Source organism: Streptomyces sp. NPDC029151 (assembly GCF_055564315.1).
Map to the genome: position 1 here is coordinate 393,618 of NZ_JBVHWQ010000006.1, position 54,411 is coordinate 448,028.

The 54,411-nt window shown below is 73.4% G+C and carries 57 protein-coding genes, 1 pseudogene and 1 riboswitch (2 of these 59 running past the window's edge); of the genes and pseudogenes, 28 read left to right on the plus strand and 30 right to left on the minus strand.

Going from position 1 to position 54,411, the window contains the following annotated elements:
• From ACZ4VF_RS24135 to ACZ4VF_RS24150, 4 genes are all read right to left on the minus strand, one after another.
• A protein-coding gene (locus ACZ4VF_RS24135; protein ID WP_467928438.1) for a hypothetical protein crosses the window boundary here: on the minus strand, positions 1-16 show its start. Its footprint begins 767 nt before the window's first position; the window shows 16 of its 783 coding nt (coding positions 1-16); the start codon lies at positions 14-16; its stop codon lies off the left edge, out of view.
• A gap of 204 nt (positions 17-220) precedes the next feature.
• A complete protein-coding gene (locus tag ACZ4VF_RS24140) occupies positions 221-1,108 on the minus strand; it encodes a hypothetical protein (RefSeq protein WP_467928439.1) in 888 nt (295 codons plus the stop codon).
• A 41-nt stretch (positions 1,109-1,149) separates the two neighbouring features.
• The gene (locus ACZ4VF_RS24145) at positions 1,150-1,932 is read right to left on the minus strand and encodes a calcium-binding protein (protein ID WP_467928440.1); all 783 of its coding nucleotides are present in this window, start codon (positions 1,930-1,932) and stop codon (positions 1,150-1,152) included.
• A 111-nt stretch (positions 1,933-2,043) separates the two neighbouring features.
• On the minus strand, positions 2,044-5,172 hold the full coding sequence (locus ACZ4VF_RS24150) for a sacsin N-terminal ATP-binding-like domain-containing protein (protein ID WP_467928442.1): 3,129 nt from the start codon (positions 5,170-5,172) through the stop codon (positions 2,044-2,046).
• 148 nt (positions 5,173-5,320) lie between these two features.
• Between ACZ4VF_RS24150 and ACZ4VF_RS24155 the strand changes: the two genes are divergently transcribed.
• The gene (locus tag ACZ4VF_RS24155; protein WP_467928443.1) at positions 5,321-5,815 is read left to right on the plus strand and encodes a hemerythrin domain-containing protein; all 495 of its coding nucleotides are present in this window, start codon (positions 5,321-5,323) and stop codon (positions 5,813-5,815) included.
• Positions 5,816-5,837: 22 nt separating this feature from the next.
• Here the strand turns inward: ACZ4VF_RS24155 and ACZ4VF_RS24160 are convergent, their stop codons facing one another.
• Together ACZ4VF_RS24160 and ppk2 are read right to left on the minus strand one after the other, a co-directional pair.
• Entirely contained in the window at positions 5,838-6,800 is a 963-nt protein-coding gene (locus tag ACZ4VF_RS24160) for a YihY/virulence factor BrkB family protein (protein ID WP_467928444.1), read from the minus strand.
• 15 nt (positions 6,801-6,815) lie between these two features.
• Entirely contained in the window at positions 6,816-7,835 is a 1,020-nt protein-coding gene (ppk2, locus tag ACZ4VF_RS24165) for a polyphosphate kinase 2 (RefSeq protein ID WP_467928446.1), read from the minus strand.
• Positions 7,836-7,974: 139 nt separating this feature from the next.
• Between ppk2 and ACZ4VF_RS24170 the strand changes: the two genes are divergently transcribed.
• Both ACZ4VF_RS24170 and ACZ4VF_RS24175 read left to right on the plus strand, forming a co-directional pair.
• Positions 7,975-9,600 carry an alkaline phosphatase D family protein gene (locus tag ACZ4VF_RS24170; RefSeq protein ID WP_467928447.1) on the plus strand — a complete coding sequence of 542 codons (1,626 nt, stop codon included), beginning with the start codon at positions 7,975-7,977 and terminating at the stop codon, positions 9,598-9,600.
• 96 nt (positions 9,601-9,696) lie between these two features.
• Positions 9,697-10,113: pseudogene (locus tag ACZ4VF_RS24175) on the plus strand (ATP-binding protein); the annotation flags it as partial.
• A gap of 17 nt (positions 10,114-10,130) precedes the next feature.
• On the opposite strand, the gene ACZ4VF_RS24180 reads toward ACZ4VF_RS24175, so the two are convergent.
• Positions 10,131-11,057: a DUF3027 domain-containing protein gene (locus ACZ4VF_RS24180; protein WP_467928448.1), complete on the minus strand. Its 927-nt coding sequence runs from the start codon at positions 11,055-11,057 to the stop codon at positions 10,131-10,133.
• A 334-nt stretch (positions 11,058-11,391) separates the two neighbouring features.
• On the opposite strand from ACZ4VF_RS24180, the gene ACZ4VF_RS24185 reads away from it, so the two are divergent.
• From ACZ4VF_RS24185 to ACZ4VF_RS24200, 4 genes are all read left to right on the plus strand, one after another.
• Positions 11,392-12,792, plus strand: a complete 1,401-nt coding sequence (locus tag ACZ4VF_RS24185) for an MFS transporter (protein WP_467928450.1) — start codon at positions 11,392-11,394, stop codon at positions 12,790-12,792.
• 87 nt (positions 12,793-12,879) lie between these two features.
• Complete coding sequence (locus ACZ4VF_RS24190; RefSeq protein WP_467928451.1) at positions 12,880-13,359, plus strand: DUF2771 domain-containing protein; 480 nt, start codon at positions 12,880-12,882, stop codon at positions 13,357-13,359.
• Positions 13,326-14,093, plus strand: coding sequence for a futalosine hydrolase (locus tag ACZ4VF_RS24195; protein ID WP_467928452.1), 768 nt, complete (start codon positions 13,326-13,328; stop codon positions 14,091-14,093). Before ACZ4VF_RS24190 ends, ACZ4VF_RS24195 begins: the two co-directional genes overlap by 34 nt.
• Positions 14,083-14,931, plus strand: coding sequence for a 1,4-dihydroxy-6-naphthoate synthase (locus ACZ4VF_RS24200; protein WP_467928454.1), 849 nt, complete (start codon positions 14,083-14,085; stop codon positions 14,929-14,931). Before ACZ4VF_RS24195 ends, ACZ4VF_RS24200 begins: the two co-directional genes overlap by 11 nt.
• A 3-nt stretch (positions 14,932-14,934) precedes the next feature.
• On the opposite strand, the gene ACZ4VF_RS24205 is transcribed toward ACZ4VF_RS24200, so the two are convergent.
• Positions 14,935-15,318: a cold-shock protein gene (locus ACZ4VF_RS24205; protein WP_467928455.1), complete on the minus strand. Its 384-nt coding sequence runs from the start codon at positions 15,316-15,318 to the stop codon at positions 14,935-14,937.
• A 174-nt stretch (positions 15,319-15,492) separates the two neighbouring features.
• Between ACZ4VF_RS24205 and ACZ4VF_RS24210 the strand changes: the two genes are divergently transcribed.
• Positions 15,493-15,756: a hypothetical protein gene (locus ACZ4VF_RS24210; protein WP_467928456.1), complete on the plus strand. Its 264-nt coding sequence runs from the start codon at positions 15,493-15,495 to the stop codon at positions 15,754-15,756.
• On the opposite strand, the gene ACZ4VF_RS24215 is transcribed toward ACZ4VF_RS24210, so the two are convergent.
• Positions 15,720-16,358: an HAD family hydrolase gene (locus tag ACZ4VF_RS24215; protein WP_467928457.1), complete on the minus strand. Its 639-nt coding sequence runs from the start codon at positions 16,356-16,358 to the stop codon at positions 15,720-15,722. The genes ACZ4VF_RS24210 and ACZ4VF_RS24215 overlap by 37 nt on opposite strands.
• Positions 16,359-17,433: 1,075 nt before the next feature.
• Positions 17,434-18,471: a hypothetical protein gene (locus ACZ4VF_RS24220; RefSeq protein ID WP_467928459.1), complete on the minus strand. Its 1,038-nt coding sequence runs from the start codon at positions 18,469-18,471 to the stop codon at positions 17,434-17,436.
• Between the two features lie 100 nt (positions 18,472-18,571).
• Between ACZ4VF_RS24220 and ACZ4VF_RS24225 the strand changes: the two genes are divergently transcribed.
• The gene (locus ACZ4VF_RS24225; RefSeq protein WP_467928460.1) at positions 18,572-21,217 is read left to right on the plus strand and encodes a helicase-associated domain-containing protein; all 2,646 of its coding nucleotides are present in this window, start codon (positions 18,572-18,574) and stop codon (positions 21,215-21,217) included.
• Between the two features lie 96 nt (positions 21,218-21,313).
• Entirely contained in the window at positions 21,314-22,957 is a 1,644-nt protein-coding gene (locus tag ACZ4VF_RS24230; RefSeq protein ID WP_467928461.1) for a DNA repair helicase XPB, read from the plus strand.
• A 30-nt stretch (positions 22,958-22,987) separates the two neighbouring features.
• On the opposite strand, the gene ACZ4VF_RS24235 is transcribed toward ACZ4VF_RS24230, so the two are convergent.
• Genes ACZ4VF_RS24235 through ACZ4VF_RS24245 form a run of 3 tightly spaced genes read right to left on the minus strand, consistent with a single transcriptional unit; the run spans position 22,988 to position 24,645 of the window.
• The gene (locus ACZ4VF_RS24235) at positions 22,988-23,317 is read right to left on the minus strand and encodes an SH3 domain-containing protein (RefSeq protein WP_467928463.1); all 330 of its coding nucleotides are present in this window, start codon (positions 23,315-23,317) and stop codon (positions 22,988-22,990) included.
• Positions 23,281-24,426, minus strand: coding sequence for a glycosyltransferase 87 family protein (locus tag ACZ4VF_RS24240; protein ID WP_467928637.1), 1,146 nt, complete (start codon positions 24,424-24,426; stop codon positions 23,281-23,283). The genes ACZ4VF_RS24235 and ACZ4VF_RS24240 overlap by 37 nt, the downstream gene beginning before the upstream one ends.
• 42 nt (positions 24,427-24,468) lie before the next feature.
• Complete coding sequence (locus ACZ4VF_RS24245; protein WP_467928464.1) at positions 24,469-24,645, minus strand: hypothetical protein; 177 nt, start codon at positions 24,643-24,645, stop codon at positions 24,469-24,471.
• 237 nt (positions 24,646-24,882) lie between these two features.
• Between ACZ4VF_RS24245 and ACZ4VF_RS24250 the strand changes: the two genes are divergently transcribed.
• From ACZ4VF_RS24250 to ACZ4VF_RS24280, 7 genes are all read left to right on the plus strand, one after another.
• Positions 24,883-24,993 carry a keywimysin-related RiPP gene (locus tag ACZ4VF_RS24250; protein WP_184966700.1) on the plus strand — a complete coding sequence of 37 codons (111 nt, stop codon included), beginning with the start codon at positions 24,883-24,885 and terminating at the stop codon, positions 24,991-24,993.
• 35 nt (positions 24,994-25,028) lie between these two features.
• Positions 25,029-26,876 carry a lasso peptide isopeptide bond-forming cyclase gene (locus tag ACZ4VF_RS24255; RefSeq protein WP_467928465.1) on the plus strand — a complete coding sequence of 616 codons (1,848 nt, stop codon included), beginning with the start codon at positions 25,029-25,031 and terminating at the stop codon, positions 26,874-26,876.
• Positions 26,877-26,942: 66 nt separating this feature from the next.
• The gene (locus tag ACZ4VF_RS24260; RefSeq protein WP_467928466.1) at positions 26,943-27,197 is read left to right on the plus strand and encodes a lasso peptide biosynthesis PqqD family chaperone; all 255 of its coding nucleotides are present in this window, start codon (positions 26,943-26,945) and stop codon (positions 27,195-27,197) included.
• Positions 27,194-27,619 (plus strand): lasso peptide biosynthesis B2 protein, encoded by a 426-nt coding sequence (locus ACZ4VF_RS24265; protein ID WP_467928468.1) that lies wholly within the window; start codon positions 27,194-27,196, stop codon positions 27,617-27,619. Before ACZ4VF_RS24260 ends, ACZ4VF_RS24265 begins: the two co-directional genes overlap by 4 nt.
• On the plus strand, positions 27,616-29,439 hold the full coding sequence (locus tag ACZ4VF_RS24270; protein ID WP_467928469.1) for an ABC transporter ATP-binding protein: 1,824 nt from the start codon (positions 27,616-27,618) through the stop codon (positions 29,437-29,439). The genes ACZ4VF_RS24265 and ACZ4VF_RS24270 overlap by 4 nt, the downstream gene beginning before the upstream one ends.
• Before the next feature lie 113 nt (positions 29,440-29,552).
• Positions 29,553-31,607 carry a HelD family protein gene (locus ACZ4VF_RS24275; protein WP_467928470.1) on the plus strand — a complete coding sequence of 685 codons (2,055 nt, stop codon included), beginning with the start codon at positions 29,553-29,555 and terminating at the stop codon, positions 31,605-31,607.
• Positions 31,608-31,751: 144 nt separating this feature from the next.
• The gene (locus ACZ4VF_RS24280; protein WP_467928471.1) at positions 31,752-32,354 is read left to right on the plus strand and encodes an LppU/SCO3897 family protein; all 603 of its coding nucleotides are present in this window, start codon (positions 31,752-31,754) and stop codon (positions 32,352-32,354) included.
• On the opposite strand, the gene ACZ4VF_RS24285 is transcribed toward ACZ4VF_RS24280, so the two are convergent.
• Together ACZ4VF_RS24285 and ACZ4VF_RS24290 are read right to left on the minus strand one after the other, a co-directional pair.
• The gene (locus ACZ4VF_RS24285) at positions 32,351-33,049 is read right to left on the minus strand and encodes a copper homeostasis protein CutC (protein ID WP_467928473.1); all 699 of its coding nucleotides are present in this window, start codon (positions 33,047-33,049) and stop codon (positions 32,351-32,353) included. The genes ACZ4VF_RS24280 and ACZ4VF_RS24285 overlap by 4 nt on opposite strands.
• Positions 33,050-33,137: 88 nt before the next feature.
• Positions 33,138-33,806 carry a maleylpyruvate isomerase family mycothiol-dependent enzyme gene (locus tag ACZ4VF_RS24290; RefSeq protein ID WP_467928475.1) on the minus strand — a complete coding sequence of 223 codons (669 nt, stop codon included), beginning with the start codon at positions 33,804-33,806 and terminating at the stop codon, positions 33,138-33,140.
• 186 nt (positions 33,807-33,992) lie between these two features.
• Between ACZ4VF_RS24290 and ACZ4VF_RS24295 the strand changes: the two genes are divergently transcribed.
• The gene (locus tag ACZ4VF_RS24295; RefSeq protein ID WP_467928476.1) at positions 33,993-34,643 is read left to right on the plus strand and encodes an HD domain-containing protein; all 651 of its coding nucleotides are present in this window, start codon (positions 33,993-33,995) and stop codon (positions 34,641-34,643) included.
• Positions 34,644-34,693: 50 nt separating this feature from the next.
• A complete protein-coding gene (locus ACZ4VF_RS24300; protein ID WP_467928639.1) occupies positions 34,694-35,767 on the plus strand; it encodes a GNAT family N-acetyltransferase in 1,074 nt (357 codons plus the stop codon).
• Here ACZ4VF_RS24300 and ACZ4VF_RS24305 read toward each other — a convergent pair.
• Together ACZ4VF_RS24305 and ACZ4VF_RS24310 are read right to left on the minus strand one after the other, a co-directional pair.
• The gene (locus ACZ4VF_RS24305) at positions 35,752-36,027 is read right to left on the minus strand and encodes a DUF4031 domain-containing protein (RefSeq protein ID WP_467928478.1); all 276 of its coding nucleotides are present in this window, start codon (positions 36,025-36,027) and stop codon (positions 35,752-35,754) included. The two genes, ACZ4VF_RS24300 and ACZ4VF_RS24305, sit on opposite strands and share 16 nt — an antisense overlap.
• 7 nt (positions 36,028-36,034) lie before the next feature.
• Positions 36,035-36,418 (minus strand): hypothetical protein, encoded by a 384-nt coding sequence (locus ACZ4VF_RS24310; RefSeq protein WP_467928479.1) that lies wholly within the window; start codon positions 36,416-36,418, stop codon positions 36,035-36,037.
• 56 nt (positions 36,419-36,474) lie between these two features.
• Here ACZ4VF_RS24310 and ACZ4VF_RS24315 point away from each other — a divergent pair, with 56 nt between their 5' ends.
• A complete protein-coding gene (locus ACZ4VF_RS24315; RefSeq protein ID WP_467928481.1) occupies positions 36,475-37,380 on the plus strand; it encodes a MurR/RpiR family transcriptional regulator in 906 nt (301 codons plus the stop codon).
• Between the two features lie 88 nt (positions 37,381-37,468).
• On the plus strand, positions 37,469-38,392 hold the full coding sequence (murQ, locus tag ACZ4VF_RS24320; RefSeq protein ID WP_467928482.1) for an N-acetylmuramic acid 6-phosphate etherase: 924 nt from the start codon (positions 37,469-37,471) through the stop codon (positions 38,390-38,392).
• 13 nt (positions 38,393-38,405) lie between these two features.
• Here murQ and ACZ4VF_RS24325 read toward each other — a convergent pair whose 3' ends face one another.
• The gene (locus tag ACZ4VF_RS24325) at positions 38,406-39,086 is read right to left on the minus strand and encodes a class I SAM-dependent methyltransferase (RefSeq protein WP_467928483.1); all 681 of its coding nucleotides are present in this window, start codon (positions 39,084-39,086) and stop codon (positions 38,406-38,408) included.
• 84 nt (positions 39,087-39,170) lie between these two features.
• Between ACZ4VF_RS24325 and ACZ4VF_RS24330 the strand changes: the two genes are divergently transcribed.
• Positions 39,171-39,743 (plus strand): hypothetical protein, encoded by a 573-nt coding sequence (locus ACZ4VF_RS24330; RefSeq protein ID WP_467928485.1) that lies wholly within the window; start codon positions 39,171-39,173, stop codon positions 39,741-39,743.
• A 33-nt stretch (positions 39,744-39,776) separates the two neighbouring features.
• Here ACZ4VF_RS24330 and ACZ4VF_RS24335 read toward each other — a convergent pair whose 3' ends face one another.
• From ACZ4VF_RS24335 to ACZ4VF_RS24355, 5 genes are all read right to left on the minus strand, one after another.
• Positions 39,777-40,901: an NADH:flavin oxidoreductase gene (locus ACZ4VF_RS24335; RefSeq protein ID WP_467928486.1), complete on the minus strand. Its 1,125-nt coding sequence runs from the start codon at positions 40,899-40,901 to the stop codon at positions 39,777-39,779.
• 217 nt (positions 40,902-41,118) lie between these two features.
• The gene (locus ACZ4VF_RS24340) at positions 41,119-41,487 is read right to left on the minus strand and encodes an RICIN domain-containing protein (protein ID WP_467928640.1); all 369 of its coding nucleotides are present in this window, start codon (positions 41,485-41,487) and stop codon (positions 41,119-41,121) included.
• Positions 41,484-42,761, minus strand: coding sequence for a hypothetical protein (locus ACZ4VF_RS24345; RefSeq protein WP_467928488.1), 1,278 nt, complete (start codon positions 42,759-42,761; stop codon positions 41,484-41,486). The genes ACZ4VF_RS24340 and ACZ4VF_RS24345 overlap by 4 nt, the downstream gene beginning before the upstream one ends.
• Positions 42,762-42,771: 10 nt before the next feature.
• Positions 42,772-42,969: a hypothetical protein gene (locus ACZ4VF_RS24350; protein WP_467928489.1), complete on the minus strand. Its 198-nt coding sequence runs from the start codon at positions 42,967-42,969 to the stop codon at positions 42,772-42,774.
• A 32-nt stretch (positions 42,970-43,001) separates the two neighbouring features.
• Positions 43,002-43,205 carry a hypothetical protein gene (locus ACZ4VF_RS24355; RefSeq protein ID WP_467928490.1) on the minus strand — a complete coding sequence of 68 codons (204 nt, stop codon included), beginning with the start codon at positions 43,203-43,205 and terminating at the stop codon, positions 43,002-43,004.
• Positions 43,206-43,319: 114 nt separating this feature from the next.
• On the opposite strand from ACZ4VF_RS24355, the gene ACZ4VF_RS24360 reads away from it, so the two are divergent.
• The 4 genes from ACZ4VF_RS24360 to ACZ4VF_RS24375 all read left to right on the plus strand — a co-directional run bounded on the left by ACZ4VF_RS24360 (position 43,320) and on the right by ACZ4VF_RS24375 (position 45,866).
• Entirely contained in the window at positions 43,320-44,159 is an 840-nt protein-coding gene (locus tag ACZ4VF_RS24360; RefSeq protein WP_467928641.1) for a helix-turn-helix domain-containing protein, read from the plus strand.
• Positions 44,143-44,343, plus strand: coding sequence for a DUF397 domain-containing protein (locus ACZ4VF_RS24365; protein WP_467928492.1), 201 nt, complete (start codon positions 44,143-44,145; stop codon positions 44,341-44,343). Before ACZ4VF_RS24360 ends, ACZ4VF_RS24365 begins: the two co-directional genes overlap by 17 nt.
• A 265-nt stretch (positions 44,344-44,608) precedes the next feature.
• Positions 44,609-44,806, plus strand: coding sequence for a hypothetical protein (locus ACZ4VF_RS24370; protein ID WP_467928493.1), 198 nt, complete (start codon positions 44,609-44,611; stop codon positions 44,804-44,806).
• A gap of 379 nt (positions 44,807-45,185) precedes the next feature.
• A complete protein-coding gene (locus tag ACZ4VF_RS24375) occupies positions 45,186-45,866 on the plus strand; it encodes a Uma2 family endonuclease (RefSeq protein WP_467928494.1) in 681 nt (226 codons plus the stop codon).
• Between the two features lie 96 nt (positions 45,867-45,962).
• Here ACZ4VF_RS24375 and groL read toward each other — a convergent pair whose 3' ends face one another.
• The 4 genes from groL to thrC all read right to left on the minus strand — a co-directional run bounded on the left by groL (position 45,963) and on the right by thrC (position 50,244).
• Entirely contained in the window at positions 45,963-47,585 is a 1,623-nt protein-coding gene (groL, locus tag ACZ4VF_RS24380) for a chaperonin GroEL (protein WP_031170937.1), read from the minus strand.
• Between the two features lie 299 nt (positions 47,586-47,884).
• The gene (locus tag ACZ4VF_RS24385) at positions 47,885-48,088 is read right to left on the minus strand and encodes a cold-shock protein (RefSeq protein WP_004986573.1); all 204 of its coding nucleotides are present in this window, start codon (positions 48,086-48,088) and stop codon (positions 47,885-47,887) included.
• A 448-nt stretch (positions 48,089-48,536) separates the two neighbouring features.
• Positions 48,537-48,812, minus strand: a complete 276-nt coding sequence (locus tag ACZ4VF_RS24390; protein ID WP_356146308.1) for a MoaD/ThiS family protein — start codon at positions 48,810-48,812, stop codon at positions 48,537-48,539.
• Between the two features lie 148 nt (positions 48,813-48,960).
• A complete protein-coding gene (gene thrC, locus ACZ4VF_RS24395) occupies positions 48,961-50,244 on the minus strand; it encodes a threonine synthase (RefSeq protein WP_467928496.1) in 1,284 nt (427 codons plus the stop codon).
• 18 nt (positions 50,245-50,262) lie between these two features.
• Positions 50,263-50,406: riboswitch (SAM riboswitch) on the minus strand.
• 156 nt (positions 50,407-50,562) lie between these two features.
• On the opposite strand from thrC, the gene ACZ4VF_RS24400 reads away from it, so the two are divergent.
• Together ACZ4VF_RS24400 and ACZ4VF_RS24405 are read left to right on the plus strand one after the other, a co-directional pair.
• Positions 50,563-51,507, plus strand: a complete 945-nt coding sequence (locus ACZ4VF_RS24400; RefSeq protein WP_467928497.1) for a glucosyl-3-phosphoglycerate synthase — start codon at positions 50,563-50,565, stop codon at positions 51,505-51,507.
• A 74-nt stretch (positions 51,508-51,581) separates the two neighbouring features.
• Complete coding sequence (locus ACZ4VF_RS24405) at positions 51,582-53,021, plus strand: alpha,alpha-trehalose-phosphate synthase (UDP-forming) (RefSeq protein ID WP_467928498.1); 1,440 nt, start codon at positions 51,582-51,584, stop codon at positions 53,019-53,021.
• Here ACZ4VF_RS24405 and otsB read toward each other — a convergent pair.
• The 3 genes in view from otsB to ACZ4VF_RS24420 are tightly spaced (at most 39 nt apart) and all read right to left on the minus strand, a layout consistent with a single transcriptional unit that may run on beyond the window.
• Positions 53,009-53,866, minus strand: a complete 858-nt coding sequence (gene otsB, locus ACZ4VF_RS24410; protein WP_467928500.1) for a trehalose-phosphatase — start codon at positions 53,864-53,866, stop codon at positions 53,009-53,011. The genes ACZ4VF_RS24405 and otsB overlap by 13 nt on opposite strands.
• A gap of 36 nt (positions 53,867-53,902) precedes the next feature.
• Entirely contained in the window at positions 53,903-54,127 is a 225-nt protein-coding gene (locus ACZ4VF_RS24415) for a DUF3263 domain-containing protein (protein WP_467928501.1), read from the minus strand.
• Positions 54,128-54,166: 39 nt separating this feature from the next.
• On the minus strand, positions 54,167-54,411 hold the 3' end of the coding sequence (locus ACZ4VF_RS24420) for an ABC transporter substrate-binding protein (protein WP_467928502.1). The gene runs 1,030 nt beyond the window's last position; only the last 245 of its 1,275 coding nucleotides appear in the window; its start codon lies off the right edge, out of view; its stop codon occupies positions 54,167-54,169.

A 54,411-nucleotide genomic window follows, 5' to 3' on the forward strand; every position in this document is an offset into this window, starting at 1 on the left:
TGGCACGAATGCGCATGTGCGTTCCCTAGGAGGGAGAAGTTGATCGCGGAGCCGGTCGACTCCACGCGATCAGATCTACGGGACGCACGGCAGGTTGTACGGCAGGAGCGCGGACCGGCCGGATTTGGGTCAGGGATTACCGGCTCGTGACACATCCGAGAAGAAACGTTCCGCCCCCGGGAGCCACGGCAGGCGCTCCCGGGGGCGGACCGGCTGATGCCTACTTCACGTCGACGAAGTCACCCGCGGCGCTGACCGCCGGGGTGGTCGTGGTGCCCGCGAAGGAGAAGCGGTAGTAGCCGTCGACCGTGGCCTTGGTCGTCGTCTTCAGGGCGCCCGTGGAGTCCGTCTTGACGGTCTTCAGCGTGGTGTAGCTGCTGGAGCCCTTCTTGCGGAACTGGAGCTTCACGGACTGGCCGGTGTAGCCGTGGTACTTGTGGTCCTCCCAGTTGGCGCGGGAGAGCTTCCCCGTGACGGTGAGGGTCTTGCCCTTCTTCACCGGCTCCGGGGCGGCGTTGACCGTCAGCGTGGAGTTGCGCTGGAGCAGGGTGGTGCCCAGGTCGAACTGGACGGCGGACTTCTCGTTCTCGAAGTCGATGGCGAGTCCCGCGCCGTGCCAGGTGCCGGCCTGGGAGTTGCGCAGCTTGGCCTCGGAGTCGGTCGCGCGCGGGTCGATGTCGATCGGGCCCTTGCAGGTGGCCGTCGTCGCCGAGGTGTCGACGCAGGTGGCCGGGTCCTGGCCGCCCTGGACGCCGTCCGGGTTGTCGGAGGAGCCGCGGTAGACGAGCGGGCCGGTCAGCACGCTGCCGTCGGTGAGGTCGACGTCGGCGGCGTGGGTGACCTTGTAGGTGACCCAGGTGCGGACCGTGTTGGTGGTACCGACCTTGATCGCCTTGGTGATCTTGAAGTCGGAGAAGGAGACCTTCAGGTCGCCGACCGGCGCGGAGGTGGCGGTGAACGCCGGCTTGCCGGAGGCGTGCTGCGCGACGGCCTTGAGGGCGTCGGCGTGGAACGACGAGCCGCCGTCCGCCGCGTGCGCGGCCGGGAGGACGAGGGCGGAGAGGGCCAGGGCGCCGGAGACGGCGGCCACGGTGGTGCGAAGACGCATGTGTTGTCCCTGAATGGAAGTCGTACCGGTGTCGCTGCCGCTTACTTCACGTCGACGAAGTCACCGGCGGAGCTGACCGCGGAGGTGGTCGAGGTGCCCGCGAAGGAGTACCGGTAGTACCCGTCGGCGGTGGCCTTGACGGTGGTCGTGAGACGGCCCCTGGAGTCCGTCGCGACGGTCTTCAGCGTGGTGTAGGTGGTCGAACCGCTCTTGCGGAACTGCAGCTTCACGGACTGGCCGCTGTAGCCGGAGTACGTGCCGCCGTTCCAGTTGGCGCGGGTCAGCGCGCCCCCGACGGTGAGGGTCTTGCCCTTCTTCACCGGCTCGGGGGAGGCGTCGGCCGTCAGCTTGGCCAGCCGCTGGGCCTGGAAGGTCTTGACGTTCTCCTTCTTGACGAAGTCGCTGTCCTTGCCCTGGGCGATCGCCCAGACCTTCCAGCTCCCGGCCACCTCGTTGATGAGGTTCTCCCGGGCCGCCAGGGTGTACGTCGCCTTGCAGTCCGCCTTGGTGGAGCTGACCTTGGTGCAGCGGGAACGGTTGTCGGAGGTGTTGGCGACGGCACCGCTGTCGGAGTGCGCGATGTCCTTGCCGTGGTACAGGATCGCCTGGGCCCACGAGACGCCGGAGTCGTCGGTGACCGTGAAGGACACCGTGATGGTCTTGGACCCGGTGGCGCCGACCACGACGGGCTTGCCGCCGTTGACCACGACGTTCGAGATCTTGGTGTCGCCACGGTGGTCGTCCGCCGCCTGCGCGGCCGGAACGGCCAGAACGGACAGCGCCAGGGCGCCGAGGACGGCCGTGCCGGCGACTCGCATACGCATGGGTGTGTGTCTCCCCGTGATCATGAAGCTGATATCGCATGATCAGATCAACGAGACTCACCGGAGGTTGTACGAGTTCTTCACCTTTTCTCGACTGTGCCGGACGTCACCTCAGTCGAACCAGCGGTCCCGCGCCAACTCCTCGGTCCGGGACGGATCCTCCAGCAGCGCCGCCACCTCGAACCGCCTCGGCCACTGCCCGGCGGCCCACGCCAGCCCGGCGGCCACCCCCTCCAGGGTCGCCGCGTGCAGCACGCCGTCCTCGGTCAGCCGCCAGTCGATCTCCACGCCGTCCACGACGAGTTCCTCGTGCTCGACGTACGTCTGCGGGGTGCGCGGCCCGAGCAGCGCCCGCACCGGGTCCGGTACGTCGTGCTCGGTCCCCTCGGAGTGCACCGCGCCGGTGACGGACTCGCTCAGCCGCCGCACCTGGAACAGCTCGGCCAGCTCGGCGGCCCGCGCGGGCCGGACCGGCAGCAGCGGCACACCGGAGGTGAACGGCAGCAGGTCCGGCGAGTCGACCACGACGGCCGACCCGGCGTCCACGACCTCCACCCGCCCGTCGACCACGGCCCGCAGCTCGTCCGGCAGCGTCACCCGCTCCGGCTCCAGCTCCGCCAACGCACCGTACAGACCGTGCAGTTGGGCCGCGGTCACCGGACGGTCCGGGTCGGCGAGCCGGTCCAGCAGCTCGGCGGCCCCGCCGGGCTCGTCCAGCAGCGCGCCGACCGAGGTGCGCACACCGAGCGCGCGCAGCACCTGCTCGTCCTCGAACCCGGTGGCGTCGGCCTCGTCGTACAGCCCGCGCAGCAGCGGGTCTCCGCCCGCCGCCAGCAGACCGGCGGGCCGCCGGCCGTCCAGCACCGGGTGCCCGCGCAGCCACCACGCGGTGTACGGCCGTACGACCTCGTGCGTGCCGTCCGGCAGCAGGATCCGCACGGGCTGGGTGAGGGCGTCCCGCAGCGGCGGCCGGGCCAGCAGGGCGAGCGCCTGCGGCCAGTGGTCGTCGTCCACCAGGTCCAGGTCGCGGACGGCGACGAGCTCGGTGGCGACGGGCGGCACCGGGCTGTCCGGGAACCGGTCGAGGATGTCCTCGCACCACACGTCGACCGCGTCCAGCAGGCCGGCGTCGTCGGGTTCGGCGTAGTCGCCGTCCCGGGGCTCCAGCTCGTCGGGGTCGAGGACGACGTCGGTGGCCCGCACCAGCGCGAAGCCGGCGAGCACCCCGCACGCGGCGAGCGGCTGCTCCCCCCACCTCTCGGCCAGCTCGGCGTCGACGGCGGCGAGTTCACCCGCACGGATCACCCGGGCGAAGGGACTGCCGGGGAACACCAGCTCACCGGCGGGCGCCGGCTCCCCGTCCTCGTCGGGCAGGGCGAGCGCGCCCAGCCAGGGCTCGTCCCCCGGCTCCAGGTCCGCGTCCCGGACCAGTCCGAGCACGGTCTCGGCCAGCTCCTCGGCGTCCGGCGCGTCCTCCTCCCAGCCGAACCCGCCTTCCTCGTCGAGGGAGCCCGCCACGGCGGCCCGCACCTGCGGGGTGGTCAGCACCGCGCGCGGGGTCGCGGGCAGCGCGCCCAGCTTCTCCAGCAGCGGGTGCGCGGCATCGGCGTGGGCCACCTTCAGCCCGAGCCGCCCCAGCACGTCCGGGTCGATCCGGGCGGCGTCCGGCGCGGGGAGCAGCACCTGCCGGGGCCCGATCGTCGTCCGGCCGTCGGCCAGCGGCACCGGCAGCCCCGACAGCCTCTCCGGATCGACCCCGGCGAGGCTGTCGTACAGCCTCCACCACCACTCCGGTTCCTTCTCCAGCCCGGCGAGCCGGTCGATGGCGTCGGCGAGCGGCAGCCGCGCCACCCCCAGCGTGCGCAGCTCCACGCGCCGCTCCAGACCGGCCGGGAGCAGCGTGGGCAGCACCTCGGCGAGGACCCGCACGGTGTCGGCCCCGGCGCCCTCGACGACCTCGGCGTCCCGGGGCCGCAGCGCCTCCGGCAGCTCGTCGTCGCCCTTGGCCTCGACGGCCGGCGGCAGGAAGGCGGTGCGCGGCAGCCGCTCCAGCACGGCCTGCCGCAGGGCCCCGTCGAGCTCGCCCCGGCCCAGCGCCCCGGGCACGAGGCCGATGACGCCCTCCCCCACCGGGCGCCACGCGCCCAGCAGTTCGGTGTAGGCGTCGGCCGCACGCTGCACCAGGAAGTCGGTGAGGGGGCCGGGCGCCGCGTGCCGGCGGGTGGTGTCGAGCGGGAACGAGGCGATGAGCAGGGCGGGCACCCCCAGCGGCTCGTCGCTGGGGGTGGGCGCGTGCACGACCGGCGAGGTACGGGGCCGCACCGGAGCCCCGTACGCGTCCACGGGCACGGCCCAGGTCACGGACCAGTGCGGACGCAGCCGCTCCTCGACCGGGCGGCCCGCGAGGAGGTCGGGGGTGAGCGGCCCGTGCGCGGACGCGGTACGCCAGTTCGTGACGCCGTCCCGGGAGTCGTCGACCACCGTGAAGGCACCGTCGCTGCGCCGGGTGAGGGTGCGCGGCGCGTCCCCGTCGACCTCCACGACGACCTCCGCCAGCCCCGGCAGGGCGAGGAGCAGGGCGTCGTCGACGCCACCGAGGAGCCGCTCGGCCAGATCGGCCGCCGCCGCGTCCCGCAGGGGCAGGATGACGGCGGTGTCGTACGGCTCGGGGGCCGTGCCCTCGGCGGCGAAGGGCAGCCGGAGCAGCGGCACGTGCCCGTCCCGGCGGCGCACCTCGTCCCCGAGCCCCGGGCTGTGCCGGGCGACGTCGGCGGCCAGCTCCCGCGCCTCCGCGAGGGACCAGCGCACACCCCCGTGCCGGCCCACGATCGCCGGCTCGTCGGTCACCGCGAGCACGGCGGCGAAGCCGACCCCGAACCGGCCGACGGCACCGTGCGTCGCCTCGGTGTCCCGCTTGGCGGAGGCCCGCAGCGTGGACAACGACTCGACACCGGCCGCGTCCAGCGGAGCCCCGGTGTTCGCCGCCACGAGGACGCCGTCCCGGAGGGTGAGCCGCAACCGCCCCGGCACGTGGGCCCGGGCGGCGGCGTCGGCGGCGTTCTGCGCCAGCTCGACCACGAGCCGGTCCCGGTAGCCGCCGAGGACGAGGTCCTCCTCCGCGTTGGCGTCCTCCCGGAACCGGGCGGGACTGGTCGCCCAGGCGTCGAGCACCCCGCGACGCAGACGGGCGGTGCCGAAGGGGTCGGCGCCCTCGGCCGCCGGCCGCACGAACTTGCTCACGTTGACTCTCCTCTACGACGTGAGACCGAACCTACAGCGCGGACGGACCGGAGTCCGAGGGGACGTGGTGGCGGCGTGAGCCATCGGTACGCACGAAGGGGGTAAGCGGAGGTGGCACGAGCCCTTCGCACGAAAGTGGAGCACGTCCATGACCCAGACACAGGACGTCGTCGAGCTGATCCTTCAGGACCACCGGCGCATGGAGGACCTCTTCCGCCGGATGCGAAGCGTCGAGGACGACCGGGCGGCCGCCCTGCGGGAGTTCGCCGACCTGCTGATCGCCCACGCGCTGGCCGAGGAGGCGGAGGTGTACCCCGCCCTCAAGCGGTACAAGAACATCGAGGACGAAGAGGTCGAGCACGGCGAGCACGAGCACGACGAGGGCAACAAGGCCCTCCTCGAACTCCTGGAGGTCGAGGAGGTCGGCTCCGAGGAGTGGGACGAGAAGCTGGAGGCGCTGGTGGAGGCCGTCACCCACCACGCCGACGAGGAGGAGCGCACCATCCTCAACGGCGCCCGCGAGAACGTGGCGATGCAGCGGCGCGAGGAGCTGGGCGCGGTGTTCCTGGAGGAGCGTGAGCGGCAGCTGAAGTCCGGCTGCGGCTCCGTCGACAACGTGCGCCGCATCGTGGAGCAGTCCTGATCCACGCGCCGGGGCCGGGCTCTCACGGGCCCGGCCCGGGGTCCGGCCGTACGGCCCGGCCCAGTCCGGCGCGGGCCGCCTCCAGCTGTGCGGCGAACGCGATGCCCAGGAACAGGGCGATCCCGGTCAGGTTGGCCCACAGCAGCAGGGCCACGAAGGCCGTGAGCGGCCCGTACACCGCACCGAAGGAACCGCTGCGGGAGACGTAGAGGGTCAGCAGCCAGGTCGCGGTGACCCACAGCACCAGGTGGACGGCGGAACCGAACGCCAGCCAGGTGTACCCGGGCTGGTCCCGGCGCGGCGACCACCGGAAGACGACGGCGGAGGCGATCCAGGCGAGGGCCGTTCCCACGGGCACCTCCAGGGCGCCCCACCACGCCGGGGGCCGGGAGGTGCCCAGCGCCTCGGCCGTCGCGGCGGTTACGGCCTGCCCGGCGACCAGGACCAGGAACCCCAGGACCATGGGCACACCGGCGGCGAAGGCGAGCAGCACGGCCCTGCCGTACTTCCGCGGGAAGGGCCGGTCCCGTTCGATGCCGTAGATCCGGTTGGCGCCGCGCTCCACCTGGCCCATGGCCGAGGCCAGGTTGACCACGGAGAAGACCAGCCCCAGGACCAGCGCGAGCGTGCTCCGGGCGCCGGAGCCGGCGGTGCGGCGGGTGCCGCGCAGCGCCTCCCGGATCACGTCGGCGCCGGCACCCGGCACGATCCGGCCCAGGGTCAGCTCGGTGATCCGCCCCACGCTCTCCGTGTGCGCGGCGGTGGCCAGGCCGACGAGCGCGATGGTGAACGGCACCATGCCCAGCACGATCTGGAAGCCGAGGGCGCGGGCGTTGGTGAAGCCGTCGGCGTAGCGGAACCGGGAGAAGGCGTCGAGCAGCAGCCGCGCGCCCCCGTAGCGGCGCAGTGCGGTGAAGGCCTCGTCGCCGGAGAGCTCGTCCCCGATCATGTCCCGCGTCTGCGGGACGTGCACCACCGTCCCCATGTCTCGCGTCCCTCCTCACCCGTGGCGGTGGCCGGCCGGAACCTCGGTGTCCGGGTGGTTGCCGGGGCCGCCGCCGGGGCCGGCCAGCGGGGTCGGCGACAGGGCCGTGGCTTCCTCACCCGGTTCGAGCAGGGTGTCCGCCGCACCGACGACCAGCGGGTCCGGGGTGCCGACCGCCTCGTGGTCCTTGGCCGGGTAGTCGAAGCGGTCCAGGAGGCTGCGCATCGCCTCCAGCCGGCCCCGCCGCTTGTCGTTGTTCTTCACGACCGTCCACGGCGCGTGCGCGGTGTCGGTGACCCGGAACATGTCGACCTTGGCCGCGGTGTAGTCGTCCCAGCGGTCGAGGGAGTCCAGGTCGGTGGGGGAGAGCTTCCAGCGGCGCACCGGGTCGACCTGCCGTATCGCGAACCGGGTGCGCTGCTCGGCGCGGGAGACCGAGAACCAGAACTTCACCAGCGCGATGCCGTCGTCGGTGAGCAGCCGCTCGAACAGCGGGGCCTGCCGCAGGAACTGCCGGTACTCGGCCTCCGAGCAGAAGCCCATGACCCGCTCGACGCCGGCCCGGTTGTACCAGGACCGGTCGAAGAAGACCATCTCCCCGCGGGCCGGCAGGTGCGTCACGTACCGCTGGAAGTACCACTGCCCCGCCTCGCGCTCGGTCGGCTTGTCCAGGGCCACCACACGGGCGCCGCGGGGGTTCAGCCGCTCGGTGAACCGCTTGATGGTGCCGCCCTTGCCGGCCGCGTCCCGCCCCTCGCACACCACGACGATCCGCTGCCCGGTCTCCTTCACCCAGCGCTGCAGCTTGAGCAGCTCGATCTGCAGGATCCGCTTGGTCCGCTCGTACTCGCGCCGGCCGATCACGTGGTCGTAGGGGTGGTTCTCCCGCCAGGTGCCGACCGGCCGGCCGTCGGCGTCCAGCAGCACCGGCCGCTCCGGCTGCCGGTCGTCCACCACGAACCCCCGCAGCAGGTCGTCCGCACGCACCGTGCCGGGGGTCTCCTCCGCCTCCGTCGCCTGCTCGTGCTCGGCCACGCCACCGCCTCTCCGTCCCGCCCTCGTCCGGGCCGGGTTCGCCCGGGTCTCCTCCCCCTGTGCCCGCCCAGCCGCGTCCCAGACGCCTGTACCGTCGCTGGGGTCGTTCCGCCCCACCGCGAGACAGGAAGGCGATCAGATGTCCGAACTGCGCCTGGGACCGCTGCTGAGGTACACCGACGGCTCCTGTGCGACGGTGTGGGTCGAGACGAGCCGGCCCTGCACGGCCGAGGTCCGCTGCTCCGACGGCGCGGCCGGCACGGCCCCCACCTTCCAGGTGGCCGGGCACCACTACGCGCTCGTCACGGTGACCGGACTGCGACCGGGCACCTCACCGGCCTACGAGGTGTTCCTCGACGGCACCCCGGTGTGGCCCCTGCCCGACTCCCGCTTCCCGCCCTCCGTCATCCGCGGCCCCGGCAGCGGCGACGCCGTCCGCGTCACCTTCGGGTCGTGCCGCTGGGCCGCGCCCCCGGCGGACGGCAAGGACCCGGTCGGCCCCGACGCCCTCGACACCCTGGCCACCCGCCTGGCCGCCGACCCCGACGGCGAGCGCCCCGACGTCCTGCTGCTCCTGGGCGACCAGGTGTACGCCGACGAGACCTCCGAGGACACCCGGCGCCGGCTCGCCGCCCGCCGCGACCTGGACGAGCCGCCCGGCGCCCAGGTCGCCGACTACGAGGAGTACTGCCACCTCTACTACGAGTCCTGGCTCGACCCGGAGATCCGCTGGCTGCTGTCCACCGTGCCCAGCTTCATGATCTTCGACGACCACGACATCGTGGACGACTGGAACACCTCCGCCTCCTGGCTCGCCGACATGCGCACCACCGACTGGTGGCAGGAGCGGCTGCTGAGCGGCCTGATGTCGTACTGGGTCCACCAGCACCTGGGCAACCTCTCCCCCGCCGAACTGGCCGAGGACCCGACCTGGGCCGCCGTACGCGCCACCCCGGACGGCACGGAGGCGCTGCGCGCCCTGGCCGAGCAGGCCGACGCCGACTCCTCCACGGTCCGCTTCAGCTACCGGCGCGACGTCGGCCGGGTCCGGGTGGTGATGGTCGACTCCCGGGCCGCGCGGGTCCTGGAGGAGGGGCACCGCTCCATGCTGGACGAGGGCGAGGCCCGCTGGCTGCGCGAGCAGGTCCTGGCCGACGAGGGGGCCTACGACCACCTCCTCATCGGCACCTCCCTGCCCTGGCTGCTGCCGCACCTGGTGCACGACACCGAGAGCTGGGACGCGGCCCTGTGCGCCGGGGAACGCGGCGACCGCTGGGCGCGCTTCGGCGAGTGGCTGCGCCGCGGGGCCGACCTGGAGCACTGGGCGGCCTTCCCCCGCTCCTTCGCCGACCTCGCCGGACTCATCGCCGAGATCGCGGCGGCACCGGGCGCCCCGGCGAGCGTGTGCGTGCTGTCCGGGGACGTGCACCACGGCTACGTCGCCGAGGCGACCTGGCGCTCCGGTGACCTCGGCGTCCCCGTCGTCCAGCTCACCTGCTCACCCGTGCACAACTCCGTGCCGCTCGCGATGCGGATCGGCTTCCGTGCCGGCTGGAGCGCGCCGGCCCGCCTCCTGGGCCGTCTGCTCGCCCGGCACGGCCGCTGCGCCCGGCCGCCGGTGCGGTGGCGCAAGCGGGGCGGACCGTGGTTCGGCAACCAGCTCATGACCCTGACGCTGAACGGCCGTTCGGCCCGGCTGCGCCTGGAACGCACCGGCAAGGGGGCGGGGCTCCACACGGTCCACGAGGAGGGCCTCACCGGCTAGCGCGGTCCCGACACCACCGGCCGTGCGCCGGTCAGTGACTCTACGCAACCGCTTCGTCACTGTTCAGGAGTGCCGGGCACGGCCACTCTGAGTGATGTGAACAAGCAACTCTCCACGTACATCTCCAGCCGCATCCCGAACTTCACGGTGCAGCTGTCCCCCACGCCACGCGGGGCCCGGCTCGCCCGGCTGCTGGCCGCGGAGCAACTGCGCTCGTGGGGGCTGCCGTTGGATCCGGCGGTGCTGATCGTGGCCGAGCTCGCGGGCAACGCGGCCACCCACGGCCGAGTGGCCGGACGGGATTTCCGGCTGACGCTGTACGCCGTCGGGGACGTCCTGCGGATCGAGGTGACGGACACGCGCGGTGACCGGCTGCCGGAGCCGCTCCGGCCCGCACCCGACGACGACGCCGGGCGGGGGCTGCTCCTCGTGGACGCGCTCGCCCGGCGCTGGGGGACCGCTCCCGGGGCCTCGCCGAAGAAGACGGTGTGGGCCGAGGTGTGGGTCGGGCCGGAGGGCCGGCCGGCGGTTCAGGAGTGGCCGAGTTCCGCGGTCTCGTCGTCGCCGGTCTCCGGGACGGAGCCGGAGTCGCGGGCCGGGCGGAGCGGGAAGGGGTCGACGCGGGTCTCGTCGACGACCGGGGCGGCGGGCTGCGGGGGCTTGGGCATGACCGCGGCCTCGGAGTGGCCTCCGCAGCCGTAGGAGAGGGAGACCACGCGGCCGTCCGCGGGGGAGAACTCGTTGGCGCAGACGCCGAAGGCCTGGCCGAGCGAGCCGCCGATGGGGGCGAGGAAGCCGCAGCTCATGCAGGTGGCGGGGGCCGCCTGGGCCATCGGCGTCTTCGGGCCGAAGGCCTCCTCCCAGCGGTCCGCGGCGACGTGCAGGCCGTAGCGGGACAGGACGCGCGCACGGCGCATGCCCAGTTCCTCGGCGACGGACGCGATCGTGCCGCGGGCCGGGGTCGTCGGCTGGACGGCGGGGGCGCCGGGCGTGACGTCGGCGTCCTCGGCCTCCGCGAGCTCCCGCATCTCCTCGGAGACCACGGAGTTCGGCGGCGGCTCCTCCTCGCCGGTGTAACCGGGCTCCAGGCGCAGGTCGTCCTGGTCGGTGGGCAGGAGGTCACCGGGGCCGAGGTCGCCGGGGCGCAGGCGCTCGCTCCAGGGGACCCATTCGGGGGCGAGGAGGGCGTCGGGGCCGGGCAGGAGGACGACCTCGTCCAGGGTGACGATCTTGGCGCGGGAGGCGCGGGCCACGGTGACGGCCCAGCGCCAGCCGCGGTAGCCCAGTTCCTTGCACGCGAAGAAGTGCGTGACAACGCGGTCGCCCTCCGACACCAGGCCGGCGTGCTCGCCGACCACGCCGGGCGCGGCGGCCTCCTCGGCGGCGGCGCGGGCGAGGTCGACGGCCTCGGCGCACAGGCGGTCGGGGGTGCGGCTTCGCGTGGTCGCTGCGCTCACAGGTATCGCTTCTCTCCTACGCCGTCTCGTCGAGTGCGGCTGCCTCCGGCGGTTTCGCCGACGGAGCGGACCTGGGGACCGCATCGACGTCTGCATCCGCGCGCCTGGGCGCACCTCTGCCATCCATTCTGCGTTATGGCTGAGATAGGCACGCTACACCGGACGGGATTCGTGGATATTCCCACCCGGCCATCCCGGGGTCCCCGCCCGGGTCTCACCCGGGCCCGGGCCCGCCCGTCCCGCCGCCGGCACCGCCGCCCGTCCGTGCCCTTCCGCGCCTCGTCCGGCGCCACGCCCGCCGTATCCGCACTATCGGGCCGCCTCTCGGGGCACTATGAACGTCGTGGCAGCCGCGGACAGGGCGAATGGTCGGGGCGGCGGTTCGGGCCGGGTGGGTGGTGCCGTCCGCTCGGTCGGCCGTGCCCTGCACTTCCCGGTGACCGGAGCCGCGCGGGGCATCCGCAGGGTCACGCACGCGCACGGCGCGGGCGAGTCGGGGCTGGGCAAGCTGATCGAGCTGCACGCGGTGAACGGCGCGGGAGACGTCATGGTCACCGTGGCGCTCGCGTCCACGGTGTTCTTCTCGGTGCCGACGGACGAGGCACGCGGGCGGGTCGCCCTCTACCTCGCCATCACCATGGCCCCCTTCACGGTCCTGGCACCCGTCATCGGACCGCTCCTCGACCGGCTGCCGCACGGGCGGCGGGCCGCGATGGCCGGGGCGATGCTGGCGCGGGCGCTGCTCGCGCTGGTCGTCTCGGGGGCGGTGGCGAGCGGCAGCCTGGAGCTGTACCCGGCCGCGCTGGGAGTGCTGGTGGCGTCCAAGGCGTACGGCGTGGTCCGCAGTGCCGTCGTACCGCGGCTGCTGCCGCCGGGGTTCTCGCTGGTGAAGGCCAACTCCCGGGTGACGCTGGCGGGGCTGCTGGCCACGGGCGCCGCCGCGCCGCTGGCGGCGGGGCTGCACGCGCTCGGCGACCCGTGGCCGCTCTACGGCGCCTTCGTGATCTTCGCTGCCGGGACGTTTCTGTCGTTCTCCCTGCCGCCCGCGGTGGACTCGGCGAAGGGGGAGGACACCGCGCTGCTCGCGGCCGACGCGGAGCATCTGCACGGGCCGCACCGCAGGCAGGCGAAGCGGCCGGGGCTGCGGACGGTCGGGCCCGCGGTCACGCACGCGCTCGGCGCCAACGCCGCCCTGCGCTGCCTGTCCGGCTTCCTGATCTTCTTCCTCGCGTTCCTGTTGCGTGAACACCCGCTGACCGGGGAGAGCGCGGCGGTGTCGCTGGGGATAGTGGGGGTCGCGGCGGGGGCGGGCAACGCCCTCGGTACGGCGGTGGGGGCCTGGCTGCGGTCCCGGGCGCCGGAGATCATCATCGTGACCGTGCTGGCGGTGGTGCTGGGTACGGCGCTCGTCGCCGGCCTCTTCTTCGGGGCGTTCCTGGTGGCCTGCCTGACGGCGGTCGCCGGGTTCGCGCAGGCGCTGGCCAAGCTGGCGCTGGACGCGCTGATCCAGCGGGACGTGCCGGAACTGGTGCGCACCTCGGCGTTCGCCCGTTCGGAGACGTTGCTCCAGATGGCGTGGGTGTTCGGCGGCGCCGTCGGCATCGTGATGCCGCTCAACGGCACGGTGGGGCTGCTGGTCGGGGCCGCGTTCGTGGCCGTCGGCTGGCTGGGCACGCTGCGCGGACTGCTCGCCTCGGCCCGGCACGGCGGCCGGGCCCGGCCCCGGGTGGCGTGAGACCCGCCGCCACCGCCCGGCGTAACGAACCGGGCACGCCGTACCCCACGTGGGCGGACGGCTCGGGGGGCCCGATAGCCTTCGGCCATGACCACGCTGCAATCCGTTGTGCGACGCCGCCGCGCCGTCGCCGTCGCCGGCGCCGTTTGCGCCGGACTGCTCGTCCTGTCGGCCTGCGACAAGCCGACGCCCGTCGCGACGCTCACCGTCGGCCGGGACTCGGTCAACTCCGAGGCCCTCTGCTACAACGACGGCAAGGCGCTGGACCAGGACTCGCTGGACAAGTGCATCAAGAAGGCCTCCGACGCCAAGTCGATCGAGGTCGGCCAGGACGAGACCGTCCGCATCGGCGTCGACCCGAAGATCGCGGACGAGGGCTGGATCGTGCTGGTCAACGGCCGCCAGTTCAGCGACACCAGCAAGGAGACGTACCGCACGATCCCGAGCAGCGCGTTCTTCAACGTCCAGTACGGCACGCAGGGCGAGACCAACACGCTCGCGATCCAGATGGGCGACAAGACGAAGAAGGGTCTGTGGACCTTCAAGCTGAAGAAGGCGAAGGACTGACCACGGCGTCGCTCCCGGTCCTCGTCGCCACCGCGGTCCCCGTCGAGCGGGACGCGGTGGCACGGGCGTTGCCCGGGGCGGGCACGGACGCGGCGGCCGGTGAGATACGGCTGCCGGGCGGGTCCCTGTGCCGTACGGCCGCGGGCTTCGACCTGCTCGCCGCCGGTGTCGGCCCCGCGCTCTCCGCCGCCCGCGTCGCCGGTGCCCTGACCGCCGCCGCCCTGGCCGGCCGCCCCTACGGCCTGGTCGTCTCGGCCGGCATCGGCGGCGGCTTCCAGCCCGACGCCCCCCTCGGCTCCCTCGTCGTCGCCGACGCGATCACCGTCGCCGACCTGGGCGCCGAGACCGCCGACGGCTTCCTGCCGGTCACCGACCTGGGGTTCGGGACCGTCACCCATCACCCGCCGGAATCAGTCGTACGAGTCGTTTCCGAGGCCACCGGCGCCCGTACCGGCACGGTCCTGACCGTCTCGACGGTCACCGGTACCGCCGCCCGTGCCGCCGCCCTGCGCGCCCGGCACCCCGGCGCGCTCGCCGAGGGCATGGAGGGCTTCGGCGTGGCCGAGGCGGCCGCCGCGCACGGCGTGCCCGTGCTGGAGATCCGCGCGGTCTCCAACCCCGTGGGGCCCCGCGACCGCGCCGCCTGGCGCATCGGCGACGCCCTCGCCGCCCTCACGGAGGGCTTCGGGAAGCTCGCGCCCGCCCTGGAGAGTTGGAAGGCACATGACCACTGAGCCGCTTCGGATCGCGTACTCCCCCTGCCCCAACGACACCTTCGTCTTCGACGCCCTCGCCCACGGCCGCGTCCCCGGCGCCCCCGCGCTGGACGTGACCTTCGCCGACATCGACGTCACCAACGGCATGGCCGAGCGCGGCGAGTTCGACGTGCTGAAGGTGTCGTACGCCGTGCTGCCGTACGTCCTCGGCACGTACGCGCTGCTGCCGTGCGGCGGTGCGCTGGGGCGGGGCTGCGGGCCGCTGGTGCTCACCCGGGAGGCCGGCGTCGACCTGACGGGCCGTACGGTCGCGGTGCCGAGCGAGAAGTCGACCGCCTACCTGCTGTTCCGCCTGTGGGCGGCGGACACCCTGCCCGGCGGGGTCGGCGAGATCGTGGTCATGCCGTTCCACGAGATCATGCCGGCCGTGCGGGACGGCAAGGTGGACGCGGGCCTGGTCATCCACGAGGCCCGGTTCACCTACCAGAACTACGGGCTGCACAAGCTCGCCGACATGGGCGAGCACTGGGAGCGGACCACCGGGCTGCCGATCCCGCTGGGCGCGATCATCGCCAAGCGCTCCCTGGGCGCCGAGACGCTGACCGGGCTCGCCGACTCCGTCCGCGCCTCGGTGCGGGCCGCCTGGGACGACCCGGAGGCCTCCCGGCCCTACGTCATGGAACACGCCCAGGAGATGGACCCGGCCGTCGCCGACCAGCACATCGGGCTGTACGTCAACGAGTTCACCGCCGGCCTCGGCGAGAACGGTTATGCGGCGGTCCGGGGACTGCTCACGCGCGCGGCCGCCGAGGGGCTCGTACCACCCCTCGGCCCGGACGCGCTCGCGTTTCCCTGAGGATCAGACGTCCAGTTGGTCGGCGACCGCGCGGAGCAGGCCGGCGATCTTCTTACCGGAGGTCTTGTCCGGGTAACGGCCCTTCTCCAGCATCGGAGCGATGTTCTCGAGAAGGGTCGTCAAATCCTGCACGATCGAGGCCAGCTCGTCCGGCTTCTTGCGCTGGGCGGCGGCGACCGACGGCGTCGGGTCGAGCACGATCACCGAAAGAGCCTGGTCACCGCGTTGACCGGCGACGACCCCGAACTCCACGCGCTGTCCCGGCTTGAGCGAATCGACTCCGGCGGGGAGAACCGAGGAATGGACGAAGACGTCACCGCCGTCGTCGCGGGAGAGAAAGCCGAAGCCCTTCTCGCTGTTGAACCACTTGACCTTGCCGGTAGGCACGTCTGTCCTCGTCCTCGTACTCGTCGGGAAAACTACTTCGGAAACGGCTCTTGATAGCACTGGAGCGGGTCGACCACGACCCGCCGATACCAAGCGCTACAAGGCTAATGGTCTTGGGGCGGGTGACAAGACGTCCCCCGGTTGTTCTCTCGCGCAGGGAACTACCCTGGTCCGGTGCGTGACAAAACCCAAACGAATTCCGCCGCGCCCGGTGACCGACTGATCCGCGCCGGTGCCGTCGTCTTCTTCCTCGGCGCCCTGGCCACCCTCGTCACGGTGACCCCGCTGCTGCTCGGAACGAAGCCATTTCCGACCTACATGTTCGGTCTGAGCATGCTCATGGCCGTCGGATTCCTGCTCGCCGGTGCCGGTGTCCTGCGGTCCGTCGCCGCCGGACGGCGTCAGGCGCGGGAGGCGGTCTCCAGCGCCTCGCGGTAGCCGGCCAGCCACCGGGGGAAGTCGGCGAGGCCGGTCAGCACGACGTCCGCGCCGGCCTCCCGCAGCTCCTCCGCCGGGCACGGCCCCGTCGCCACGGCGACCGAAAACGCACCCGCCGCACGGGCCCCCCGCACGTCTCCGACGTGATCACCGACGTACACGGCCGCGCCGTACTCGCGCAGCGCCGCCGCCTTCTGCTCGGCCCACAGGTCGCCGACCACCACGTCCGGCTCGATACCGAGGTGGGCCAGGTGCAGCTTGGCGTTCGGCTCGTATTTCGCCGTCACGACCATCGTCCGCCCGCCGGCCGCCCGCACCGCGTCGACCGCCTCCCGGGCGCCGGCCATCGCGGGCGTCGCGGCGATGGCCATGGAGGGATACATCTCCCGGTAGAGATCGGCCATCGCCGGCACCTCGTCGGCCGGGAACCAGTGGATCAGCTCCTCCACGAGCGGCGGCCCGAGCCGGGTCACCGCCAGATCGGCGTCGATGAACACACCCGTCCGCTCGGCCAGGGCCACGTAGCAGGCACGGATGCCGGGCCGGGAGTCGATGAGGGTCATGTCGAGGTCGAAGCCGACGGTGAGGGTCGTGGAGGCCATGGGGGACATTGTGCCGGGTACCGCCGACGGCCCGGCCGAACGGGACCGGGCCGCGGGAACGGCCGGCGCGTACCGGACGCGGGTCCCCACGGCCACTCCCGCCGGGGACGGCTGGCGTGCACCGGGCGCGGGTCCGTCACAGCCGCTCACGCCGGGGACGGCCGGCGCGTACCGGGCACGGGTCCGTCACGGCCACTCCCGCCGGGGAGGGCCGGCGTGCACCGGGCGCGGGTCCGTCACAGCCGCTCACGCCGGGGACGTCCGGCGCGTACCGGGCACGGGTCCGTCACGGCCACTCCCGCCGGGGACGTCCGGCGCGTACCGGGCACGGGTCCGTCACGGCCACTCCCGCCGGGGAGGACCGGCGTGCACCGGACGCCTGTCCCCCACGGCCACTCCCGCCGAAGACGGCCGGTGTGCACTGGGCGCGGATCCGTCACGGCCGCTCACTCCAGAGACGGCCGGCGTGCACCGGGCACGGATCCGTCACGGCCACTCCCGCCGGAGACGGCCGGCGTGCACCGGGCGCGGGTCCGTCACGGCCACTCCCGCCGGGGACGGCCGGCGTGCACCGGGCACGGGTCCGTCACGGCCACTCCCGCCGGAGACTGCCGGCGTGCACCGGGCGCGAGTCGTCACGGCCACTCCCGCCGGAGACGACCAGCGCGAACCGGGCACGGGCCCCCACGGCCACTCACTCCAGAGACGGCCGACATGCACAGGACGCGGGTCCCCACGGCCACTCACTCCAGAGACGGCCTACATGCACAGGACGCGGGTCCCCACGGCCACTCAGCCGGGGAGGGCCGGCGCGTACCGGGCGCGGGTCCGTCACGGCCACTCAGCCGAAGACGGCCGGCGTGCACCGGACGCCGGTCCCCCACGGCCACTCCCACCGAAGACGGCCGGCACGAACCGGACGCCGGTCCCCCCACGGCCACCCCTCCAGAGACGGCCGGTGCACGGGACGCGGGTCCGTCACAGCCGCTCACGCCGGGGAGGGCCGGCGTGCACCGGGCGCGGGTGGCCGACTGGGCGCATCCGCAGGCCGGCACCCGCCGTGACCGCCCCCGTGCTACCCCTTCCGCTGCGAGCGCCACACCAGGTACAGCGCCGAGGCCACGGCCGCGCCCCTGACCACCCACGGCCAGGTCTCGCTCACCGCGTCGTTCATGTGGCCCTGGGCGATGGGTTCACCCCAGCGGCCGTCGTCGCGGCCCCACAGCCACACCAGGCCGGCCGCGACCGACGCGCCCGGCAGGACCATCACCGCCCACTTGGTCTCCGCGGCCGTCAGCCGGCGCGAGCCGTAGGCGACGGCCCAGCCGAGGAGCAGGGCGAACCAGTTGCCGAGCACGGCGCCGGCGACCAGCGCGGCGGCGGCCAGCAGGAGGAGGGGGTTGGACCAGCCGGCGGCGGGGCCGGGCAGGAGCCGGCGGCGCCGGGCGGGGCCGGGTGCCGCCGCTCCGGGCTCCGGCGCCGGTCCGGCGGCCTTCCCCGCGGTCTCCTCGGCGGTCTTCCCGCCGGGCTCCTCGGGGGCCTCCTTGGCCGTCTCCCCGGTCCGGCCCGGAGGCCTCCTGAGCAGTTCCGGGATCTCCACACCGCCGACGAAGCCCGGCACCGGGTCGGTGTCCGCGAGGGGGCCGGCGGTGTCCACGCGCCACCAGTCGGGCGGTGCCGTGCCGTCACCGAGTTCGTGCGCGGGCGCGAGGTGCGGCGGGGCCGGGACGTCGCGCGGGGCGGGCCGCTCGGGCTCGGCGGGGCGCGGGCGCGGTACGACCCGGCGCAGCCCCTTGGGCCGTTCCCGCTCCGCCGGCCCGGGTGCCCGCTCCCGGGAGGAGGGCTGCGGCGGTACGGCGGCGGGCGGCGGCTGCGGGACACCGCCGGAACCGCCGGCCGCGGTGACGACCTCGTCCGGACTGCCCAGGCGGTCCAGGATGCGGCGGACGGCGGCGGGCGAGTCCACCGTCGCCTGGGCCCGGTGCCGGTCGATCTCGTTGCGCAGCTCCGACACGAGCCGCATGCGCGTGGCGGACGGCAGCTGCCGTTGCTGAGCGATGTCCCCGACCCGGCTCAGATACTCGTAGACGACCTGGTCGCTCTCGATCCCCACGACAAGCCCCTCCGGGGTGCGCCGACTTCAATCCCCGTGAGGACCGTACCGCTTTCCGCGGGATGCCCTCGGCATATGGAATTCCGCTACCGTTGGCCGGATGAGCCCCGAGGCCCACTCAGCCCCTCGGTCCCTCGCGGAGGCGCTCCGCACGCGGGACGACGCCTCCCTGGCCGCGTTGCTGCGCAGCCGCCCCGACCTCATCACCCCCGTCCCCACCGATCTCACCCAGCTCGCCACCCGCGCCGGTACCCGCGCCTCGGTGCTGCGCGCCCTGGAGCGGCTGGACCGGTTCGCGCTGCAGACGGCGGAGGCGCTGGCCGTGGCCCCGGACCCGGCGTCGTACGGCACCCTGCTGGCCCTGATGGCCGGGGACGCCGGGGACGAGACGGTCGCCGGCGCGCTGCCGCGGGCCGTCGGCACCCTGCGCGAGCAGGCACTGGTGTGGGGGACGGACGACCGGCTGCGGCTGGTGCGCACCGCCCGCGAACTGCTCGCGCCGTCGCCGCAGCACCCGTCGCCGACCGGGCTCGGGCCGACCGTGCAGGAGGCCACCTCCGGCATGTCGCCGGGGCGTATCCAGGAGATCGTGTCGGCGGCCGGGCTGCCGTCGACGCACGACTCGGTGTCGGCCGTGGCCGCGCTGACCACGCTGTTCACCGACCGCAGGAAGATGACGAAGCTGCTCGCCGGGGCCCCCGAGCCCGCTCGGGAGGTGCTGTCCCGGCTGGTGTGGGGGCCGCCGTACGGGCAGGTCACGGCGGACCCGGCGGCGCACCTGCGCTGGTTGCTGGACCGGGGTCTGCTGCTGCCGACCGCGCCCGGGACCGTCGTCCTGCCCCGCGAGGCGGCCCTGCACCTGCGCGGGGGCCGCGCGCACCGCACGCCCGAGCCGCTGCCGCCCGCCGTGACGCCGGCCGCGACCCACTCCCCGCAGGTGGTGGACGCCACCGCGGCCGGGCAGGCCTACACCGCGCTGGCCACCGTCGAGGAGTTGTTGAAGGACTGGGACGAGGGCGGCCCGGCGGTGCTGCGCGCGGGCGGGCTGAGCGTCCGGGACCTGAAGCGGACCGCGGTGGCGCTGGACGTGTCGGAGCCGGTCGCCGCCTTCTGGACCGAGCTGGCCTACGCGGCCGGACTCGTGGCCTCCGACGGCGAGGCCGACGAGCGGTACGCGGCCACGCCCGCCTACGACGAGTGGCTGGAGCAGCCTCCGGCCGAGCGCTGGGCACGGCTCGCCCAGGCGTGGCTGACGGCCACCCGCACCGCGGGACTGGTCGGCGGGCGCGACACGAAGGACCGGACGCTGTCGGCGCTCGGCCCCGGCCTGGACCGGTCCGCCGCGCCGGAGGTACGGCACCGGGTGCTGTCCCTGCTGGCCGGGCTGGCGCAGGGCGCGGCCCCGGACACCGAGTCGGTGCTTTCCCGGCTGCGCTGGGAACGCCCGCTGCGGGGTGCCCGGCGGGACGGCGCCGAGGACGACCTGCGCTCCCGGCTGGCCCGCTGGACCCTGTCGGAGGCGGAACTGCTGGGCGTGACCGGCCGGGGCGCGCTGTCGTCCCACGGCCGGGCGCTGCTGGGGGCGCCGCCGGCCGGGAAGACCGGTGGCACGGCCGGGAAGGCCGGGAGTTCCGCCGGTACGGCCGCGCCGCCCGTCGGCGCGCCGGAGGCGGGCGCCCCCGCCCGGGCGGCCGACTCGCCCGGGTCCACCGTGCCCGTGGAGCCGACCGGCCCCGGCGACAAGCTCCCGGTGCACCACCACCGCTCCCCCGGCCTCCCCGCCCCCCTCCCCGCCGCCGAGCAGACCGCCGCGACCGCCGCCGCGGCCCGGCTGCTGGCCCCGCTGCTGCCGGAGCCGCTGGACCACGTGCTGCTCCAGGCGGACCTGACCGCGGTCGCACCCGGCCCGCTGCGCCGCCCGCTCGCGGACATGCTGGGCGTGCTCGCGGACGTGGAGTCCAAGGGCGGCGCGACGGTGTACCGGTTCACCCCGGCCTCGGTCCGGCGCGCCCTGGACGCCGGGCGGACCGCCGCCGACCTGCACGCCTTCCTCGCCGGACACTCCCGCACCCCGGTCCCGCAGCCGCTCGCCTACCTGATCGACGACGTGGCCCGCAGACACGGCCACCTGCGGGTCGGCGCGGCCTCCGCGTACGTCCGCTGCGACGACGACGCCCTGCTGAACGAGATCCTCGCCGACAAGCGCGCCGCCGCCCTGCGCCTGCGCCGCCTCGCGCCGACCGTGCTGGCGGCGCAGACCGACCCGGCGACGCTGCTGGAGGGGCTGCGCGCGATGGGGTACGCGCCCGCCGCCGAGTCCGCCGAGGGCGACGTCCTGATCACCCGCGCGCACGCCCACCGCACCCCGCCGCGCACCGCGCCCGAACCGGTGCCGGAGGGGCCGCCGCCGCCCGACGCCACGCTGCTCTCGGCGGCGATCCGCGCGATCCGGGCCGGCGACCTGGCCGCCACCGCCCCCCGCAAGCCCGTCGGCGAACCCCTGGCGGGCGGCGAGCTGCCGCGCACCTCCTCCGCCGAGACCCTGGCCACCATGCAGGCCGCCGTCCTGACCGGCGACTCGGTCTGGATCGGCTACGTCAACGCCGACGGCGCCGCCAGCCAGCGCGTCATCGCGCCCGTCCGCGTGGAGGGCGGCTTCGTGACGGCGTACGACCACACGTCCGACGAGGTCCGCACCTACCCCCTGCACCGGATCACCGGGGTGGCGGAGCTGGCGGACGACTGAGGCCGCCCCGGTCCGCCGTCGATCCCGCGTCCTTCGGCCACCAGCGCAGGATGAGGCACACTGGACGTTTGGCCGTCATGGAAGGGTGTGCCGCGCGTGAATGGTCCGCTGATCGTCCAGTCCGACAAGACCCTGCTCCTGGAGGTCGACCACGAGCGGGCCGACGACTGCCGTCGTGCCATCGCGCCCTTCGCCGAGCTGGAGCGGGCGCCCGAGCACATCCACACCTACCGGGTCACCCCGCTCGGGCTGTGGAACGCGCGCGCCGCGGGGCACGACGCCGAGCAGGTCGTGGACGCGCTGGTGCAGTACAGCCGGTACCCGGTGCCGCACGCGCTGCTCGTGGACATCGCCGAGACGATGGACCGCTACGGCCGCCTCACCCTGACCAAGCACCCCGCGCACGGGCTGGTCCTGTCCACCACCGACCGGCCGGTGCTGGAGGAGGTGCTGAAGTCCAAGCGGATCGCCCCGCTGGTCGGCGCCCGGATCGATCCGGACACCGTGGTGGTGCACCCCTCCGAGCGCGGGCAGATCAAGCAGACCCTGCTGAAGCTGGGCTGGCCGGCCGAGGACCTCGCCGGGTACGTCGACGGTGAGGCGCACCCGATCGAGCTGCTGGAGGACGGCTGGACGCTGCGTCCGTACCAGAGGCAGGCCGTGGAGAACTTCTGGCACGGCGGCAGCGGTGTCGTCGTGCTGCCCTGCGGCGCGGGGAAGACGCTGGTCGGCGCCGGGTCCATGGCGCAGGCGAAGTCGACCACGCTGATCCTGGTCACCAACACCGTCTCCGCCCGGCAGTGGAAGCACGAGCTGGTGAAGCGGACCTCGCTGACCGAGGACGAGATCGGCGAGTACAGCGGGACGAAGAAGGAGATCCGGCCGGTCACCATCGCCACCTACCAGGTGCTGACGACCAGGCGGAAGGGCGTCTACCCGCACCTGGAGCTGTTCGACTCCCGGGACTGGGGGCTGATCGTCTACGACGAGGTGCACCTGCTGCCCGCGCCCGTCTTCAAGTTCACCGCCGACCTCCAGGCGCGCCGGCGGCTGGGGCTCACGGCCACCCTGGTGCGGGAGGACGGCCGGGAGTCGGACGTGTTCTCCCTCATCGGGCCCAAGCGGTTCGACGCCCCGTGGAAGGAGATCGAGGCGCAGGGCTACATCGCGCCCGCCGACTGCGTCGAGGTCCGGGTGAACCTCACCGACTCCGAGCGGCTGGCGTACGCCACCGCCGAGACGGAGGAGAAGTACCGCTTCTGCGCGACCACCGAGACCAAGCGGAAGGTGACCGAGGCGATCGTCCGCCGGTTCGCCGGGCAGCAGATCCTCGTCATCGGCCAGTACATCGACCAGCTGGACGAGCTGGGCGAGCACCTGAACGCCCCCGTGATCAAGGGCGAGACGTCCAACGCGCAGCGCGAGAAGCTCTTCGACGCGTTCCGCGAGGGCGAGATCAGCGTGCTGGTGGTGTCGAAGGTCGCCAACTTCTCCATCGACCTGCCCGAGGCCACGGTCGCCATCCAGGTGTCCGGCACGTTCGGCTCCCGGCAGGAGGAGGCCCAGCGGCTCGGCCGGGTGCTGCGTCCCAAGGCCGACGGCCACCAGGCGCACTTCTACTCGGTCGTCGCCCGGGACACCGTCGACCAGGACTTCGCCGCCCACCGGCAGCGCTTCCTGGCCGAGCAGGGGTACGCCTACCGGATCGTGGACGCGGACGACATCCTGGCCGAGAGCTGACGGGCCGGGCGCCGGGGCGTTCCCGCCGGTCTAGAAGAACGCGTGGTACTCCATCCAGCCCGTCGTCCTGCCGGACTTGCCGTAGTACCAGTCGCCGCCCTTCGCGGTGCAGTACACCCGCACGTCGCTGCCCGCGAAGACGGACTTCTTCACCTTGGACCGGAAGCTGGGGCTCGTGTACATGTCGGCGTGGTCCCACTGGACGACCTGCAGGGTCCGGTCCTTGATGTTCTTGGTGCACGCCGAGGAGCCGACGGCCGAGGCGCCGGGAGCGGCCATCAGGGTGGCGCCGAGGGCGAGGGCGGTGGCGGCGGTCAGCCCGCTCACCGCCTTGCGGAGCGGAAGGTTCGAGAAGCGCATGCCGGTTTCCCCGTGTGTTCGGTCGAATGGGTCGGACAACGAGTGATCATGCTGTCATACGAGATGATCAACCCGATCGCGAGGAGCGGGTAAGCGCCTGCCAACGGCTGCTGCCACCAGGGCAGTTCCAGGTCCAGGGCACCCTCGTGGGGCACCAGCCACATCGTGCGGGCGGTGAAGACCAGGGCCGTCAGCGCCGCCGTACGGCGGTGTCCCTCGGCCAGCAGCACGGCGAGCAGCGGCACGCACCACACCCAGTGGTGGGTCCAGCTGACCGGGCAGACCAGCAGGGCCGTGAACGCGGCCAGCAGGACACCGTGCGCCTCCCGGCGGGCGCGGGCCGCCAGCGCCAGCCCCGCCACCGCGACCGCCACCGCCGGGAGCGCCCAGGCGAGGCCCGGCCCGGGGTCGCCGAGGGCCCGCGCGAGAAGCCCCCGCAGGGACTGGTTGTCCACGATCCACGCCTTGCCCACCCGGCCGGTCTCCCACAGCCGCCGGGTCCAGAAGTCCGCGCTCGCCGAGGGAAGCAGGGCGGCACCGAGCGCGACCGTGCCCGCGAAGGCCGCCACCGCCGTCGCCGCCTCCCGCACCCGGCCGCGCAGCAGCAGGTACACCACGAACACCGCCGGGGTGAGCTTGACGCCGGCCGCGAGGCCGAGCCCCAGCCCCCGGAAGCGGGCGCCGGGCGGCCGGGTCAGGTCGGCCAGGACCACGCAGGCCACGGCCAGGTTGATCTGGCCGAACAGCAGTGTCTGGAAGACCGGCTCCAGCCAGAGGGCGAGGGCCGTGGCCGTGCAGAGCGGGGCCGGCGGGAGGGGGCGGGAGGCCAGGCGGGCGGAGAGCGCCACCAGGGTGGCGAGCAGGACGGTGTTGCCCGCGAGGAAGACCGCCTTCAGGGCCGTGACCGGGACCCAGGTCAGGGGGACGAAGAGGACGGCCGCGAAGGGCGGGTAGGTCGCCGGGAGCCGCCACTCGGTGACGGTGAAGCCGTACAGGTCGGTGCCGTGGGCCACGGCCGCGCCCTCGGCCCGGTAGACGAGGAGGTCGGCCATGGGTGCGCCGCGCAGGGCGCACAGCGTGACGAACGCGGCGAGGGAGAGGGCGAGCAGGAGCAGGGCCGTCCGGTTCCGCACGGACGCGACCCTATGCCGTCACCTGCGGCGTACGCCCGCTTCCGCGCCGTACTCACCGAGGATGACGACCTCGAAGGCGGCCTCCAGGAACACTTTCACCGCGCGGAGGGCGTTGCCCAGCCAGTGGTGGTGGATGCCGTCGAGCGCCGTGGCGCCGGACGGCGGCCGGGATGACATGAAGGTGGTTGCGCTCATGGTTCCAGGATCGCTCTCCGAAGCACGGTCGCGTGCCGCACAACGCCCGGCGGCGCCCCCCACCGCCCCGGGGCACGGCCCCCTCCCGCGCGTTCGACGTCCGAACAGAACACCACGGTCCGCTTTTTTCACACGATACGACTATCCATCTCCTCCTTGCCGCCCCGCCACCTTCCCGGCTCCCTGGTAGCAGCCGCCCCTGCCGGGCGGACGACGCCCCCGTGAGGAGAACAGCTCATGAAGAAGGCATACGAAGCGCCGACCCTCGTCCGTCTGGGTTCCTTCCGGAAGGAGACCGGGCTCCTGCAGCGCTCCGGCAACGACCGGCTCATCCTGAGCAAGAACTGAACGGGACGACAGCCGAAGGTCACTGACCCGACGTCATGACTGATCCGCACCAGAGTGCGGGGACGGGCCCCGGCGCCGCGCAGTTCGCGGTCTTCACCGACCGCGCGGACGCGGCCGCCGTGGCCCGCTCCTTCGCCCGCCCCGGCACCCGGACCCTCGACCACGCCTCCGGCCGGCCGTGGCTCGTCGGCACCTGGGACGACCAGGAGATCGTCAGCGCACGGGCCGGCACCGCCGCCCTCGCCCTCGTCGGCTGCGCCCCCGTCGAGGCCGCGGAACTCCAACGGGTGGCCCGCTCCCTGCGTGACCTGGCCACCCTGGACGCGTGGGCACGCTCGCTGCCCGGCAGCTGCCACCTCGTCGCCGCCCTCGACGGACGGATCCGGGTGCAGGGCACCGCCTCCGGGCTCCGCCTCGTCTTCCACGCCGGCCTCGGCGGCACCCGGGTCGCCGCGACCCGCGCCGACCTGCTGGCCGACGCCCTCGGCGTCGAACCCGAACGACAGCGGCTGGCGGTGCGGCTGCTCTGGCCGGTCCCGCATCCCCTGGCGGACGAGCCGCTGTGGCCCGGCATCACGGCCGTGGCCCCGCACGAGGCGCTGATCCTCCAGCCGGACGGACACGGCGCACGGCACACCCGCTGGTGGTCGCCACCCGAGCCGGTCGTCCCGCTGCGCACCGCCGCTCCCCGGGTACGCGAGGCCCTCGCCGAGGCCGTCGCCGCCCGCACCCGGCACGGCGGAACGGTGAGCTGCGACCTCTCCGGCGGCCTGGACTCCACCTCGGTCTGCTTCCTCGCCGACCGTTCACCGGCCCGGGTCATCGCCTCCACCTGGCCCGGACGCGACCCGGCCGACACCGACCTGGAGTGGGCCGAGCGGGCCGCCGCCGCGCTGCCCGACGTCGAGCACGTCGTCTGGGACGCCGAGGAGTCCCCCCTCGTCTACACGGGACTGCTCGGCATCGACGACGTCCTGGACGAGCCCACCATCGGCGTCATGGACCGCGCCCGGGTGCTGCACCACCTGCCCGCCATGGCCGAGCGCGGCAGCCGGGTGCACCTGACGGGCATCGGCGGCGACCACGTGGCCTGGTGCTCCGAGGCGTACTACCACCGGCTGGCCCGGCGGCGCCCGCTGCTCGCCCTGCGCCAGTTGCGCGGCTTCAAGGCGCTGTGGCAGTGGCCGCTCCTGCCCATGCTGGGCGCCCTGGCGGACTCCCGGTCCTACGGTGCCTGGCTCGCGGACGCCGAGCACCGGCTGCGCGACCCGCTGCCCCCGACGGTGACCACCAGTCTCGGCTGGGGCATGAGCCCCCGCCTGTTCGAATGGGTGACCCCGGAGGCCGAGCACCTGGCCCGTACGGCGCTGCGCACGGCCGGCAGGCGGGCCCGCCCCCTGCACCCCGACCGCGGCCTGCACGCCGACCTCCAGCAGATCCGCGACTGCACGCGCATCATCCGCCAGTGGGACCACATGGCCGCCCGCCGGGGGCTGCCCATGGCCTCGCCGTTCCTCGACGACCGGGTCATCGAGACCTGCCTCGCCGTCCGCCCCGCGGAACGCGTCTCCCCGTGGCGGTACAAGCCGCTGCTGGCCGAGGCCATGCGCGGCACCGTGCCCGAGGCGTGCCTGCGGCGGACCAACAAGGCGGCCGCCTCCATGGACGCGGCCGACGGACTGCGCCGGCACCGCGGCGACCTCCTGGCCCTGTGGGAGGACTCGCGGCTGGAGCGGCTCGGACTCGTGGACGGCGCCGTCCTGCGCCGCCTGGCGGAGCGGCCCGCCACCCGTCACCTGCGGGACGCCGTCCTGTACTCCACGATCGCCGCCGAGGTGTGGCTGCGCGCGCTCGACCGTACGCGGCCTGACGTCCACCAGTGACCCCACCGTCCGCCACGTGAAGCCCGCAAGCGACACCCGCGAAGCCGAACGAAAGGAAAGACCGCGATGCCCCTGCGGTTCGCAGCCGACGTCAGCACCGCCAAGACCGACTACGGCACGGTCCTCCTCGACCAGCGCTCCGGCGAGTACTGGGAGCTGAACCCCACCGCGACCCTGGTCGTCGACACGCTCATGGCGGGCGGCGACGAGGAGGCCGCCGCGACCGCGGTCACCGAGGCGTTCGACGTCACCCCCGAGCGGGCGCGGGCCGACGTGGGCGCCCTGGTCGAGCAGCTGCGCGCCGGCGGGCTGGCCGTATGAGCACGCCCAGCGCCCTGGAACGGCCGTCCGGTGTCCCGCTCGGGCGGCGGCTCGCCGCCCGACTGGTCCTCCTGCCGGCCCTCTGCCTCTCCCTGCTGCCACCGCACCGCATCCGCACCGTCCTGCGGCTGCTCCGCCGGGGCGCCGCCCCCGCCACCGCGGCCGAGGCCCGGCTGGCCCGGGACGCCGTCTGCGCGGTGAGTCTGCGCTGCGCGGGCCCCAAGGGCTGCCTGCCCCGTTCTCTCGGGGCGGCCCTGCTCTGCCGGCTGGGCGGCAGCTGGCCGACCTGGTGCGCCGGCGCGAGCGTCGTACCGCCCTTCACCGCCCACGCCTGGGTGGAGGCGGAGGGCCGCCCGGTGGGCGAGGCCCTGCCCGACGGCTACTACGCCCCACTGCTCCGCGTCGGCCCGGCCGCCCCATGACGACGAGCCCGGAGGGGACCGGACGCGCCGGTCGCACCCCCCGGTCCACGCGGGCCGCCCTGCTCGCCGTCTGCCGCCTCACCGCCGGGCACCGCGGCGCGATCGCCCTGGCCACCGTGCTGGCGTTGGCCGCCGCCGCGCTGGGACTCGCGCAGCCGCTGCTGGCCCGGCGCGTGGTGGAGGCCGGCGGCGGCCGGCAGCCGCTGTGGCCGCCGCTGCTGCTGCTCACCGCCCTGTTCGCCGCCGAGGCGGCCACCGGAGCCGTCGGCCGCTTCCTGCTGGAGCGGACGGGCGAAGGCGTCGTACGGCGACTGCGCCACGACCTGGTGGGGCGGCTGCTGCGGCTGGAGATGCGGGAGTACGACCGGCAGCGCGTCGGCGACCTGATCGCGCGCGTCACCGCCGACACCACGCTGCTGCGCGACATGGTGGCCCAGGCTCTCGTGGACCTGATCACCGGGACTCTGGTCTCCGCCGGTGCGCTCGCCCTGATGGCCTGGCTCGACCCCCTGCTGCTCCTGCTCGTCGCCGCGACCGTGGCCATCGCGGCGGCCGTGGTGACGCTGCTGCTCCGGGGCATCCGCACCGCCGCCGAACGCACCCAGGAATCCGTCGGCTCCCTCGCCGCCGACCTGGAGCGCGCCCTGGGTGCCCTGCCCCTGGTCCGGGTGTACCGGGCCGAGCGGCGTGAGGCGGCCCGGATCGGCACCCGGGTGGACGACGCCTGTACCGCCGGGGTGCGCACCGCCGCCTTCGCCGCGGGCATGAGCAGTGCGGTCGAACTGGCCGTACAGGGATCGTTCCTTCTGGTCCTCGTCGTCGGCGGGCTGCGCGTGCACGGCCCCGGACGCTCCTTGGGCGACCTGGTCGCCTTCCTCCTGTACGCCTCCTACCTCGTCGTCCCGCTGTCCTCGGTGTTCCGGGCGGCCGGCCTCGTCCAGCGGGGCATGGGCGCCCACCTGCGCGTCGAGCAGACCCTGGGCCTGCCGGCGGAGCCGGGAGACCCGCCCGCCGTACCCGATTCCCCGCCGGCCGTCGCCGGCGCACCCGCTCTCGCGCTGCACGACGTCCACTTCGCCTACCGGCCCGGTCGGCCCGTGCTGCGCGGAGTCACCTTCACCGTGCCGCAGCGCGGGCAGGTGGCCCTCGTCGGCCTCTCCGGTGCGGGGAAGAGCACGGTGTTCGCGCTGGTCTCCCGCTTCTACGAGCCCGACGCCGGGCTTCTCCGCTTCCACGGCCGCCCCGCTGCGGACCTGGGCCGCGACGCCTGCCGGGCGCGGCTCGCGATCGTGGACCAGAGCAGCCATGCGGTGGCGGGCACCCTCCGCGACAACATCGCCTACAGCCGCCCGGAGGCCACGGACGACGAGGTGCGCCGGGCCGTCCGGCTGGCCCGGCTGGAGCAGGTGGCCGAACGGCTGACCGGCGGGCTGCACGGCACCGTCGGCGAGCACGGCGGCCTGCTGTCCGGCGGTGAGCGGCAACGTGTCGCCCTGGCCCGGGCCCTGCTCGCCCGTCCGGCACTGCTGCTGCTGGACGAACCCACCTCCCACCTGGACGCCCTGAACGAGGCCGCGCTCGCGGCCGCCCTGCGGGACATCGCCCGGGAGTGCGCGGTCCTCGTCATCGCCCACCGGCTGTCCACCGTCCAGCACGCCGACCGGATCGTCGTCCTGGACGAGGGCCGGGTCACGGCTGAGGGGCGGCACGAGGACCTGCTCGTCACCAGTTCCGTGTACCGGCGGCTGGCGACGGCGCAGATGCTGCGGCCGGCGGCCCCGCCGGCGGGCGGCGCCGATAATTCACTGGCCCGTCCCTGAGGACGTCCTCTAAAATCTCCGCCCTTGCCCGCCTCCTCTCGGAGTGCCGCCGTCCGGCCGGAAACCGGGCGGCACCGTCGTAGCCACGCAGCACGCCCACCGGAGGCACTCCCTTGTCCACGCCCGCCCACGACACCCTCGACGGTCCGCTCGCCCGAGAGCGCTCCCACCTCGCCGCCTCCCGTGCCGCCCTGCGCGCCATGCGGGAGGACGTGGAGGCGCTGGACATCAGCGATGTCACGGCGAACTGGGTGAACGCCCGGATCCTGGAGCACCAGATCGGGGAGCGCATCAAGGCGCTGGCCGACCTCAGCGACACCCCGCTGTTCTTCGGCCGGCTCGACTACCTGCACGCCCCGGGGGCGGAGCAGGCGGAGGGTGCCGAAGGGGAGGAGTTCTACATCGGACGGCGGCACGTGCACGACGCCGACGGCGACCCCATGGTCATCGACTGGCGCGCGCCGGTCTCGCAGCCGTTCTACCGGGCGTCGAAGAAGGACCCCATGGACGTCGGGCTGCGCCGCCGCTTCGGTTACACCGGCGGCGAGCTCACCGCGTACGAGGACGAGCGCCTCTCCGACCCGGAGGAGGCGGCGACCACCAGCAAACTGCTCCAGCGGGAGATCGAGCGGCCGCGTGTCGGCCCGATGCGGGACATCGTCGCCACCATCCAGCCCGAGCAGGACGAGATCGTCCGCAGCGGCCTCGGCGGCACGGTCTGCGTGCAGGGCGGCCCGGGCACCGGGAAGACCGCCGTCGGCCTGCACCGGGTCGCGTACCTCCTCTACGCCCACCGGGAGCGGCTGGCCCGCACCGGCACCCTGGTCATCGGGCCGAACCGCTCCTTCCTGCACTACATCGAGCAGGTCCTGCCCGCGCTCGGCGAGCTGACCGTGCGGCAGGCGACCGTGGACGACCTGGTCGCGCACGTGGAGGTGCGCGGCACGGACGAGGCCGCCGCCGCGATCGTCAAGGGCGACGCCCGGATGGCCGAGGTCCTCAGACGCGCCCTGTACTCCCACGTGACCCTGCCCACCGAGCCGGTCGTGGTGGTGCGCGGGTCGCGGCGCTGGCGGGTTCCGGCGTACGAACTGGAGGAGATCGTCCGGGAGTTGCTGGCCCGGGACATCCGCTACGGCGCCGCCCGCGAGGCCCTGCCGCAGCGGATCGCGCACGCGGTGCTGGTGCAGATGGAGCGGGCCGGGGAGGCGCCCGACGACCGGGTGCAGGACGCGGTGGCCCGCAACAGCGCGGTGAAGGCGGCCGTGAAGACCGTCTGGCCGGCCGTCGACCCGGCGAAGCTGGTGCTGCGGCTGCTCACCGACGCGGAGTTCCTCGCCGAGCACGCCGACGGTGTGCTGACCGAGGACGAGCAGAAGACGATCCTGTGGGCGAAGCCGGTGCGCAGCGTGAAGTCGGCCAGGTGGTCTTCGGCGGACGCCGTGCTGGTCGACGAGGCGGCCGACCTGGTCCAGCGCACGTCCTCGCTCGGCCATGTCGTCCTGGACGAGGCACAGGACCTCTCCCCCATGCAGTACCGGGCCGTCGGCCGCCGCTGCACCACCGGCAGCGCGACCGTGCTAGGCGACCTCGCGCAGGGGACGACCCCGTGGGCGACCCGCAGCTGGGCGGAGGCGCTGGCCCACCTCGGCAAGCCGGAGGGAGCCGTCGAGGAACTGACCGCCGGTTTCCGCGTGCCGACGGACGTCATCGCGTACGCCTCCCGGCTGCTGCCGCACATCGCGCCCGGCCTCGCCCCGGTCGCCTCCGTCCGGGAGAACCCCGGTTTCTTCGAGGTCCGCACGGTCACGGCGACGGCCGACACCGTCGCCGCCTGCGAGGAGTTGCTGCGCAACGAGGGATCGACCGGTCTGATCGCCGCCGACGCCCGCGTCCCCGTTCTCGCCGAGGCGCTGACGGCGGCGGGCATCCCCTTCCTGGCCCCCGGCGAGGAGACCACCCGCGAGACCCGGCTGACCCTGGTCCCCGCCTCGCTCGCCAAGGGCCTGGAGTACGACTACGTGGTCCTGGACGAGCCGCAGGCCGTGGTGGACGGCGAGCCGGACGAACGCACGGGCCTGCGGCGCCTGTACGTGGCGCTGACCCGGGCGGTGTCGGGCCTGGTCGTGACGCACACGGCACCGCTGCCGCCGCAGCTCGCCGAGTAGGGTGCTGTGCCGTTCCGCCATGTCCCCGTGGAGAGGCCCCCGTTGAGCACGCCATACCCGCCGTACGCGTCCCCGTACCCGCGGCAGCCGGGACCGTACCCGCCCCAGCAGCCGCCCGGCCCCGGGTGCGAGGTGTGCGGGGCGATGCCCGCCGTGCCGGTGACGGTGCGCGGGCACCAGGGGATGGTGGTGGTCATGCGGTTCCTGCGGCGCCAGGGCGTGCTGTGCCGCACCTGCGGGCTGGCCGTCGCGCGGAAGATGCAGGCGGACACCCTCGTCCAGGGCTGGTGGGGCCCCCTGTCGATGCTCATCACCCCGTTCGTCCTGCTGATCAACCTCGGGGAGCTGTCCCGCATCAGGAAGCTCCCGCCGCCGGCCACGGCCGCCTGGCGCCCTTCGCTGGACCCCGGCCGCCCGCTGCTGAGGCGGCCCGCGGGCCTGGTCGCGCTCGTCCCGCTGCTCGCCCTCGCCGGGCTGGTCCTCGCCGTCCCGGTGCTCCTGGTCATCGGCATGGTGGCCGACTCCGGCGGGAGCGGGCACCCCACCCTGACGCCCGGCTCGTGCGCCCGCAACGAAGCGGACTGGCCCGAGCAGGACCTGCGGCCCGTGGACTGCGGCTCACCGCGGGCGGAGTTCCGCGTCCACCGGCCGGACGCCCCCGCCTGCGGGTCCGGCGCCTACTACGCGTACCCGGAGTACAGCGAGAGCGGCGACCTCGCGCTGTGCCTGCAGCCGGTGAGGGACTAGCCGGCCACCCCGTCCAGCGTCGTACGCCACTCGGCCACCGCGTCCGCCGAGACCGGGCCCTGCCAGCCGTCGGGGCGGGCCGCGCCGCCGATGTGGAAGGCCTCGATCCCGCCGGCCCGGAGCCGCGGGACGTGGTCGAGGCGCAGTCCGCCGCCGACCAGGATCTGCTGCCCGTACCCCGGCTCGCCGCCGTGGGCCGCCTCGGCGAGCAGCGTGGGCAGGCCCTCGTCCACGCCCGAGGCGGAGCCGGCGGTGAGGTAGGTGTCGAGGCCGGGCAGGTCGGCGAGCTGCTTGCGCAGGGCGTCGCGGTCGGCGGCCCGGTCGATCGCCCGGTGGAAGGTCCACGGGCAGCCGCCGAGCGCGCCGACGACCCGCTCCACCGCGGCCAGGTCGACGCCGCCGTCCTCGGCGAGGAAGCCCAGGACGAACTGGTCGGCGCCGGCCTCCCGCAGCTCGCCGGCCACGCCGACCAGCCGGTCGACGTCACCGGCGGCGAACCCGTCCGCGAGCCGGAGCATGACGCGCAGCTCGATGTCGACGGCGGCACGGATCGCGGCGACCGTGGCGGGCGCGGGGGTGAGCCCGTCGGCCGCCATCTCGGTGACCAGTTCCAGCCGGTCCGCGCCTCCCGCCTGGGCGGCGACCGCGTCCTCGACGTCGAGGGCGATCACCTCCAGGACCGCACGCTTGCTCATGGCACCCCATTCCTCGGCGTTCTCGGGCGACTACAGGTCTAGTCCAATTCAAGAGTACGCCGGTACCGGAGCGCCACGGTGCCGCCGGTCACCCGAAGATGTTCAGCTCCTTCTCGCGCACCCCCGCCAGCTCGTAGGCCGCCGCCGGCACCGGCCGTCCCGAGTACAGCCGGACGAGCGTGGGGGCGTCGCCGATGTACCGGGCGGGCGGACCGTCCCCGGCCGGCGCGCCGAGCCGCAGCGGCTCGTCCAGGTCGTCGAGGTCGGCGTGGAGCGGCACGTGCTCCCTCTGCCGGGTGTGCCGCACCAGCAGGGCCAGCGCGTGCGGCAGCCCCGCCCCGGCGTACGCCCCGGGCTCGCCCAGCACCTCCCGCACGTCCCCGGCGTGCACCCACTCGCCCAGCGCGATCAGGTCCAGCCTCCCGTCGCCCCGGGCGATCACCGGACCGGCCTCGGTCATCCCCCGTTCCAGCTCGTCCACGATCCGGGCGTTCGTCCAGTCGGCCCGCTCGGCGATGTCCCGGTCGTTCGACTCGGGCGAGAACACGCCCTCCTCCAACCGGCTCTCCACCACCCGCGTCAGCGCGGCGGAACAGTGCGCCAGCACGTCCCGCACCGTCCACCCCGGACACGCGGCCGTCGGCAGCGCGAAGTCGGAGTCGGGCCGGGACCGCAGCAGCGGCACGAGGGCGTCACGCTCGACGGCCAGCAGCCGGCCGGGGAGTTCGGGATCGCGTGCTTCCAGCGTGTCAGTCATGTCGGCCACGCTAGGGGCGACCGGGGCGGGCCGTCACGCGGGAAACGGACGGGCAGCCGAAACGGGGAGACGGCGGGACACGGCGACGGCGCGGCGGCCGCCCGGGGAGAGGGCACGGCCAGGCAGCCGGCCGAAGAAGCGGCCCGGGACGCGGGCGTCCGCCGCCCCGCGCGGAAGAATGGCCCCATGGCCGACCTCGACGCCCTGCGCCTCCGCTTCGCCCGCGCCCTGGAAGCATCCCGTGCCCCCGGCGGCGGCTCCGACCCCGACCCCGCCCCGTACGCCGACAACCTGCTCGCCCGCTGGCAGGAGCCGCAGCGCCGGTACCACACGGTGGCCCACCTCACCGCCGTACTCGACCACGTCGACACGCTGGAGGCGTACGCGGACGACCCGGACGTGGTCCGGCTGGCGGCCTGGTTCCACGACGCGGTCTACCTCCCCGAGCGGTCCGAGAACGAGGAACGCTCGGCGCGGCTGGCCGAACGCGCCCTGCCGGAGGCCGGGGTACCGGACGCGAAGACGGCGGAGGTGGCCCGGCTGGTCCGGCTCACCGTCACGCACGACCCGGCCGACGACGACCGCGACGGCCAGGTGCTGTGCGACGCCGACCTCGCGATCCTGGCCGCGCCCCCGTCGGCGTACGCCGTGTACACCGCCGAGGTCCGCGAGGAGTACCACTTCGTCCCGAGCGACGCCTTCCGCCGGGGCCGCTCGGCGGTCCTGCGCCAACTCCTGGACCTGCCCCGCCTGTTCCGCACCCCGTACGGCCAGGAGCACTGGGAGGCCACCGCTCGCCACAACCTCGCGTCGGAGCTGGAAATGCTGTCGACCTGAGGGCCTCGCCGCCGTACTGTGCGCGCATGCGGACCACGAGCGGGGACCAGGTGGAGGCGGCTGTCACCAGCTGCACGGACGCACTGCGCGCGGCGGTGGACCGGGACTGGGAGGCCGTCGACGCGGCCGGTCTGGACTGGAGTTGCCGTACCACCGCGCTCCACATCGCACAGGCCCTCACCAAGTACGCCGGCCAGCTCGCCGCCCGCGCCCCGCGCCGCATCCCGCTGAACCTCACCCTCCCCGAGGGCACCGACAACGCCGGACTGCTCCAGGTGATCGAGGCGACCGGCGCCGTGCTGGCCGCCGCGGTCCGCACCGCACCGCCGGGTGTGCGCGCCTTCCACTCCTTCCCCTTCGGCAGCGCCGACCGCGAGGGCTTCGCCGCGATGTGCGTCACCGAGGCGCTGCTGCACACCCACGACATCACCCGCGGCCTCGGCCTGCCCTACGAACCCCCCGCCGACCTCGCCGAAGCCGCCCTGGCCTGGCTCTTCCCGCACGTCCAGCCCGGTCCCGCACCCTGGCCGACCCTGCTGTGGGCGACCGGCCGCGGCGAGCTGCCCGGCCGCGCCCCGGTCACCGACTGGACCTGGTACAACAACCTCGTCATCCCCGCCGAACGCCTCACCCTCACCGGGATCCGCCCGGCCGTCGCCGACGATCTGCGCCTGGGCGGCACCGGCGGCTTCGACTGGCTGGGCGGCGGCCCGTACGAGGGCACCAGTGAGGCATGCTCCCACCTGATGAAGGCGTACGAAGCCGGCGTCCACCGCCCCGAGTTCGGCGTCTTCGCCCTCGTCCGCGCCGAGGACGGCCGGGCGGTCGGCGGCATCGGCTTCCACGGCGCCCCGGACGACGAGCGCCGGGTGGAGATCGGCTACGACCTCGTCCCCGGCGCCCGCGGCAACGGCTACGCCACCGAGGCACTGCGCGCCCTGACCGAGTGGGCCCTGGCCCGGGACGACGTCGACACGGTCATCGCCACGGTCGAGCGCGACAACCTGCCCTCACAGCACGTGGTGGGCCGGGCGGGCTTCACCCGGGCGACGGTGGAGGAGGAACGCACCGCCCGGGACGAGCACGACATGGACGCGGGGCTGCTGCTCTACCTGCGCCGCTGAGCCGGCCCCTTGCGCCGGCGCAGCCCGGAGGACGTCAGCAGCCGGACCACCTCGCGGCTGCTGACCTCCACCGCCCCCGCCGCCACCACGTCCGCGTAGCGGTGGGACGGGACGTCGTAGTGGTCGCCGTCGAAGGCCCGGCGGGGGACGCCCAACCCGGCGGCGAACGCGTGGAGTTCGTCGTAGGAGACGTCACTGACCAGGTGGGACCACAGGCGGCCGTGGCCCGGCCAGGCGGGCGGGTCGATGTAGAGGGTCACCGGTGCCTCACGAGGACGTCATCCCGCCGGTGGCCGTGGCCAGGGAGCCGACGGAGGCGACCTTCACGCCGGCCTTGTGGCACACCCAGTGGGGGTCGGGGCCCAGTTCCGGTTCCACGTCCAGGGCGTGCGGGTCTCCGGAGCCGCACACCGGGCACAGCGGCCAGCGGCCGTACCGGTCCAGCAGGGCGTCCTGGACGTCCTGGGCGACCAGTCCGGCGACGAAGGCCAGGCCGTCCGGCCACTGCTCCACCCACCAGCGCCGCTGCGCGATGGAGTCCTCCACCAGCGACACCACGTCCGCCTCCGCGACCTGGCCGGCGACCAGGTCCGCGAGCACCAGGGCGCGGGCCGCGTGCAACGCCTGTTCCAGGGGGCTGATGGGGTCCATGCACCCCATTGTGCGCACTCTTGACCGCGACACCGAACCGAAAATATCTTTCATGCGTGACCCAGGACGTGAAGGAAAGTTTCGGCAGCCCGGGGGGATCCCTCGCCGCCAAGGTGCGCACCCTCGCCCCGTCCATGACCCGGTCCATGCAGCGCGTCGCCGAGGCCGTCGCCGGCGACCCGGCCGGCTGCGCCGCGCTCACGGTCACCGGGCTCGCCGAACTCACCGGCACCAGCGAGGCCACGGTCGTCCGCACCGCCCGGCTGCTCGGTTACCCGGGCTACCGCGATCTGCGGCTCGCCCTCGCCGGGCTCGCCGCCCAGCAGCAGTCCGGCCGCGCGCCCGCGATCACCACGGACATCGCGGTGGACGACCCCATCGCCGACGTCGTCGCCAAGCTGGCCTACGAGGAACAGCAGACCCTCGCCGACACCGCCGCCGGCATCGACACCGTGCAGCTCGACGCGGCCGTCACCGCCCTCACGGCCGCCCGCCGCACCGACGTGTACGGCATAGGAGCGTCCGGACTGGTCGCCCAGGACCTCACCCAGAAGCTCCTGCGGATAGGGCTCATAGCCCACGCGCACAGCGATCCGCACCTCGCGGTGACCAACGCCGTGCAGCTCCGTTCGGGTGACGTGGCGATCGCGATCACGCATTCGGGGTCCACGGGGGACGTCATCGAGCCACTCCGGGTGGCCTTCGAGCACGGCGCGACGACGGTGGCCGTCACCGGCAGGCCCGACTCGGCGGTCACCCAGTACGCCGACCTGGTGCTGACCACCTCGACCTCGCGGGAGACCGAGCTGCGGCCCGCCGCGATGTCCTCGCGGACGAGTCAGCTGCTGGTGGTGGACTGCCTGTTCGTGGGAGTGGCACAGCGGACGTACGAGACCGCGGCGCCGGCCTTGGCCGCGTCCTACGAGGCGCTGGCCCACCGGCACCGCAGCGCCGCGCGGTGAGCCGCGGAACGATGGACCGCAGTCGACGAACCGCAGGGCGATAGACCGTAGGGAAAGCACGCCCCCGTACTGGAGAGAGCCACCCCCCATGACCTCTCATGACCTCCGCAGTCAGCTCGCCTCCCTGACCACCGAAGCCTTCCGGCCCGAACTGGCCGACATCGACCGGCTGCCCACCCTGGACCTCGCCCGGCTGATGAACGACGAGGACGCGGGCGTCCCCGGCGCCGTGGCCGGACAGCTGCCCCGGATCGCCGCCGCCATCGACGCCGTGGCCGCGCGTATGAACCGCGGCGGACGGCTCGTCTACGCCGGGGCCGGCACCGCCGGACGGCTGGGCGTGCTGGACGCCTCCGAGTGCCCGCCCACCTTCAACACCGACCCGGACCAGGTCGTCGGCCTGATCGCGGGCGGCCCCACGGCCATGGTCACCTCCGTGGAGGGCGCGGAGGACTCCCGGGATCTGGCCCGCCGGGACCTGGACGCGCTCGGACTCACCCCGGACGACAGCGTGGTCGGCGTCTCGGCGTCCGGTCGTACGCCCTACGCCGTCGGGGCCGTCGAGCACGCCCGTGCGCTCGGCGCGCTGACCGTCGGCCTGGCCTGCAACGCGCACAGCGCGCTGGCCGCCGCCGCCGAGCACGGCATCGAGGTCGTCGTCGGCCCCGAGCTGATCACCGGCTCCACCCGGCTGAAGGCCGGGACGGCACAGAAGCTGGTCCTGAACATGCTGTCGACGATCACGATGATCCGGCTCGGCAAGACGTACGGGAACCTGATGGTCGACGTCCGCGCCTCCAACGCCAAGCTCCGCGCCCGCTCGCACCGGATCGTCTCCCTCGCCACGGGCGCGGGCGACGCCGAGATCGAGAAGGCCCTCTCGGAGACCGGCGGCGAGGTGAAGCACGCGATCCTGGTCCTGCTCGCCGGCGTCGACGGTCCCACGGCCGCCCGCCTCCTGGAGGAGTCCGGCGGCCACCTGCGGGCCGCGCTGACGCACGCGCCGGGCTGACCCGGCCCCGGCCTCACGGCGCGGGCGCCCGCCACACCAGCGTGTACCGCCAGAACAGCCGGCGCCGGATCCGGGCGCCGGGCAGGATGCGGCGGGCCGTGCGGGAGATCTCGGTGCGGGTCTCCCGCGGCTCGCTCGTCCGGGCCGTCATGGACACGGGCCGCCGCCGAGCCCGCCGGCCGCGGTTCTTCACCCACCCCACCAGCGGGTTGAGCGCGACGGCCGGCAGCCCGAGCGCGTGGTCCAGCGCTCCCGACGCCCGCGCGCAGCCGACGACCACGAGCGTGCCGCCGGGCGCGAGCCGGTCCCGGAGGCGGGTGAGGGTCTCGGCGAGCGGGAGGTGGTGGAGCACGGCGACACAGGTGATCACGTCGTAGGGGCCGTCCGGGAGCGCGCGGGAGGCGTCGGCGACGGTGTAGACGACGACGGCCGGGGCACCGGCGGAGGCAGGAGCCGACTGCCTTGCCCGGGCGAGGATTTCCGCGTCGGCGTCCACCCCGTGCACCTCCCGGGCCCGCCGGGCGAGCAGCCGTACCACGTCACCGCTGCCGCAGCCGACGTCCAGCGCGGTACCGAAGCGGCGGGGCAACTGCCGTGACAGCCACGGGTGGTAGCGGGCGTTGTGGTCCCAGGGGTGGGCCGCGTTGAAGCGGTGCAGGGCGTCGAGGAGGCGGGCGGTACGGGTCGTCGTCACGGCTCCCACCCCACCACGCCCCGGCCCGGACCACGCCGGCCCTCCGGGCCAGGGCACCATGGAGGGGAGGAGGCAGCGACCGATATGAACCATGCCCAGCTCACCGCCCTCGGCCGGGCCCTGCGGGTGCTCGGGGAGCACGGGGAGGCCCTGACCGCCGACACGCCGGACGCCCGGCTGCACGAGATCAAGGACGATCTGCGGCGGGCCCTCGACCTGCTCGACGACGCCGTCTCCGCCGGTGCGCCCGCCACCCGCTGCCCCGAGCACCCGCAGGGCCCCGTGGACGAGAGCGCGCCCGACCTGTGCCTGCTGTGCGAGACCCGGCGCCGGGCCGCCCGCCGCTCGGAGTTCCAGGGCGGCAGGCCCCGCCCGGGCGGGCCGGCTCCCACCGCCCCGTCCCGGTACGGCGTGCGCGGCGACCGCCCCCAGCCGCAGCAGCGGTGGCTGCCGGAGCTGTGGAACGGCCAGGAGTGGCAGCTGTGCGGCACCCCGAGGCGGGACCGGCACGAGGCGGAGGCCTATCTCGCGGCCCAGCGGCGCGGCTCACGCCCGGCGATGGCCTACCGGCTCGTGCACGAGTTCACCGACTACGAGGTGCTGCGGGTGTGGGGGACGCCGGTACGGGTCGACATCGAGCCGCTGGGCAACCTGTGACGACCGCTGCCCGGCCGCCGCTCGACGGCCGGTTCAGCTGAGCGTCTTGACGGCCGCGGCGTCGTACGGCTGCAGCTCGTCGAAGCGGTCGGAGAGCACCTTGGCCGCCCACTCCGGGTCCTGGAGCAGCGCACGGCCGATGGCCACCATGTCGAACTCGTCGGACTCCAGGCGGTCCAGCAGGTTGTCGATGCCCTGGACCGGGGAGCCCTCGCCCTGGAACGCGTTGATGAAGTCGCCGTCGAGGCCCACCGAACCGACGGTGATGGTCTGCTTGCCGGTGAGCTTCTTGGTCCAGCCGGCCAGGTTCAGGTCGGAGCCGTCGAACTCGGGCAGCCAGTAGCGGCGGGTGGAGGCGTGGAAGACGTCGACGCCGGCGGCGGCGAGCGGGGTGAGGATGGCCTCCAGCTCCTCGGGGGTCTCGGCGAGCCGGGCGGTGTAGTCCTGCTGCTTCCACTGCGAGTAGCGGAAGATGACCGGGAACTCGGGCGAGACCGACTCGCGCACGGCGGCCACGATCTCGGCGGAGAACCGGGTACGGGCCACCGGGTCGCCGCCGTAGGCGTCCGTCCGGCGGTTGGTGCCGGCCCACAGGAACTGGTCGAGCAGGTAGCCGTGGGCGCCGTGGATCTCCACGCCGTCGAAGCCGATGCGCTCGGCGGCGGCAGCGGCCTCGGCGAACGCGGCGATGACGTCGTCCAGGTCCCGCTGGGTCATCTCCTTGCCGGTGGGCTCGGCGCCGGCGGTCTCGATGCCGGAGGGGCCCATGGCGGGGGCGTCGGGGAAGGGGGCGTCGCCCTGCTTGCGGACCATGCCGATGTGCCACAGCTGGGGCACGATCCGGCCACCGGCCGCGTGCACGTCCTCGGCGACCTTCGCCCAGCCCGCCAGCTGCTCCTCGCCGTGGAAGCGGGGGACGCGGTCGCTCTGCCCGGCCGACTCGTGGCCCACGTAGGTGCCCTCGGTGACGATCAGGCCGACACCGGCGGCGGCGCGGCGCGCGTAGTACGAGCGCACGTCCTCACCCGGGATGCCGCCCGGGGAGAACATCCGGGTCATCGGGGCCATCACGATCCGGTTCGGGACGGTGAGGCCGTTCAGCGTGATCGGCCGGGACAGGACGCGGGCCGCGCGAGAGGCGGGGGGCGTGGTGGTCACGTGGGGGCTCCTCGTTCGGGAGGGGACGGACGGCCGGGGTTACCGACTGGTATGTGCGTGCGCATTGTTGCAACACCTTAAGTAATACCGGAAGCCGGTTCCGGATTCCCGACCCGGGTGGGGGCGTCTGTGTGATCCCGGACATAAGCCGGCCGGGGCGGGCCCCGCCTTCCCCGGCGATGGCGGTACCTCCATCGCCGGGGAGGGGCTTACGCCGTCAGGGGGTGTAGCCGATCCACGCGTGCGCGGGGTCGGTGGAGTCGCAGGTCCACTGGGTCGCCTGGGCGCCGTCACCGACGCCGGCCCCGTAGATCGTCAGACACTTCCCGCTGTTGCCGTTGACCAGCATCGAGCCGCCGCCCGCGCCGGCGGCACGGGTCCACTGCTGGGCCGCGCTGCCGTTGCACGTCCACTGCACGGCGTTCGCGCCGTTGCTGGTGCTGCTGCCGTAGACCGTCAGACAGCGGTCGCTGAGGAAGCTGCGGATCTCCGAACCGTTCCAGTACCAGTTCTCGCCGCTGTGGCCGTTGCACTCCCACTGGACGACGTTCGCGCCGTTGTCGAGGCTGGCCCCGTACGGCGTCAGACACCTGCCGCTGTGACGTTCCGGAGCCGCACAGTGGTCAGGGCGCGGGCGGCGGGGTTGAAGTCGAACACCAGCCGCTGGGGGTTCGTCCGGTCGGCCTGCGCCACCTCGTTCACCCCGCGGATCCGGCCCGTGGAGGCGTCCCAGTCCAGGTTCTGCGCCATGTCCGGCACCTGGGTGAGCACAGACGGGGCGGTGTCGACCGCGCCCTTGTGCACACAGGCGGGCTCCCGGTAGCTGTTGTCGAAGGAGGACGGGCACGCGCCGCTGATGTAGAACGTGCCCCCGGTCTGGACGACACCCTGCATCTTCCACACCGGCGAGGACCAGGCCGCGTCGGCCGTGGCGTCACCGGGAACCGTGCCGCTGTCGGCCTTGGGCAGCCCGGCGGCCGTGTCGAAGTCCCACCGGATGATCCGGGCACCGGAACCGTCGAGGAACTCGTTCGTCGTCAGCGCCGTGTGCTCGCGGTCGAAGCTGATGCCGTTCAGGCAGGGCTCCGTACCGCTGGCGACCGCGCACGTGTCTTTGGTGTCCGCCGTCGCGGTCGTCCGGTAGGTGTAGCGCACGGGCAGGACGTACGAGAACCCGTTCGGCTTGTCCGAGTCGTACTTCAGGTCGCCCAGGTCGAAGACGTCGAGGTAGCGCCCGTGGGCGACCAGCAGACGGTTCTCGTACCAGACGACACCGTCGGCGTGGTCACCGGACTGCGCCTGGACCGAGCCGTCGGTGCCGGGTACGACCAGGAGCACGTCGAAGTAGGTCGGGGTAGCCGTGTCGCGGTTGGTGAAACGGAGCTTGGCCAGGTCGTTCGACGTGCCGTGGTGCCAGGAGGTCACCTCCCACCGGTGGGAGTGCCAGACACCGTCGCCGGCGGCGGTGTGCGGGACGGAGAACCCCTGAGGGGCCCAGCCGTTGCTGCCGCTGTCGTCGCCCGCGTTGTTCCAGCAGTAGCCGTCGGCGTCGACGCCCGGGTTGAAGGGCGTCGGAAAACACAGCCCGGACTTGCCGGAGGCGCCGGTGCCGGCCAGGTCCGTCAGGTCCCGGCCGGCGAGCGACGGGTTCGGTGTCTCGGGCTTGTCGATCGCGGTGCTGTAGTTCGCCACGGCCCGCATCATGAGCCCTGACGTACTGACGCCGGTTATCGCGGTCGCCGCGGACGCCGTACCGCTGCCCAGTCCCACGAGCGCACCGGCGAACAGCACCGCGCCGGCCGCCGCCGCGGTGACCGAACGCAGGGTGCGCCGCCGGGGGCGGTGATCTTCTCTCGTCATCCGGCACATGTTAGGGAGGCGGCTCACCCGCGCCCAGAAGCCGGGCCTCCCGGTTCAGCCGCCGCACCCGCTCCCGCAGCACATCACCCGGCGGCGCCGGCTCGGCCGTCTCCGGCGGACAGTCCCACTCCCGCCCGCCTCCGACGGGCCGCAGCTGCACGTAGCCGCCGACGTGCCCCATCACCTCGCCGATCCGCCCGCTGCGCACGTCCACGGCATACGTACCGACGGCGGGCCCCCTCACTCCGCACCACCCCGCGCCGCACCCCGCAGGGCCGCGGCCAGCCGCGAGGCCACGCCCAGGTTGCAGCGCCCCAGGTCCACCAGGGCGTACGGCTCCTCATGCGCCGCCGACACCGGATCGACCCGGAGCGAGGGCAGGATGATGCCGACGCCGTGCAGGGCGGCACGCAGTTCTTCCACGGCCTTCTCGGTCTCGTTCACCCGGTTCAACCTCCACGGTGAGTTCTCGATTCGTCACACAGGGTGTCGGGGTGCGGTCTAGCCTGGCCAGATACGACGCCCCAACAAGCTGTGCTGGTGAACCGGGAGTTGCTCATGCCTGGACCCAAGGACCTCGACCCGTCGTCGTCGCCCCGTGCGCTGCTGGGAGCGGAGCTGCGTCACGCGAGAGAGAAGGCCGGCCTGAGCCAGGAGGAACTGGGCCAACGGCTGTTCGTGAGCGGGTCGTTCATCGGACAGCTGGAGGCGGGGACCCGGCGGATGCAGCCGGAGATGGCTCGGGTGTTGGATGAGGTGTTGGGGACGGGGGACTTCTTCACGCGGAACTGCACGGCGGCGGCCAGGTCGAAATATCCGGAGCACTTCGCGGAGGCGGCGGAGGCCGAGGCTCAAGCGACGGCAATCAGGCAGTACGCGCCGCTGCTCATCCCGGGACTGCTCCAGACACCCGCTTACGCACGGGCCGTGTGCCGGGCTTACCAGCCCACGGCACCCGAGAACGAGATCGACAGGCTGGTGACCGCTCGCATAGAGCGCGCCCAGATCCTCGACCATCCAACAGACCCTCTGTTGTGGTCGGTGATTGATGAGGCTGCGCTGCGGCGGGTGACCGGCGGGACCGAGGTGATGGCAGATGCTCTGCGCCATATCGCCGGTCTGGCCGGCCGGGGGCGCGCCATCGTGCAGGTCCTGCCGTTCGGGGCGGGGGCGCACGCTGCGATGGAGGGCTCCATCAAGCTGATGGACTTCGAGGACGCCCCTCCGCTGGTGTACTTCGAGGGGGTGGGTACAGGACGACTGGAGGACGACCCGGCCATCGTCAGGCACCAGCGGTTCACGTACGAACTCCTCACGGCGTGCGCACTCTCGCCGGAGAAGTCCCTGGTCCTCATCGAGACGATGGCGCAGGATTACGCACATGAGGACCATCCCTGAGCACCTGCTGGACACGGCCACCTGGCGCAAGTCGACGTACAGCGGCGGCAGCGGCGGCGATTGCCTGGAAGTAGCCGACGGCCACCCCACCCTCGTCCCCGTACGTGACTCCAAGGTCCCCCACGGCCCGAAGCTCGTGTTCCGGGCCGAGGCCTGGGCCGCCTTCACCTCTTCCTTCAAGTGACCGTTGGGCCACGGCCCGAAAGAGCAGTGGCCCACCCCGGCACCGGGCCCCTGGGTCGGCCGAACACGCCCCGTCGGCAAGGGCACGCGGTCGCGCCTCACCAGCACGCCGGGGCGGCTTCGCGGCTTCCCCTGGGACTCATGGGCCTCACTGGCCCTGCTCTAGGCGGTGATTGGCAGATTTGCGCCAGGGGCTGCAGCAAAGGTGCAGGTCAGGGGGGTGGGTGGTCGATGGGGGTGGCCCAAATCCGCCAATCACTGCCTTCATGTGGCCTAAGGGGCTGGAGGACACCGCCTCCCACCCGGGGGCGCCGGGCGAGCGCGCCCGTCCCACCCGCTCCCGCGCCCACGTCCTGCTCGCCGCGCTGGGGCGCACCGCTCCGGTGCTGTCCCTCTCCGCCGCCGACTGCGCCGCACTCGCCCCGCTGCTGACGGAGTGGTTCGCGCGGGGGGGCCACCGATGAGGCCGTACTCCGCGCCCTGACCGAGGGCCTGCCCACCCCGGTCCACCATCCCGCCGCCCTGGTCCGTCACCGTCTCACCGACAAGCTCCCACCGGAGCCGGCACCCGTCCCCCACCCGCCGCCGCCGGGTCCTGGAGTGCGCGGAGTGCGGCGTGCCGGGCAGGCCGGAGGCGCTGCCCGGGGGCGTGTGCAGAGGGTGCCGGGGTGAACGCGCCCCCGGGCACCCCCGTATGCCCCTGCCGACCCCCGCGGTCCACGCCCGCGCAGGTGAGATCCGGGCTGCGATGTCCCTACGACGACACGAGAGGACACACGTATGACGGCTTCCACGGTCCGGCACGACCACTCAGGGGCACGATGGAGGGGAGGAGGCGACGCCATGACCCCTGACACCGAAGAACGCCCGCAGATGTCCGTCGAGGACTTCGAGGAACTCGTCCGCAGGGCTCCGAGGGAGCTGCGGAGCCGGCTGGAGTTCCTGGGCGGGAGGCTGTGCGTCCGGCACGGTGCGCTCGACGTGGAGGAGTTCGAGGAACTGGCCGCCGCAGCCCCCGAAACCGTGCGGCTCGAATACGTCAACGGAAAGGTAGTAGTCAAGGCCATGCCGGACGGCAACCACACGTCGATCTTCATGTGGCTGCTGCGCCAGTGCATGCAGCAACGGCCTGAGCTCGACCTCGCGCCCGAGCGAGGCGTCAAGGCCGAGGCGTACCGCAAGGGACGTGCCATCACGGACGGCTTCCTCGCGCCCGTGGACCACTTCAAGGGACACGGCAACTGGTCCGAGACCGACGGCGCCCTCATGGCCGTGGAGATCACCTCCCACGACCGCGACACCGACCAGCGCGACCGCGTCGACAAGCCCGTGGGGTACGCGGCGGCCGAGATTCCCGTCTACCTCCTCATCGACCGTGACAGCCGCACGGTCAGCGTGTACAGCGAACCGAAGGACGGGCGTTACCTCCAGTGCTCCACCCACCCCTGGGGCGCCACCGTCGAGCTGCCGCCGCCCGTGGGCATCACCCTCGACACGGACAAGCTCAAGGACTACGCCGACTGAGCCGGAACCCGGGAACGCCCGAGGGCGGCACCCCCAGCCGGAAGCTGGACGTGCCGCCCTCGGTTCGCAGGACAGGCGATCAACCCTCAGGGTCGATCAGAAGTCCATGTCACCGCCCGGCATGCCGCCGCCGGCCGGCGCGGCGGCCTTCTCCGGCTTGTCGGCGATGACGGCCTCGGTGGTGAGGAACAGCGCGGCGATGGAGGCGGCGTTCTGCAGCGCGGAACGGGTCACCTTCGCCGGGTCGATGATGCCCTCGGCGACCAGGTCGACGTACTCGCCGGTCGCGGCGTTGAGGCCGTGGCCCGGGGTGAGGTTGCGGACCTTCTCCACCACGACGCCGCCCTCGAGGCCGGCGTTGACGGCGATCTGCTTCAGCGGGGCCTCCAGGGCGATGCGCACGGCGTTGGCGCCGGTCGCCTCGTCACCCTCGAGCTCCAGCTTCTCGAAGACCTGGGAGGCCTGCAGCAGGGCCACGCCACCACCGGCGACGATGCCCTCCTCGACGGCCGCCTTCGCGTTGCGGACGGCGTCCTCGATGCGGTGCTTGCGCTCCTTGAGCTCCACCTCGGTGGCGGCACCGGCCTTGATGACGGCCACGCCGCCCGCGAGCTTCGCCAGGCGCTCCTGGAGCTTCTCGCGGTCGTAGTCCGAGTCGCTGTTCTCGATCTCGGCGCGGATCTGGTTCACGCGGCCGTTGACCTGCTCGGAGGAGCCGGCACCGTCGACGATGGTGGTCTCGTCCTTGGTGATGACGACCTTGCGGGCGCGGCCCAGGAGGTCCAGGGTCGCGTTCTCCAGCTTGAGGCCGACCTCCTCGGAGATGACCTCGCCGCCCGTGAGGATGGCGATGTCGCCGAGCATGGCCTTGCGGCGGTCGCCGAAGCCCGGGGCCTTGACGGCGACGGACTTGAAGGTGCCGCGGATCTTGTTGACGACCAGGGTCGACAGGGCCTCGCCCTCGACGTCCTCGGCGATGATCAGCAGCGGCTTGCCCGACTGCATGACCTTCTCCAGGAGCGGGAGCAGGTCCTTGACGGAGCCGATCTTGGAGTTCGCGATGAGGATGTACGGGTCCTCGAGCGACGCCTCCATGCGCTCCATGTCGGTGGCGAAGTAGGCGGAGATGTAGCCCTTGTCGAAGCGCATGCCCTCGGTGAGCTCGAGCTCCAGGCCGAAGGTGTTGCTCTCCTCGACGGTGATGACGCCTTCCTTGCCGACCTTGTCCATGGCCTCGGCGATCAGCTCGCCGATCTGGGTGTCGGCGGCGGAGATGGACGCGGTGGAGGCGATCTGCTCCTTGGTCTCGACGTCCTTCGCCTGCTCCAGCAGGGCGGCGGAGACGGCCTCGACGGCCTTCTCGATACCGCGCTTCAGAGCCATCGGGTTGGCGCCGGCGGCGACGTTGCGCAGGCCTTCCTTGACCAGGGCCTGGGCGAGCACGGTCGCGGTGGTCGTACCGTCACCGGCGACGTCGTCCGTCTTCTTGGCGACTTCCTTGACCAGCTCGGCGCCGATCTTCTCGTACGGGTCCTCGAGCTCGATCTCCTTGGCGATGGAGACACCATCGTTGGTGATCGTGGGGGCGCCCCACTTCTTCTCGAGGACGACGTTGCGGCCCTTGGGGCCGAGCGTCACCTTCACGGCGTCCGCGAGCTGGTTCATGCCGCGCTCGAGGCCGCGCCGCGCCTCCTCGTCGAACGCGATGATCTTGGCCATGTGAAGTGGTCCCTCCAGGACTGGGGGTGATTCCTTCGGACCGCGCCCGCGCCCGCGACGGACGGCTCGCCGGCCTCGTGATCCCTTGCACCACACGGCCCGCGGGCCTCACCGACCCGGTCCTTCGCTGTCACTCTCACCTTCAGAGTGCTAACGCCAATGATTAGCACTCGGCATGGTCGAGTGCAAGCGCCCGGCGGGGTACGGCGTCCCCGTCAGCCACCCGCGAACAGAGCCGTCCGGGTACGGCGAAGGGCCCGCACCCTCTGCGAGGTGCGGGCCCTTCGGACAAGAAACGTTCAGGCGGTGACGCGAACCATGTCGGCCTGCGGGCCCTTCTGGCCCTGCGAGATCTCGAACTCGACCCGCTGGCCCTCTTCCAGGGTGCGGTAGCCGTCCATCTGAATGGCGCTGTAGTGGACGAAGACGTCCGCACCACCGTCGACCGCGATGAAGCCGTACCCCTTCTCCGCGTTGAACCACTTGACGGTGCCCTGAGCCATGCCTAACTCCCCTATTACTGGCCCTTGCACAGATCCACACTTCGCGGACCCGGGTCAGACCTCACCCCCCATTGGTCGGGGGCGTGCGCCGGAACGCGTCGACCGCGGCTGAATGTATCTGTCCAACTGCCGTCTGCAACAGGTCAATCGGACGAGAATTCTGGACGCGAGGGGTCAGGAATCTGGGGAGAATTCACCCGGATTCGGGGCAAGTCGGGCTCCATAAAAGCCGCAAAAGCCACAGAGAACCCGCACACTTTGGCTACTTCTTGTCGGGGCGCGCGGCATGTTTTCCGGGCCCGCGACCCGGGGGTCCCGGCCGTGTTCCCCAACTCTACCGCGCTCAATCACACAGAATTGCCCCCTCCGCTTCTCTCACGGAGAGGGCAATCCGACAGACACTCGGTAATCGACGTTACCGAAGGTAATGAGCGGACATATGGACGGCTCAGCCGCCCGCGACCGCCGGAATGATCGACACGCCGGCGCCGTCCGGGGTCACCGTCTCCAGGCCCTGCTCGAAACGGACGTCGTCGTCGTTGACGTACACGTTCACGAAGCGGCGCAGCTTGCCCTGGTCGTCCAGCACGCGCGCGGCGATGCCCGTGTGGTTCTTCTCCAGGTCGGCGATGACCTCGGCGAGCGTCGCGCCCTCGGCGGCGACCTCGGCCTGCCCGCCGGTGTAGGTGCGCAGGATGGTGGGGATGCGAACGGTCACGCTCATGCGGTCGGACCTCCGGTCGGGTTCACGGGTGCGGCGGGGCGGTGCCCCAGGGGGGCGGGGCTGTGACGAGTGTGCGGCTGCCGCCGCGCGGGCGCGACCGGCCCCCACCGGCCGGCGGGGTGTGTGCGGCCTCCCGGCGCGGCGCCCGTCATGCGAGGCCGGCCTCTCGGAAGGAGTCCAGGGTGGGGCGGATCGTGGCGGTCAGGCCGGTCCCGGCCACCGCGTCCAGGGTCTTCAGGCCGTCGCCGGTGTTGAGGACGACCGTGGTCTTCGCCGGGTCCAGCAGGCCCGCCTCGAGCAGCTTGCGGGTGACGCCGACGGTCACCCCGCCGGCCGTCTCCGCGAAGACGCCCTCGGTGCGGGCCAGCAGCTTGATGGCGTCCACGATCTCGGCGTCCGTCACGTCCTCCACGGCACCGCCGGTGCGGCGGGCGATGTCCAGGACGTACGGACCGTCGGCCGGGTTGCCGATGGCCAGGGACTTGGCGATGGTGTCCGGCTTCTGCGGGCGGACCACGTCGTGGCCGGCCTTGAAGGCGGTGGACACCGGGGAGCAGCCCTCGGCCTGCGCGCCGAAGATCTTGTAGGGCCTGTCCTCGACCAGCCCCAGCCTGATCAGCTCCTGGAGCCCCTTGTCGATCTTCGTGAGCTGGGAGCCGGAGGCGATCGGGACGACCAGCTGGTCGGGCAGGCGCCAGCCCAGCTGCTCGGCGATCTCGTACGCGAGGGTCTTGGAGCCCTCCGCGTAGTACGGCCGCAGGTTGACGTTGACGAAGCCCCAGCCCTCGCCGGCCGGGTCGCCGATCAGCTCGGAGCAGAAGCGGTTCACGTCGTCGTAGTTGCCGTCGATGCCGACCAGCTCACCGCCGTAGACCGCGGCCATGACGACCTTGCCCTGCTCCAGGTCGTGCGGGATGAACACGCAGGAGCGGAAGCCGGCCCGGGCGGCGGCGGCGCCGACGGCACCGGCCAGGTTGCCGGTGGAGGAGCAGGAGAGGGTGGTGAAGCCGAAGGCGCGGGCGGCCTCCAGGGCCTGGGCGACGACCCGGTCCTTGAAGGAGTGGGTCGGGTTGCCGGAGTCGTCCTTCACGTAGAGCCCGCCGGTCACGCCCAGCTCGCGCGCCAGGTTGTCGGCCTTGACGAGCTTGGTCCAGCCGGGGTTCAGGTTGGGCTTGCCGGCGACGTCCGCGGGCACCGGCAGCAGCGGCGCGTACCGCCAGATGTTCGCGGGACCGGCCTCGATGCGACGGCGCAGTTCCTCGGTGTCGTAGGCGGAGAAGTCGTAGGCGATCTCGAGCGGGCCGAAGCACTCCTCGCAGGCGAAGACCGGGCCGAGCGGCACCCGGTGGCCGCACTCGCGACAGCTCAGTGCCGCGGCGGGGCCGAGGTCGACGGTGGATTCGCTGGAGGTTGCAACTGTCTGCACAGCCATGTGAGGCGAGGCCCTTTCTCCTCATCTTCCTCACGACGCATCTCGCCGTGAGACGGATTTGGCACCTTCCCTAGCCGGGAGCCTCGCTGTGAAAGACGAGAATCGGCTGGAGGGTTGCCGGGGCTTCATCGGGCCGTGTCCCTCTGCCCCTCTGGATGAGCGGTATGCGGTTGTGAACGCCGGCCGACCCCCGACATGCGATGGTCATCGGCGTTGTTCAAGACTGTAACCGAAGGCCAGGACAGTTGAGATAGTCGTCCGAACCGCGAGATGGATCACACGGTGGCGTGTGGTCGTGACAGTGAGGAGCCGCCGACCGTGCTGGAAGAAGTCGAGCGCTGGCTGAGCACCCGCTCCTGGTCCGTGGCCGACCGCCCGCTGCACCAGGTGCTGGCCGCCAAGCAGCGCACCGGCCAGACGATCAGCGTCGTCCTGCCCGCCCTCAACGAGGAGGAGACCGTCGGCGACATCGTCGCGGTCATCCGGCACGACCTCGTGGAGCGGGTGCCGCTCGTCGACGAGGTCGTGGTCGTCGACTCCGGCTCCACCGACCGCACCTCCGAGGTCGCCGCCCGCGCCGGCGCCCGGGTCGTGCACCGCGACGACATCCTGCCGCGCATCCCCGCCGTCCCCGGCAAGGGCGAGGTGCTGTGGCGCTCGCTGCTGGTGACCGGCGGGGACATCGTCTGTTTCATCGACGCGGACCTGAGGGAGTTCTCCTCCGACTTCGTCACCGGGATCGTCGGCCCGCTGCTCACCGACCCGGACGTCGACCTGGTCAAGGGCATGTACGACCGCCCGCTCGCCGGCGGTGCCGGGCAGGGCGGCCGGGTCACCGAGCTCATGGCCCGTCCGCTGCTGAACATGCACTGGCCGCAGCTGGCCGGGTTCGTGCAGCCGCTGGGCGGCGAGTACGCGGCCCGCCGCTCCCTGCTGGAGCAGCTGCCGTTCCCCGTGGGCTACGGCGTGGAGCTGGGCATGCTGGTCGACGCGCTGCACCTGGTGGGCCTGGACGCGCTGGCCCAGGTCGACGTGGGCGTGCGCAAGCACCGGCACCAGGACGGGCAGGCACTCGGGAGGATGGCGGCGGCGATCTACCGCACGGCCCAGCTGCGGCTCGCGCGCGGGCACCTCGTCCGGCCCTCCCTCACCCAGTTCGAGCGGGGGCAGGACGGGTTCGAGCCGCGTACCTACTCGGTGGACACCGAGGAACGGCCGCCCATGGTGGAGATCGCGGAGTACGCCGAACGGAAGGTGGCGTGAACGTGCCGTATACGGTCCTTCCGCCTGGCGAGCCCTACGTTTGAGGGTTTGGGGGCCGGGCTAGGTTGAGGCGTATGGCTTTCACGCGTGCTGCTGGTGACAAGGCTCAGGTGCTGGTCGCGTCGAATCGCGGCCCGGTCTCCTATCAGGTGGGCGAGGGCGGTGCGCTGCACGCCAGACGGGGCGGCGGCGGCCTGGTCTCGGGGCTGTCCGCCATCGGCTCGGACGCGGGCTCGGTCTGGGTCTGCGCCGCGCTCGGCGACGGCGACCGGGCGGCGGTGCGGCGCGCGGACGGCGGGCTGCTGCCGGCCGAGGACACCGGCGGGCAGCGGGTGCGGATGCTCGACATCGACGCGACCGTGCACGCCGAGGCGTACAACGGGATCGCCAACTCGGTGCTGTGGTTCGTCCACCACATGCTGTACCAGACCCCGCTGGAGCCGGTCTTCGACGCGGAGTTCCGCCGGCAGTGGGGGTCGTACGAGGCCTACAACCGGGCGTTCGCCGAGGCGCTGGCGGAGGAGGCCGCCGAGGGCGCGGCGGTGCTGATCCAGGACTACCACCTGGCCCTCGCCCCCCGGATGCTCCGCCGGCTCCGTCCCGACCTGCGCATCGGCCACTTCTCGCACACCCCGTGGGCGCCGCCGGACTACTTCCGCGTCCTGCCCGACGACATCGCGGCCGAGCTGCTCGGCGGGATCCTCGGTGCCGACCGGGCGGCGTTCCTGACCCGGCGGTGGGCGGACGCGTTCACCGACTGCTGTCACGCGGTGCTCGGGCCCGGCATCCCGTCCGGCACCCGGATCGGGGTGCACGGGCTCGGCGCGGACGCCGACTTCCTGCGCGAGCGGGCGCACCGGCCGGACGTGGACGAGCGGATGGCGGCGCTGCGGGAGGAGATCGGGGAGGGCCGCAGGACGATCGTCCGGGTGGACCGCACCGAGCTATCCAAGAACATCGTGCGCGGGCTGCTGGCGTACCGGCAGCTGCTGGAGGACCACCCCGAGTGGCGGGAGAAGGTCGTCCACGTGGCCTTCGCCTACCCGTCCCGGCAGGACCTCGCCGTGTACCGCGACTACACCGCCGAGGTGCGGCGGGTCGCGGACGAGATCAACGAGCGGTACGGCACGGCGGGCTGGACGCCGGTCGTGCTGCACGTGAAGGACGACTTCGCCCGCTCCCTGGCCGCGTACCGGCTGGCCGACGTGGCCCTGGTGAACCCCATCCGCGACGGCATGAACCTGGTCGCCAAGGAGGTCCCGGTCGTCTCCGACGCGGGCTGCGCGCTGGTGCTGTCGCGGGAGGCGGGGGCCTACGAGGAGCTGGGCGAGGACGCGTTCACGGTGAATCCGTACGACATCGACGGGACGGCCCGGGCCCTGCACGAGGCGCTGACCCTGCCGGCCGGCGAACGGGCGGAGCGCTCGAAGCGGCTCGCGGCCGCGGCGACCGCGCTGCCGCCGGCCCGGTGGTTCCTGGACCAGCTGGAGGCGCTGACCTCTCAGCCGAGCTGAGCGGCCAGTGTCCTGAGCAGGTCCACGACCCCCTCCGGGCCGTCCACCACCAGGTCGGCGCGTTCCGCCAGTTCCGTGACCTCGCTGCTGCCGCTGCACACCAGCAGGCCGGGGGTGCCCTCGGCGCGGAGTTCCTCGACGGCGGCGAAGGCGGGCAGGTCGCCGAGGTCGTCGCCGGCGTAGACGACGCTGCCGGCCTTCAGGGCGCGGGCGTGGTCGAGGAGGGCCACGCCCTTGTCCATGCCGGGCGGGCGCAGCTCCAGGACCATGCGGCCGGGCTCCACGATCAGGCCGTGCCGGGCGGCGAGGTCGGCGAGGGGGGTGCGCAGGGCGTCGAACGCGGCCTGCGGGTCGGCGGCACGGCGGGTGTGCACCGCGAGCGCCCGGCCCTTCTCCTCGATCCACGTGCCCTCGCCGGCGCCGGCGCGCCGGAGCACCCCGGGCAGCTCGGCGCGGACGGCGGCCACTCCGGGGTGCGGGGGCGGCGCGGTGACCTCGCCGGTGGCCGCGTCCCAGCGTTCGGCGCCGTAGTGGCCGAGGACGGTGAGGTGCTCCAGGCCGGGGGCGTCGGCGAAGCCGCCGTAGCGGACCGCGACCTCGGGCGGGCGGCCGGTGATCACGGCGACGGAGGCCACCCGGGGCGCGAGCGCGGCCAGCGCGGGTACGGCGCCGGGGTGCGCGCGGGCCTGCTCGGGGTCGGCGACGATGGGGGCGAGCGTGCCGTCGAAGTCGAGGCCTACGAGCGCGGCGCGGGGCTCGGCCAGCAGTGCGTCGAGTCCGTCCCGGCCGGCTCGGGTGCGCGGGGTCGGCAGGGAGTACCGGGGATCCGTGGTGTGGGTGCCCATACGGCGACCCTATCCAGGAGGGGCCCGGTCCACTCCTCAGCGCTCCGCGCGGCGGGCCTCGCGTACGCGGCGCAGGCGGTGGACCGTGACGGGGTCGTGGGCGAGGGCGCGCTCGTCGTCCAAAAGGGCGTTGAGCAGCTGGTAGTAGCGGACGGGGGTCAGGTCGAGTTCCTCGCGGATGGCCCGTTCCTTCGCGCCGGGGCCGGGGAAGGTCCGGCGCTCCAGCGCGAGGATGGCTTTTTCGCGGGTGCCCAGTTCCATGCCCGCCACGGTAGCGGCGGGCACGGACAACGGGTCGGTCTACTCGGCGTGGGTGCTGTCGGCCGCCGTGGCCGACGACTGCAGGCGGGTCAGGACGCCGGCGGGGCTGCCGCCGGGGGCGACGGCCTGGCCGATGTTCTGCTTGACGGCCGCGCTGATCGCCGCCCAGGAGGTCTTGCCGACGGGGTACAGCTCGGAGGTGGGCAGCTGCTCCAGGAAGGGGCGCAGGGCCTTGTCGCGGGACGCGTTCGACGCGTCCATCGTGTTGGAGGCGGAGCCGGTGA

What these genes read in the sequence shown, in the direction of transcription:
- ACZ4VF_RS24285 (WP_467928473.1), bottom strand. Translation starts at nt 33,049, where the DNA reads ATGAGCAAGCGTGCGGTCCTGGAGGTGATCGCCCTCGACGTCGAGGAC.
- ACZ4VF_RS24370 (WP_467928493.1), top strand. Translation starts at nt 44,609, where the DNA reads ATGTGGCCTAAGGGGCTGGAGGACACCGCCTCCCACCCGGGGGCGCCG.
- ACZ4VF_RS24280 (WP_467928471.1), top strand. Translation starts at nt 31,752, where the DNA reads ATGCCCGCCGTGCCGGTGACGGTGCGCGGGCACCAGGGGATGGTGGTG.
- ACZ4VF_RS24235 (WP_467928463.1), bottom strand. Translation starts at nt 23,317, where the DNA reads ATGCGCTTCTCGAACCTTCCGCTCCGCAAGGCGGTGAGCGGGCTGACC.
- ACZ4VF_RS24415 (WP_467928501.1), bottom strand. Translation starts at nt 54,127, where the DNA reads ATGGAACTGGGCACCCGCGAAAAAGCCATCCTCGCGCTGGAGCGCCGG.
- ACZ4VF_RS24365 (WP_467928492.1), top strand. Translation starts at nt 44,143, where the DNA reads ATGAGGACCATCCCTGAGCACCTGCTGGACACGGCCACCTGGCGCAAG.
- ACZ4VF_RS24145 (WP_467928440.1), bottom strand. Translation starts at nt 1,932, where the DNA reads ATGCGTATGCGAGTCGCCGGCACGGCCGTCCTCGGCGCCCTGGCGCTG.
- ACZ4VF_RS24170 (WP_467928447.1), top strand. Translation starts at nt 7,975, where the DNA reads ATGTCCGAACTGCGCCTGGGACCGCTGCTGAGGTACACCGACGGCTCC.
- ACZ4VF_RS24190 (WP_467928451.1), top strand. Translation starts at nt 12,880, where the DNA reads ATGACCACGCTGCAATCCGTTGTGCGACGCCGCCGCGCCGTCGCCGTC.
- ACZ4VF_RS24160 (WP_467928444.1), bottom strand. Translation starts at nt 6,800, where the DNA reads ATGGGGACGGTGGTGCACGTCCCGCAGACGCGGGACATGATCGGGGAC.
- ACZ4VF_RS24310 (WP_467928479.1), bottom strand. Translation starts at nt 36,418, where the DNA reads ATGGACCCCATCAGCCCCCTGGAACAGGCGTTGCACGCGGCCCGCGCC.
- ACZ4VF_RS24200 (WP_467928454.1), top strand. Translation starts at nt 14,083, where the DNA reads ATGACCACTGAGCCGCTTCGGATCGCGTACTCCCCCTGCCCCAACGAC.
- ACZ4VF_RS24245 (WP_467928464.1), bottom strand. Translation starts at nt 24,645, where the DNA reads ATGAGCGCAACCACCTTCATGTCATCCCGGCCGCCGTCCGGCGCCACG.
- ACZ4VF_RS24260 (WP_467928466.1), top strand. Translation starts at nt 26,943, where the DNA reads ATGCCCCTGCGGTTCGCAGCCGACGTCAGCACCGCCAAGACCGACTAC.
- ACZ4VF_RS24290 (WP_467928475.1), bottom strand. Translation starts at nt 33,806, where the DNA reads ATGACTGACACGCTGGAAGCACGCGATCCCGAACTCCCCGGCCGGCTG.
- ACZ4VF_RS24405 (WP_467928498.1), top strand. Translation starts at nt 51,582, where the DNA reads ATGGCTTTCACGCGTGCTGCTGGTGACAAGGCTCAGGTGCTGGTCGCG.
- ACZ4VF_RS24250 (WP_184966700.1), top strand. Translation starts at nt 24,883, where the DNA reads ATGAAGAAGGCATACGAAGCGCCGACCCTCGTCCGTCTGGGTTCCTTC.
- ACZ4VF_RS24225 (WP_467928460.1), top strand. Translation starts at nt 18,572, where the DNA reads ATGAGCCCCGAGGCCCACTCAGCCCCTCGGTCCCTCGCGGAGGCGCTC.
- otsB (WP_467928500.1), bottom strand. Translation starts at nt 53,866, where the DNA reads ATGGGCACCCACACCACGGATCCCCGGTACTCCCTGCCGACCCCGCGC.
- ACZ4VF_RS24215 (WP_467928457.1), bottom strand. Translation starts at nt 16,358, where the DNA reads ATGGCCTCCACGACCCTCACCGTCGGCTTCGACCTCGACATGACCCTC.
- ACZ4VF_RS24375 (WP_467928494.1), top strand. Translation starts at nt 45,186, where the DNA reads ATGACCCCTGACACCGAAGAACGCCCGCAGATGTCCGTCGAGGACTTC.
- ACZ4VF_RS24385 (WP_004986573.1), bottom strand. Translation starts at nt 48,088, where the DNA reads ATGGCTCAGGGCACCGTCAAGTGGTTCAACGCGGAGAAGGGGTACGGC.
- ACZ4VF_RS24185 (WP_467928450.1), top strand. Translation starts at nt 11,392, where the DNA reads ATGAACGTCGTGGCAGCCGCGGACAGGGCGAATGGTCGGGGCGGCGGT.
- ACZ4VF_RS24390 (WP_356146308.1), bottom strand. Translation starts at nt 48,812, where the DNA reads ATGAGCGTGACCGTTCGCATCCCCACCATCCTGCGCACCTACACCGGC.
- ACZ4VF_RS24330 (WP_467928485.1), top strand. Translation starts at nt 39,171, where the DNA reads ATGAACCATGCCCAGCTCACCGCCCTCGGCCGGGCCCTGCGGGTGCTC.
- ACZ4VF_RS24270 (WP_467928469.1), top strand. Translation starts at nt 27,616, where the DNA reads ATGACGACGAGCCCGGAGGGGACCGGACGCGCCGGTCGCACCCCCCGG.
- ACZ4VF_RS24360 (WP_467928641.1), top strand. Translation starts at nt 43,320, where the DNA reads ATGCCTGGACCCAAGGACCTCGACCCGTCGTCGTCGCCCCGTGCGCTG.
- ACZ4VF_RS24265 (WP_467928468.1), top strand. Translation starts at nt 27,194, where the DNA reads ATGAGCACGCCCAGCGCCCTGGAACGGCCGTCCGGTGTCCCGCTCGGG.
- ACZ4VF_RS24155 (WP_467928443.1), top strand. Translation starts at nt 5,321, where the DNA reads ATGACCCAGACACAGGACGTCGTCGAGCTGATCCTTCAGGACCACCGG.
- ACZ4VF_RS24295 (WP_467928476.1), top strand. Translation starts at nt 33,993, where the DNA reads ATGGCCGACCTCGACGCCCTGCGCCTCCGCTTCGCCCGCGCCCTGGAA.
- murQ (WP_467928482.1), top strand. Translation starts at nt 37,469, where the DNA reads ATGACCTCTCATGACCTCCGCAGTCAGCTCGCCTCCCTGACCACCGAA.
- ACZ4VF_RS24345 (WP_467928488.1), bottom strand. Translation starts at nt 42,761, where the DNA reads ATGACGAGAGAAGATCACCGCCCCCGGCGGCGCACCCTGCGTTCGGTC.
- groL (WP_031170937.1), bottom strand. Translation starts at nt 47,585, where the DNA reads ATGGCCAAGATCATCGCGTTCGACGAGGAGGCGCGGCGCGGCCTCGAG.
- ACZ4VF_RS24255 (WP_467928465.1), top strand. Translation starts at nt 25,029, where the DNA reads ATGACTGATCCGCACCAGAGTGCGGGGACGGGCCCCGGCGCCGCGCAG.
- ACZ4VF_RS24140 (WP_467928439.1), bottom strand. Translation starts at nt 1,108, where the DNA reads ATGCGTCTTCGCACCACCGTGGCCGCCGTCTCCGGCGCCCTGGCCCTC.
- thrC (WP_467928496.1), bottom strand. Translation starts at nt 50,244, where the DNA reads ATGGCTGTGCAGACAGTTGCAACCTCCAGCGAATCCACCGTCGACCTC.